At 65.1% G+C, this 41,388-nt stretch carries 34 protein-coding genes and 1 pseudogene; 14 read left to right on the top strand and 21 right to left on the bottom strand.

Going from position 1 to position 41,388, the window contains the following annotated elements; translation table 11 throughout:
* Positions 1 to 38: 38 nt before the first annotated feature.
* The 6 genes from ACH107_RS09040 to ACH107_RS09015 all read right to left on the bottom strand — a co-directional run bounded on the left by ACH107_RS09040 (position 39) and on the right by ACH107_RS09015 (position 5,537).
* Positions 39 to 1,529: an aldehyde dehydrogenase gene (locus ACH107_RS09040; RefSeq protein WP_412505539.1), complete on the bottom strand. Its 1,491-nt coding sequence runs from the start codon at positions 1,527 to 1,529 to the stop codon at positions 39 to 41.
* The gene (locus ACH107_RS09035; protein WP_412505538.1) at positions 1,526 to 2,434 is read right to left on the bottom strand and encodes a dihydrodipicolinate synthase family protein; all 909 of its coding nucleotides are present in this window, start codon (positions 2,432 to 2,434) and stop codon (positions 1,526 to 1,528) included. The genes ACH107_RS09040 and ACH107_RS09035 overlap by 4 nt, the downstream gene beginning before the upstream one ends.
* Positions 2,424 to 3,128 carry a GntR family transcriptional regulator gene (locus ACH107_RS09030; RefSeq protein WP_412505537.1) on the bottom strand — a complete coding sequence of 235 codons (705 nt, stop codon included), beginning with the start codon at positions 3,126 to 3,128 and terminating at the stop codon, positions 2,424 to 2,426. Before ACH107_RS09030 ends, ACH107_RS09035 begins: the two co-directional genes overlap by 11 nt.
* 165 nt (positions 3,129 to 3,293) lie before the next feature.
* Positions 3,294 to 4,613, bottom strand: a complete 1,320-nt coding sequence (locus ACH107_RS09025; RefSeq protein ID WP_412505536.1) for an MATE family efflux transporter — start codon at positions 4,611 to 4,613, stop codon at positions 3,294 to 3,296.
* A complete protein-coding gene (locus ACH107_RS09020) occupies positions 4,606 to 5,115 on the bottom strand; it encodes a PaaI family thioesterase (protein ID WP_412505535.1) in 510 nt (169 codons plus the stop codon). The genes ACH107_RS09025 and ACH107_RS09020 overlap by 8 nt, the downstream gene beginning before the upstream one ends.
* Complete coding sequence (locus ACH107_RS09015; RefSeq protein WP_412505534.1) at positions 5,112 to 5,537, bottom strand: PaaI family thioesterase; 426 nt, start codon at positions 5,535 to 5,537, stop codon at positions 5,112 to 5,114. The genes ACH107_RS09020 and ACH107_RS09015 overlap by 4 nt, the downstream gene beginning before the upstream one ends.
* Positions 5,538 to 5,652: 115 nt before the next feature.
* Between ACH107_RS09015 and ACH107_RS09010 the strand changes: the two genes are divergently transcribed.
* From ACH107_RS09010 to ACH107_RS08975, 8 genes are all read left to right on the top strand, one after another.
* Positions 5,653 to 6,027 (top strand): MerR family transcriptional regulator, encoded by a 375-nt coding sequence (locus tag ACH107_RS09010; protein WP_412505533.1) that lies wholly within the window; start codon positions 5,653 to 5,655, stop codon positions 6,025 to 6,027.
* Positions 6,028 to 6,195: 168 nt separating this feature from the next.
* The gene (locus tag ACH107_RS09005) at positions 6,196 to 6,597 is read left to right on the top strand and encodes a MerR family transcriptional regulator (RefSeq protein ID WP_412505532.1); all 402 of its coding nucleotides are present in this window, start codon (positions 6,196 to 6,198) and stop codon (positions 6,595 to 6,597) included.
* A 37-nt stretch (positions 6,598 to 6,634) separates the two neighbouring features.
* Positions 6,635 to 8,413 carry an acyl-CoA dehydrogenase C-terminal domain-containing protein gene (locus ACH107_RS09000; protein ID WP_412505531.1) on the top strand — a complete coding sequence of 593 codons (1,779 nt, stop codon included), beginning with the start codon at positions 6,635 to 6,637 and terminating at the stop codon, positions 8,411 to 8,413.
* A gap of 40 nt (positions 8,414 to 8,453) precedes the next feature.
* A complete protein-coding gene (locus ACH107_RS08995; RefSeq protein ID WP_412505530.1) occupies positions 8,454 to 8,666 on the top strand; it encodes a hypothetical protein in 213 nt (70 codons plus the stop codon).
* 397 nt (positions 8,667 to 9,063) lie between these two features.
* A complete protein-coding gene (locus tag ACH107_RS08990) occupies positions 9,064 to 9,444 on the top strand; it encodes an acyl-CoA dehydrogenase family protein (protein WP_412505544.1) in 381 nt (126 codons plus the stop codon).
* Between the two features lie 73 nt (positions 9,445 to 9,517).
* Positions 9,518 to 10,153 carry a glutathione S-transferase family protein gene (locus ACH107_RS08985; RefSeq protein WP_412505529.1) on the top strand — a complete coding sequence of 212 codons (636 nt, stop codon included), beginning with the start codon at positions 9,518 to 9,520 and terminating at the stop codon, positions 10,151 to 10,153.
* Positions 10,154 to 10,167: 14 nt separating this feature from the next.
* A complete protein-coding gene (locus tag ACH107_RS08980) occupies positions 10,168 to 11,379 on the top strand; it encodes an acetyl-CoA C-acetyltransferase (RefSeq protein ID WP_412505528.1) in 1,212 nt (403 codons plus the stop codon).
* Between the two features lie 28 nt (positions 11,380 to 11,407).
* On the top strand, positions 11,408 to 13,603 hold the full coding sequence (locus ACH107_RS08975; RefSeq protein ID WP_412505527.1) for a 3-hydroxyacyl-CoA dehydrogenase NAD-binding domain-containing protein: 2,196 nt from the start codon (positions 11,408 to 11,410) through the stop codon (positions 13,601 to 13,603).
* A 102-nt stretch (positions 13,604 to 13,705) separates the two neighbouring features.
* On the opposite strand, the gene ACH107_RS08970 is transcribed toward ACH107_RS08975, so the two are convergent.
* The 9 genes from ACH107_RS08970 to ACH107_RS08930 all read right to left on the bottom strand — a co-directional run bounded on the left by ACH107_RS08970 (position 13,706) and on the right by ACH107_RS08930 (position 26,037).
* Entirely contained in the window at positions 13,706 to 14,173 is a 468-nt protein-coding gene (locus ACH107_RS08970; protein WP_412505526.1) for an Hsp20 family protein, read from the bottom strand.
* Positions 14,174 to 14,378: 205 nt separating this feature from the next.
* Positions 14,379 to 15,182, bottom strand: a complete 804-nt coding sequence (locus ACH107_RS08965; protein ID WP_412505542.1) for a trypsin-like serine peptidase — start codon at positions 15,180 to 15,182, stop codon at positions 14,379 to 14,381.
* A 63-nt stretch (positions 15,183 to 15,245) separates the two neighbouring features.
* Entirely contained in the window at positions 15,246 to 16,559 is a 1,314-nt protein-coding gene (gene glcF, locus ACH107_RS08960) for a glycolate oxidase subunit GlcF (RefSeq protein ID WP_412505525.1), read from the bottom strand.
* An 85-nt stretch (positions 16,560 to 16,644) separates the two neighbouring features.
* The gene (locus ACH107_RS08955) at positions 16,645 to 17,784 is read right to left on the bottom strand and encodes an FAD-binding protein (RefSeq protein WP_412505540.1); all 1,140 of its coding nucleotides are present in this window, start codon (positions 17,782 to 17,784) and stop codon (positions 16,645 to 16,647) included.
* Between the two features lie 20 nt (positions 17,785 to 17,804).
* A complete protein-coding gene (locus tag ACH107_RS08950; protein WP_412505524.1) occupies positions 17,805 to 19,244 on the bottom strand; it encodes an FAD-linked oxidase C-terminal domain-containing protein in 1,440 nt (479 codons plus the stop codon).
* A gap of 109 nt (positions 19,245 to 19,353) precedes the next feature.
* Positions 19,354 to 21,402 (bottom strand): hypothetical protein, encoded by a 2,049-nt coding sequence (locus ACH107_RS08945; protein WP_412505523.1) that lies wholly within the window; start codon positions 21,400 to 21,402, stop codon positions 19,354 to 19,356.
* Positions 21,399 to 24,155 carry a DUF4159 domain-containing protein gene (locus tag ACH107_RS08940; RefSeq protein WP_412505522.1) on the bottom strand — a complete coding sequence of 919 codons (2,757 nt, stop codon included), beginning with the start codon at positions 24,153 to 24,155 and terminating at the stop codon, positions 21,399 to 21,401. Before ACH107_RS08940 ends, ACH107_RS08945 begins: the two co-directional genes overlap by 4 nt.
* Positions 24,155 to 25,033, bottom strand: a complete 879-nt coding sequence (locus ACH107_RS08935) for a DUF58 domain-containing protein (protein WP_412505521.1) — start codon at positions 25,031 to 25,033, stop codon at positions 24,155 to 24,157. The genes ACH107_RS08940 and ACH107_RS08935 overlap by 1 nt, the downstream gene beginning before the upstream one ends.
* A complete protein-coding gene (locus ACH107_RS08930; protein WP_412505520.1) occupies positions 25,030 to 26,037 on the bottom strand; it encodes an AAA family ATPase in 1,008 nt (335 codons plus the stop codon). Before ACH107_RS08930 ends, ACH107_RS08935 begins: the two co-directional genes overlap by 4 nt.
* A gap of 68 nt (positions 26,038 to 26,105) precedes the next feature.
* Between ACH107_RS08930 and ACH107_RS08925 the strand changes: the two genes are divergently transcribed.
* The 5 genes from ACH107_RS08925 (at position 26,106) to ACH107_RS08905 (ending at position 30,599) form a co-directional block, all read left to right on the top strand.
* Positions 26,106 to 26,699: a DUF1285 domain-containing protein gene (locus tag ACH107_RS08925; RefSeq protein WP_412505519.1), complete on the top strand. Its 594-nt coding sequence runs from the start codon at positions 26,106 to 26,108 to the stop codon at positions 26,697 to 26,699.
* On the top strand, positions 26,680 to 27,099 hold the full coding sequence (locus ACH107_RS08920) for an SDR family NAD(P)-dependent oxidoreductase (RefSeq protein WP_412505518.1): 420 nt from the start codon (positions 26,680 to 26,682) through the stop codon (positions 27,097 to 27,099). Before ACH107_RS08925 ends, ACH107_RS08920 begins: the two co-directional genes overlap by 20 nt.
* Positions 27,100 to 27,617: 518 nt before the next feature.
* Complete coding sequence (locus ACH107_RS08915; protein ID WP_412505517.1) at positions 27,618 to 28,388, top strand: sugar transferase; 771 nt, start codon at positions 27,618 to 27,620, stop codon at positions 28,386 to 28,388.
* Positions 28,389 to 28,417: 29 nt separating this feature from the next.
* Positions 28,418 to 29,242 carry a CpsD/CapB family tyrosine-protein kinase gene (locus ACH107_RS08910; protein WP_412505516.1) on the top strand — a complete coding sequence of 275 codons (825 nt, stop codon included), beginning with the start codon at positions 28,418 to 28,420 and terminating at the stop codon, positions 29,240 to 29,242.
* A gap of 130 nt (positions 29,243 to 29,372) precedes the next feature.
* On the top strand, positions 29,373 to 30,599 hold the full coding sequence (locus tag ACH107_RS08905) for a DUF874 domain-containing protein (RefSeq protein WP_412505515.1): 1,227 nt from the start codon (positions 29,373 to 29,375) through the stop codon (positions 30,597 to 30,599).
* Between the two features lie 62 nt (positions 30,600 to 30,661).
* On the opposite strand, the gene ACH107_RS08900 is transcribed toward ACH107_RS08905, so the two are convergent.
* Positions 30,662 to 32,017: an oligosaccharide flippase family protein gene (locus ACH107_RS08900; RefSeq protein ID WP_412505514.1), complete on the bottom strand. Its 1,356-nt coding sequence runs from the start codon at positions 32,015 to 32,017 to the stop codon at positions 30,662 to 30,664.
* Between the two features lie 230 nt (positions 32,018 to 32,247).
* On the opposite strand from ACH107_RS08900, the gene ACH107_RS08895 reads away from it, so the two are divergent.
* Positions 32,248 to 33,444 (top strand): glycosyltransferase, encoded by a 1,197-nt coding sequence (locus tag ACH107_RS08895; RefSeq protein ID WP_412505513.1) that lies wholly within the window; start codon positions 32,248 to 32,250, stop codon positions 33,442 to 33,444.
* Between the two features lie 29 nt (positions 33,445 to 33,473).
* Here the strand turns inward: ACH107_RS08895 and ACH107_RS08890 are convergent, their stop codons facing one another.
* The 5 genes and pseudogenes from ACH107_RS08890 to ACH107_RS08870 all read right to left on the bottom strand — a co-directional run.
* Positions 33,474 to 36,035: a hypothetical protein gene (locus ACH107_RS08890; protein ID WP_412505512.1), complete on the bottom strand. Its 2,562-nt coding sequence runs from the start codon at positions 36,033 to 36,035 to the stop codon at positions 33,474 to 33,476.
* The gene (locus tag ACH107_RS08885; RefSeq protein WP_412505511.1) at positions 36,032 to 36,985 is read right to left on the bottom strand and encodes a hypothetical protein; all 954 of its coding nucleotides are present in this window, start codon (positions 36,983 to 36,985) and stop codon (positions 36,032 to 36,034) included. The genes ACH107_RS08890 and ACH107_RS08885 overlap by 4 nt, the downstream gene beginning before the upstream one ends.
* 37 nt (positions 36,986 to 37,022) lie before the next feature.
* Positions 37,023 to 37,748 (bottom strand): 4'-phosphopantetheinyl transferase family protein, encoded by a 726-nt coding sequence (locus ACH107_RS08880; protein ID WP_412505510.1) that lies wholly within the window; start codon positions 37,746 to 37,748, stop codon positions 37,023 to 37,025.
* On the bottom strand, positions 37,745 to 41,149 hold the full coding sequence (locus ACH107_RS08875; protein ID WP_412505509.1) for a MupA/Atu3671 family FMN-dependent luciferase-like monooxygenase: 3,405 nt from the start codon (positions 41,147 to 41,149) through the stop codon (positions 37,745 to 37,747). Before ACH107_RS08875 ends, ACH107_RS08880 begins: the two co-directional genes overlap by 4 nt.
* Positions 41,150 to 41,195: 46 nt before the next feature.
* A pseudogene (locus tag ACH107_RS08870) lies at positions 41,196 to 41,388 on the bottom strand (hypothetical protein); the annotation flags it as partial.

Here is a 41,388-nt window from a genome sequence, read left to right as displayed (position 1 = left end):
GCGGCCGCGCCGCGCGGCCCGTTTTTCCACCACGTCACTCATCCCACGTCATCCCCGTCCTTCGGATCGGTCAGGTCGATCCATATCGTCTTCATCTCGGTGAACTGGTCATGGGCATGGACGGAATTGTCCCGGCCGCCGAACCCCGATTGCTTCATGCCGCCGAACGGGGTCGTGATGTCGCCCTCGCCATAGCAGTTCACCGTCACCGTCCCGGCCCGGATGTCGCGCGCGGCACGGATCGCGCGGCGCACGTTGCCGGTAAAGACACTCGCGGTCAGCCCGTACCCGGTATCGTTGGCCAGCCCGATCGCCTCGGCCGCGCTGGCCACCTCGATCACGCTCAGCACCGGGCCGAAAATCTCCTCGCGCGCCCTGGGATCATCCTTGTCCACCTCGTAGACGGCCGGCGTCACGAAATTGCCCCGCACATCACCCCCGGCGACGGCCTCGCCGGTGAGGTACCCTGTCACCTTCCGGCAATGCTCGGCATCCACCAGCGCCCCGAGATGGTTGGCCGGGTCCAGCGGATCGCCGGTCTTCCAGTCGCGCAGCCGCGCCACGATCCGCGCCATCAGCGGCGCCTTCACCGCCTTGTGCACGATCAGCCGCGAATTGGCCGAACAGTTCTCCCCCATGTTCCAGAAGGCCGCGTTCACCACGTGCCCGGCCACGTGGTCGAGGTTCTCGGCATCCGCCAGCACCACCGCCGGGTTCTTGCCGCCGCATTCCAGCACCACCTTCTTGAGGTTGCTGTCGGCCGAGTAGCGCAGGAACCGCCTGCCGGTCTCGGTGGAGCCGGTGAAGCTCACCATGTCCACGCCGTCATGCGTTCCCAGCGGCTCGCCCACGCCCGGCCCGTCGCCCGGCAACACCTGCAGCACACCGCGCGGCACGCCGGCCATGTGCGCCACCTCGGCCAGCCGCAGCGCCGTCAGGCTCGTCTGTTCGGCCGGCTTCACGATGACCGAATTGCCGGCGGCCAGCGCCGGGGCGATCTTCCACGCCATCATCAGCAGCGGGAAATTCCACGGCAGCACCGCGGCCACGACGCCCAGCGGCTCGCGCACGATCATCGAGATCGCCTCGTCGCCCGAAGGCCCCACCTGATCATAGATCTTGTCGATCAATTCGGCGTGCCACTTGATCGTGTGGATCACCTCGGGCAGGTCGATCAACGCGCAGTCGCGGATCGGCTTGCCGGAATCAAGGCTTTCCATCACCGCGAATTCGTGCCGCCGCCGCGTGATCAGCTTGCACAGCCGGATCAGCACGTCCTTGCGGGCAGACGGATGCGCGCGGGCCCAGTCCCCGCGCTCATACGCCTCGCGCGCCTTCCGGACGGCGAAATCCACGTCCCCCGCATCCGCCGTGGCGATCCGCGCCAGGACCGCGCCCGTGGCCGGGTTCACCGTGTCCAGTTCCGGGCCGTTGCCCTTGCGGAACTTGCCATCCACGAAAGGCGCGCGGGGCAGGTCCAGATCGGCGGCGATGGCGCCGTATTCTCCAGCCGTCAGCAACTCGCTCATCTGCCTTCTCCCTCGATCGCGGCAATGGCCGTGTTCATGGTGCGGATCACCTCTTCCAGTGCGCGCTTGTCATCCTTGTTCAGCGGATGCAGCGGACGGCGCGGCGGCCCCGCCTCGATGCCCCGCATCGTCACCCCGTGCTTGATGCACTGCAGGAACTTGCCGCCCTGCTCCAGAACCCGCATCAGGGGCATCATCGCGCTCATGATGGCCCGGCCCTTGATGAAATCGCCCTGCTCGACACAGGCCCGGTACAGGGCGACATGCGCCTCGGGGGCGAAATTGGACCCGGCACAGACCCAGCCCCGCGCCCCCCAAGCGAAGAATTCCAGCGCCTGGTCGTCCATGCCGCACAGCAGCCCCAGATGCGGGTAATCCCGCGCGATCATGTGCAGCCTGTTGATGTCGCCCGAACTCTCCTTGATCCCGCAGAAATTCGGTGACCGGCCCAGCCGGTCGAGCGTTTCCTCGTCCATGTTCACGCCCATCCGGTCGGGATAGTTGTACAGCATCACGGGCATGTCCACGGCGCGGTCGATCGCCAGCGCGTGCAGGGCGATCTCGCGCCCCGTGGGCATGGAATAGGGCGGCGTGGCCACAAGGATCGCGTCCGCGCCGATCTCCTTGGCCGATCTGGCGTAGTCGATGCTGTCCTCGGTGCGCAGCGCGCCGGTGCCCATCACCATCGGCACCCGTCCCGCGATCAGCTCCTTCGTGCAGCGGCCCAGCCACAGGCGCTCCTCGAAATCCTGCGCGTAATACTCGCCGGTCGTGCCGGCACTGATGATGCCGTGCACCCCGGCACCGATCAGCAACTCGACGGTTTCGGCCAGCGCGTCCTCGTTGATGCCGAAATCGTCATGGCAGGGCGTGATGATGGGTGTCCAGATCCCCTCAAATCGCATCTTCTCGGTCCTTCATCGGGATCACGTCGATCGGCAGGGGATCGGGGCTGACGAAACGTTCCAGCCTGTCGCGCGAGAGGTTCCAGTGTTCCAGCGTCAGGTCGACGGCCACCGCCGACTCCTGCTGGTCGATGGCCACGATCATCGCGTCGTGATGTTCGCAGGCCCGAGCCACGCGCAGCTTCTCGTCGGCCGAGGCCGGCCGGTAAAAAATCTGGCTCAGCCGCGTATGGTCGATCAGCATCCGCTTGAGACCGGCCAGCAGGTAGGGGTTGTGCGCCATCTCGCCGATCTGCAGGTGGAACCGGTGGTTCTGCATGGCAGCCTCGCTGGCATCGCCGGCCTGCGTGGCACGGCGGAACGCCTCCTGGATGTCCTCCAGCGGCCCGATCTCGTCGCGGCGCCGGTTCTCGGCGGCAAGACGGGTGACATTGGCATAGATCATCGGCGCGGTCTGGAAGAACATCCGCATCACGGGCAGGTCCATCGAGGCCACCTTGGCCCCGCGGTTCTGCGCCAGCCGAACGTACCCTTCCCCGTTCAGCCGCTGGATGATCTCGCGCATGGGCGTGCGCGACAGCCCGTAACGCGCGCACAGCGCGGCCTCGTCAAGGTCGCTGCCCGGCGCGATATCCTGCGTCAGGATGCGCGCCCGCAGATCTTCGAGACAGGCATGCTTGCGGTCCTTGGTCATGGCGAATCTCCGGTTTGATACAAGTTGTATACATTTTGTATTTTCCGTAAAGCGGTGATTTGCCGCCCGTGACAGCCGCCCATGACGACCGCGCGACCGCACCGTCGCGATACCTGCGCGATACCGACGCGATGCCGAAGCCGATTTTCAGGTATTTCCGGGCCCTCAGCCCCGCGCGCTCGTCTCCAGCGCGGGATAGCGCAGGCCCAGCGTCACCCCCCGCACGACAAAGCTGACCAGCAGCGCCAGCCACAACCCGTGATTGCCGAAAAGGGGTAAAAACACGGCCAACGCAATGACATAGCAGGCCAGGCTGATCGCCATCATGTTGCGCATGTCCCGCGTGCGGGTCGCCCCGATGAACACCCCGTCCAGCATCCACGCCGCCAACCCCAGAAGCGGCGCAAAAACCATGTAAATCAGATAGTTGCGCGCGACGTCCTGCACATCCGGCGCCTTCGCCATGATGTCGATGATCGCTCCCCCGCCCAGCGCGAACGCGGCCGCCAGCAGCACCACGGCGCCCAGCCCCCACTGGCTCGTCATCACGGCGGACCGCCTTACCCCGCCGCCATCCCGCCGGCCCAGCGCCTGCCCCACCAGCGCCTCGGCGGCAAAGGCGAACCCGTCAAGCGCATAGGCCGTAACATGCAGGAATTGCAGCAAAACCTGGTTCGCGGCCAAGATCACGTCCCCGAAACGGCTGCCGATGAACAGGAAGGAAACGAATATCCCCTGCAACATCAGGGAGCGCAGGAAAATGTCCGTGTTGACCACCGCCATCCGCCGCAGCGCCACCGGCTCGAAGACCCGCGCCCAGTCTCGCCATGCTGGCACGGCAAAGGCATCCCGGCAGAACCAGAAACCAAGCGCCAGACCGCTCCATTCGGCGATGACGGTAGCGCGCGCCACCCCGTCGACACCCCAGCCAAGGCCCAGAACGAACCACAGATCCAGCACGATGTTCAGCCCGTTCATCAACACCTGAATGGCCAGCACGGCGCGCGTCCGCTCCAGCGCGATGAGCCACCCGGTAACCCCGTATATGGCGATCATCGCGGGGGCGCTCCAGACCCGGATCGCCATGTAGTCCCGTGCCAGTGACTCGACCTCGGCACTGGCGGGCGCCAGTTGAAAGGCCAACATGAAAACAGGAACTTGCAGAACGATCAGGGCGACACCGCCACTCAGACCGATCAGCAAGGACCGTGTCAGCATCGCGGCCACTTCACCCTGCCGCCCGGCCCCGCGCGCCTGGCTTGTCAAGCCGGTCGTCCCCATGCGCAGGAAGCCGAAAATCCAGTAAACCGCCGACAGGATGATCGCGCCGATCCCGACGGCGCCGATAGGGGCCGCCTCGCCCATCTGGCCGACCACGCCGGTATCGACCGTGCCCAGTATCGGCACTGTCGCGTTCGACAACACGATGGGAACGGCGATCTTGAGAACACGCCGATGCGTCAGAGCCGGGTTTTTGTCAGGCATCGCGGCGCGGCATCAGGAAATGACCGGTCGCCTGCGCGAAAGGCCGCGCGCGATTGTCCTGCCACGCCTCGACGTGAACCGACGCGTAACGCCGCCCCGACCGCGCGATCTGGGCACGGGCATACGCATCCCTCGGCAGCCCCGTTCGCAGGTAATCAACGGTGAAATCAATCGTTTTCGGAAGACGGGGCAGATTGCCGCTTTCCAACTCCACGACGCTCAGCTCACCGCTTTCGACCTCGTCCCACAACATCGACCAACTGAGCCCGATGATCGCCGTCACTTCCAGAAAAGCCGCCGTCGCCCCTCCGTGAAGGGCCGGCAATTGCGGGTTGCCGATCAGCTTGTCATCAAAAGGCATGATTGACGTCAACTCATCGCCACGCCTTTCGAAACCGATACCCAGGAATCCGATATAGGGAACGCCTTGAACCAGCGCGTTGAGCGCGGCATCCCGGCGTTGTTTCACGACCTGAACTGGTTCGGGGCGCGCACGGTTCATGGTGCAACCTCCACCGTGAAAGTGCCGGTCGCGGTCGCGACCGGGTTGCCCGTGTCATCATCCGTGGCACGGGCCCGGACAAACGCCACCGACCGTGTGACGTGGTAACATTCGGCCTTTGCCACGATACGCTGACCGGGCGTGGCCGGGCGCATGTAGTCGATGCGCAGGTCTATGGTGGCCGTCGCGCCCGGCGATGACGGGTGGCTCATCACCGCGGCACCGCAGCACGTATCCATCAGCGCCGACACGGCACCGCCATGGATCACGCCCGTATCGGGGTCACCGACAAAACGGCGGTCATAGTCCATGGTGATTGCGGCGCTGCCGTCCCCTATCGCGCCAAGCTCCATGCCGAGCGCCCTTGAATGCGGAATGGCGCTTATGAATCGTTCGGCTATGTTCTTCTTGTCTGCGCTCATTGTTCCCTCCGACGGTGCCGCCACCTTTATGAGCCTGTTTGTTTGCCCGCTTCAAGGGGGCGCGGTTGCCCTTGGAAAGACTTGCTTTTACGTTAATCGAAGGGGAGCAAGCGACATGTCAGAAACACGCCTGTCATTCAAGGAGATGTGCGCGAAGTTCGACGTGACGCCGCGCACCCTGCGGTATTATGAGTATATCGAGCTTCTGGCGCCGGAGCGCGAAGGGCGCACACGCTTCTACGGGCCGCGTGAGATCGCGCGGATGACGCTGATCCTGCGTGGCCGGAAATTCGGCTTCGCGCTGGAGGACATCCGCCAGTGGCTCCTCATCTACGAGCACGAAGGCACGGAAGCCCAGATGCGCAGCTGGATCACGCTGGCCGACAGCCAGCTCGAGGAGCTGGCAGAACAACGCGCGCAGCTTGACGAGGCCATCGCCGAACTGAAGGCCCTGCGCGATGAAACCGCCGCGTCCCTGCCCGACAGGTAACGTATTCCGGCGCAACATTATTGCACGTCGCCGCGATTTACCTTGGCTGATCCTACGTCAACCTGAAAGTGACGCAACGTATCGGTTACGTCAAAGCCGGGGAGTATTGTATCTCGGCCATCACAAACGCAGGTACCGGGCCACGATCCGTTCTGCACAGGAAGACAGATGACCGAAGACACGATGACGATCCGCCAGATGTGCGACGATTTCGACGTCACGCCCCGCACGTTGCGGTTCTACGAATCCAAGGAACTGCTTTTCCCTTTCCGCGAAGGCCAGAGGCGCCTTTTCACCCGCCGCGACCGTGCGCGGCTCAAGCTCATCCTGCGTGGCAAACGCTTCGGCTTCAGCCTTGAAGAAATCCGTCAACTTCTCGACCTCTACGACAAGGGGGATCAGCAGCTCACGCAGCTGTCAAAATCTTACGAGATCGCCCGCGAGCGGCTGGCCGACCTGGAAAGGCAGCGCGATGAACTCGAAGAGGCCATCGCCGACCTGCGGGACCAGATGAGATGGGGCGAGAAGATGATCGCCTCGATCAGGCAGAGCAGAAAGGCCGCCGAGTAACCGCAGCGGACCGCAAGGCAAGTTCAGGGAGATCAAGATGCCCAGTTATACCGCCCCCACGAAGGACATGCAGTTCGTGCTGCATGACGTCCTCAAGGTCAGCCAGGCCGATACGCCGGGCTATGCCGATCTGGACGGCGAATTCACGTCGGCCGTTCTGGAGGAGGCCGGCAAGATCGCGTCAGAAGTGCTCGCGCCCTTGAACCAGACCGGCGACAGGGAGGGATGCGTTCTGAAAAACGGCGTCGTGCGCACGCCCGAGGGCTTCAGCGATGCCTTCGAAAAGATGAAGGAAGGCGGCTGGACGGCGCTGGACCTGCCCGAGCAGTACGGCGGACAGAACATGCCCTACCTGCTGGGCACCGCCGTCGGCGAGATGTTCTCGGGCGCCAATCAGGCATTCACCATGTACCAGGGCCTGACCCACGGAGCCGCCTCCACGATTCTCGCGCATGGCAGTAACGATCAGAAGGCAACGTTCCTGCCCAAGATGTTCTCGTGTGACTGGACGGGAACGATGAACCTGACCGAACCGCATTGCGGCACCGATCTGGGCCTGATGCGCACCAAGGCCGAACCGCGCGGGGACGGGACATTCCGGCTGACCGGCCAGAAAATATTCATCTCGTCGGGCGAACATGACTTGGCCGAGAACATCATCCACCTCGTTCTCGCCAAGATCCCCGGCGGGCCCGAGGGGATCAAGGGCGTGTCGCTTTTCATCGTGCCAAAATTTCTCGTGAACGAGGACGGCAGCCCTGGTGAGCGCAACGGCGTCAGCTGTGGCAAGCTCGAGGACAAGATGGGCATTCACGGCAACGCCACCTGCGTGATGAACTATGACGGCGCGACCGGCTACCTGCTGGGCGAGGAACACAAGGGCATGCGCGCCATGTTCACCATGATGAACGAAGCGCGCATCGGCGTGGGCATGCAAGGGCTGGCCCAGGCCGAGGTTGCCTATCAAAACGCGCTCGAGTACGCCAAGGACCGCCTGCAGGGCCGGGACGTGACCGGCACCAAGAACCCAGACGGCCCGGCAGACCCTCTCATCGTGCATCCGGACATCCGGCGCGCCCTGATGGACCAGAAATCCTTCATCGAAGGGGCGCGCGCCTTCATGCTCTGGGGCGCCAGCATGATCGACCGGTCCCACAGGGGCGGGGACGAGGCGGCCGACGGCATGATCAGCCTGCTGACCCCTGTCATCAAGGGCTTTCTCACGGACGAGGGCTTCGACATGACGATCCTCGCCCAGCAGGTCTACGGCGGGCACGGCTATATCGAGGAATGGGGCATGTCCCAGTTCGCCCGCGATGCCCGGATCGCCATGATCTACGAAGGCGCCAACGGCGTTCAGGCGCTTGACCTCGTGGGGCGCAAGCTGCCGCAGGACAGCGGAAAGCACGTCATGGCCTTCTTCGACATGGTCAAGGACTTCATAAAGGAAAACGAGGACAACGACGCCATCAAGGCCGATTTCCTCGACCCGCTCAAGGACGCGTCCAAGCATTTGCAGTCTGCCGGCATGTTCTTCATGCAGAACGGGATGAAGAATCCGAATGCCGCGCTTTCAGGGTCCTACGATTTCATGCACCTTTTCGGTCACGTTTGCCTTGGACTCATGTGGGCGCAGATGGCCCGGGCAGCACAGGCGGCGCTGGATGCCGGCACCTCCGACGAGTCCTTCTACCGCGCCAAGCTGGCAACCGGGCGTTACTACATGAAACGCCGCCTGCCCGCGACCGCGATGCACCTGGCGCGAATCGAAAGCGGGGCCGGTCCCGTGATGGCGCTGGAGGCCGAACAGTTCTGAGACTGCAGGCGCCCCGAGCGGCGCCGGAAAGGAAGGAAAAATGCCGAAACGCTTTCGCCTGACCCGCCGGTTCAACGCGGCCATGACCGAGGATGGATACCGCCGGCTGCGGAAATTCGCGCAGGAAGCCGGGCTGGACGAGGGCGAGGCACTGTCCTTCCTCTTCGAGAACTTCGACAGCGTGATCGACGAGGACACGTTCACGCACCGGCTGAGGATTTTCAACTCCGAGCTCGACGCCCGCAAACGCTGAGGTGATCCCATGACATGGATGACCAAAGATCATCAGCTGCGGGCGGAGATATCGGCACAGTTCAGTCTTGCCAACCGTAGAAATCCTTTCCATTCGCGTATCTCTCGGCCCGAGGACGGCCCCGGCGTCTGCCAAGTGACGAAGAGACTGCCGAAAGAACAGTTGTTCATCGGGTGCGCCCTCCTGAACGTGGTGAAGAGAGCCGTGACGCGCCACACTGCCCGTGCGAAACAGCCTCAATCCCTCGGCTCGTCGACCCTGACAACACGGCTGCACACCCGTTTCAAACTGGCCCAATGCAGGACAACAAAAGTGCTCTGTCGCACCTTTCTCATGCCTCTCCGACCACATCGCGGGACAATTCGATGTCGAAAAGGCCGCGATGGCGAAATACTGGCTGACCGATGCGCAGGGCGAGGTACTGGACGAATGCCTGCAGCTTCATGGCGGTTACGGCTACATCGCCGAGTACGACATCGCCGAAATGTGGGCCGATACCCGCGCGCAACGCATCTGTGGCAGCACGAGGGAGAGGATGACGGAACCGACAGGCAATACGCCACGATCCCTCAGGCCCCGCTACATACTCATCCTGTGGAACCGGGGGTTTCACACCCCCGGACCCCCGTGGAGTATTTGCGGCAAGATGAATGGCACGAAGGCACCCTGCCCGGTGCGCGGGCCGAATGGCATCAGTCACCGGGACAGGGCTTCACCTTGCACGGCCATCGGCTCTCCAGCCTGTACCGCAAATCGGATCACAACGTCTTTGCGTTAACATCAGGTGAATGCCCGATCGTTTCATCTTGCCGGAAATACTCGCTTCAGACATTTGGGCCGGGAGCCGCGCCATGACCATTCAACTCCATTGTTTCGGCGAATCCGGCAATGCCTACAAGGCCGCGCTGGCGCTTGAACTCGCCGGGCTCTCATGGGCGCCCGTCTTCGTCGATTTCTTCGGGGGCGAGACCCGCACGCCGGAATTCCGCGCACTCAACGTCATGGGCGAGGTGCCCGTTCTGGTCGACGGCGACGTGGCCTTGACGCAATCCGCAGTCATGCAGACCTATGTAACGGAAAAGACGGGCAAGTTCGGCGGCACGTCGGCCGAAGAGGCGCGCGAGGTTCTGCGATGGATGTTCTGGGACAATCACAAGCTGAGTTCACAGGCGGGCATGACGCGCTTTCTGATGAATTTCCTGCCGGAGGAAAAGCGGCCGGCCGAGGTCATCATCTTCATGCAGGGGCGGCTCAAGGCGGCGTATACCGCGCTCAACGCTCATCTGAAGGGGCGCGACTGGATCGTGGGCAACGCGGTGACAAATGCCGATCTCAGCTGCTGCGGCTATCTTTTCTACCCCGAGCCATTCGGGTTTGACCGCGCGGAATGGCCCGAAATCGACCGATGGCTGTCCAACATCGCTGCGCTGCCGGGTTGGAAACACCCCTATGACCTTATGCCCGGATCCCCCGCGGACCGCGCCTGACCGAGGAGACACAGATGACCGACGCCTATATCTACGATGCCGTGCGCACGCCGCGCGGCAAGGGCCGCAAGGATGGCGCCCTGCACGAGGTGACCGCCGTGCGGCTCTCCTCGCAGGTGCTCGACGCACTCAAGGATCGGAGCGGGTTTGACGGCCACGCTGTCGAGGACGTGATCTGGGGCAATGCCACGCAGGTCAAGGAACAAGGCGGGTGCCTGGCGCGGACGGCGGTTCTGGCCTCGTCGCTAGACCAGCGGATGCCGGGCTTGTCGATCAACCGCTTCTGCGCCAGCGGCATGGAAGCCGTGAACCTTGCCGCCAACCAGGTGCGCGGCGGTGCCGGAGACGCCTACATTGCCGGCGGTGTCGAGATGATGGGCCGCGTTGCCATGGGCAGCGACGGGGCGGCGATCGCCGTTGACCCGAGCGTGGCCATGGAAACCTACTTCGTGCCGCAGGGCATCAGCGCAGACATCATCGCCACGGAATACGGTTTCACGCGCGACGAGGCCGACGCCTTCGCGGTCGAGTCCCAGAAACGCGCCGCCGAGGCATGGCAGCACGAGCGGTTCGCGAAATCCGTCATCGAGGTGACCGACCAGAACGGCCTGAGCATCCTCGACAGGGATGAACACATGCGCCCCGACACCGACATGCAATCCCTCGGCAGTCTCAAGCCGAGCTTCAAGGACATGGGCGAGGTCATGCCCGGCTTCGATGCCGTGGCCAAGTTGAAATATCCCCATCTGGAGCGGATCGAGCACATCCACCATGCCGGCAACAGCTCGGGCATCGTCGATGGCGCGGCCGGCGTGCTGGTCGGGTCCAGGGCATTCGGCGAAAAATGGGGGCTCAGGCCCCGTGCGCGGATCCGGCAGACCACCAAGATCGGCACCGACCCCACCATCATGCTGACCGGCCCCTTGCCCGCGACCGAGAAAGCGCTGGCGGACAGCGGCATGTCGATCAAGGATATCGACCTTTTCGAGGTGAACGAAGCGTTTTCCTCGGTCGTCCTTCGGTTCATGCAAGCGTTTGATGTCGATCACGACAAGGTCAACGTGAACGGGGGCGCCATCGCCATGGGCCACCCGCTGGGCGCCACGGGTGCCATCATCATCGGCACGCTTCTGGACGAACTGGAACGCGCCGACAAGGAAACCGGCCTCGCCACGCTCTGCGTGGCCTCGGGCATGGGCGCCGCCACCATCATCGAACGCGTATGATGCGGCGACCGGACAGGAGAGACAGCAAATGACCGATTTCACGATGGAAAAAGGCGCCGATGGCGTCGCCGTGATCACTTGGGACACGGTCGGCAAATCGATGAATGTCATGACCGAGCAGGGGTTCTACGATCTCGAAACGCTCATCGACGAGGCGCTGGCCGACGACGCGGTGCGGGGCATCGTGATCACCTCGGGCAAGGCGGGCAGCTTCGCCGGGGGGATGGACCTGAACATCATCGCCCGGATGAAGGAAAAGGCCGGGGACGCGCCGGCCAAGGGCCTGTTCGAGGGGCTGATGCGGATGCACGGCATCCTGCGCAAGCTCGAACGCGCGGGCATGGACGACAAGAACAAGGGCGGCAAGCCCGTCGCGGCCGCCCTGCCCGGCACCGCGCTCGGTATCGGGCTGGAAATTCCACTTGCCTGTCACCGGATCTTTGCGGCGGACAACGCATCGGCCAAGATCGGCCTGCCCGAGATCATGGTGGGCATCTTTCCCGGCATGGGCGGCACCACGCGGCTCGTGCGCAAGATGGGGGCGATGGCCGCCTCGCCGCTGTTGCTCGAAGGCAAGCTGAACGATCCGAAAAAGGCCAAGTCCGCCGGCGTGGTGGACGAGGTCGTGCCGGCAGACGACCTGCTCGCCAAGGCCCGGGAATGGGTGCTCAGCGACCCCAAGATCGTCAAACCGTGGGACGAAAAGGGCTACAAGATGCCCGGCGGGGCCCCCTACCATCCCGACGGCTTCATGACCTTCGTCGGCGCGTCCGCCATGGTCAACGGCCGCACGCAGGGCGCCTTCCCCGCCGCCAAGGCATTGCTGTCGGCCGTCTACGAAGGCGCGCTCGTACCATTCGACACCGCGCTGAGGATCGAGGCGCGCTGGTTCACCAACGTGCTGATGAACCCGTCCTCGGCCGCGATGATCCGCTCGCTCTTCATCAACAAGGAGGCACTGGAAAAAGGCGCGAACCGCCCCGATGTCGAGGATCAGAAGGTCAGGAAAGTCGGCGTCATGGGCGCCGGCATGATGGGGGCGGGCATCACGCTCGTTTCCGCGCAGGCGGGGATCGACGTCGTGCTGATCGACCAGAAACAGGACGCGGCAGACAGGGGCAAGGCCTACACCGCCGATTACATGGATGCCGGGATAAAGCGCGGCAAGGCGACCGAAGCGACGAAGGCGGAAACGCTTGACCGGATCACCGCCACGACCGATTACGCCATGCTGCAAGGATGCGACCTGATCATCGAGGCCGTTTTCGAGGACCCGACGATCAAGGCCGAGGTCACCAAGGACGTCCTCGAGGTGGTCGGTGACGAATGCATCTTCGCCACGAACACCTCCACCCTGCCGATAAGCGAACTGGCCAAGGCCAGCAGCAAGCCCGGGAACTTCATCGGCATACATTTCTTTTCCCCCGTCGAGAAAATGATGCTGGTGGAGATCATCAAGGGCAACGAAACCGGGCCCCGCGCGGTGGCCAAGGCGCTGGACTACGTGCGCCAGATCCGCAAGACGCCCATCGTCGTGAACGACGCACGGTTCTTTTACGCCAATCGCTGCATCATCCCCTATATCAACGAGGGCATTCGCATGGTGGCCGAGGGCGTCGCGCCGGCGCTCATCGACAACGCGGCGCGCCAGTTGGGCTTCCCGGTGGGGCCGCTGCAACTGGTGGATGAAACAAGCATCGACCTTGGGGCCAAGATCGCCCGCGCCACAAGGGCGGCAATGGGTGACGATTACCCCGACGACGCCGTGGACGAGGTGATCTTCTGGATGGAAGGCGAAGGCCGGCTGGGCCGGAAGGCCGGGGCGGGGTTCTACGACTACGACGAGAAGGGCAAACGGCTGGGCTATTGGCCCGGCTTGGCTGACAAATTTCCGCATGGCAGCGACCAGCCCGAGTTGATCACGGTGCAGCACCGGCTGATGTTCGCACAGGTCCTGGAGGCCGTCCGCGCGCTGGAGGAAGGCGTGCTGGAAGACATCCGCGAAGGGGATGTCGGTGCCATTCTCGGGTGGGGGTTCGCCCCTTGGTCCGGCGGCCCGTTCAGCTGGCTTGACATGCTTGGCACGCCCTATGCCGCAGAAAGGTGCGACGATCTGGCAACCCGTTTCGGTGCGCGGTTCACGCCGCCGGCATTGCTGCGCGACATGGCCGAACGCAATGCCACCTTTTATGAACGCTTCGCCACGCAGCCTGACGCTGCCTGACAAAAAACCTCGCGCCGATTGGCGGCGCGCGGTTCCTTAAGGTTTCCGCACGACACCTTGCCATCGTGATGGCAAGGCGTTTCTCGTCAACGCGTCGCGGCCTCAGTTCACCGCGGACGTATCGACGACGTCTTTTTCGATGGCGCGATTGCTCGCGATCTCGATCCGTCGGGGCTTCAGCGCCTCCGGTACTTCGCGGACAAGGTCGATGTGCAACATGCCGTCGGCATGGGTCGCGCCGGTCACCCGCACATGATCGGCCAGCTGGAACTTGCGTTCGAACGCGCGCGTCGCGATGCCGCGGTGCAGATAGGTCCGCTCGCCGTCGTCATCCGCCTTGCGCGCAGACACGAGGAGCTGCCCCTCCTTGACCTCGACCGACAGGTCGTTTTCGGAGAATCCTGCCACGGCTATGGAAACCCAATACGCGTCATCGGCCGTCTTCTCGATATTGTAGGGGGGATATGTGGGTTGGGCCACATCACTTGACAGAACCCTGTCCATCATGTCGGCGATTTGATCGAAACCGACGGTTGCCCTGTAAAGCGGTGCGAAATCAAGATTGCGCATTTGTCATCCTCCGTTGAGCGATAACTGGTTATCTGCCTTCCCTCTTGGGACAGGCTTCCCTGTCCGGCCCATTGGTGGCGCCGGACAGCCGGTATGTGGGCAGCGGGACGAGGCCTTTCAAGACCAAAACAGAACATTGCCGCGATGCGCACGGACCTGCCCCGCAAGCGGGAAACGCGCGCTGATCCCGCCACCTGTCGGGATATCACGGCTTGGCGAATTTCGCCCCGGATATCTGCCGCGTGCCTTGCTCGGGTATTCGCGGCGCTTCTTCCGCAAGACCCCGACCGCCGGGCGTCAGCCGCGACCGCAAAAGGTCAAGCGAGTCCTGTAGCTCGGTCCCGAGCGAAACCTTGCGCCCGTCAAGTTCGGCCATTGCCGAAACTACCGAAACCACCCGCGCCTGCCCGGAGTCGAAACTGAAAATCGGCGCCCCGGAGGATCCGAAATCCACCTCGCACGACATCACGAGCATCCCCTGCTGGCGGGCCATCACGTCGCACACTTCCTGAAGCGATGGCGCCTCGGCACGATCCAGTGCATAACTCACGACCCCGATGCGATCCCCCTTGCGCGGTTGCCTGTCGGTTTGAAACGGGATCACGCGCGTGTTGCGGATGGGATGATACAGTTTCAGCAGCGCGATATCGTTGCGCACGCGGTCCGACGACACGTCGGCACTGAAATCGTAATCGGGGTGAAGCACCGCGCGCCGAATCCGGCGGTAGGCCGAGGCGCGGCCGTTCCGCCAGCCCGCAAGGAACTCGATTTTCGAGGTTTCCAGCCGCGATCCGTCCACCTTGTCAAAAAGACAATGCGCGGCCGTCAGCACCACGTCCGGCGCGATCAGCGTGGCCGTGCAAAACCCGCGCCCGGCAAGATCCAGACGGCCGACCGCTTCCCACGCACGGCCGTCATCGCCTGTATCCAGCCGCTGCAGCCGGCTGTCGCCGGCAGTCGCGGCGCCCGTCGCCAGAAGGAAAAGGAAGACAGCAAGAAATCCGCGCAAAACATCCACTCCGTGCCCTAGTTGCGCGTTGCATAACAGGAAACTGGGGCGAATTTTGGACACTCAGCGCAATTTCGGAACCGTCGCGTCGGTTTCTTCCAACACCGGCGGGACCGGACCACCGGTCGCCCAGTCCAGCAGCTCGACCGTATGCACGACGGGGACATCGCTGCCCGAACCGATCTGCATCATGCAGCCGATATTTCCGGCTGCAATGATATCGGGTTGCTTTGCCTCCAGGGTGCGTATCTTGCGGTCCTTCAGTTGTTTGGAAATCGCGGGCTGCATCAGGTTGTAGGTACCCGCGCTGCCGCAACACAGGTGGCTGTCGGCCGGCTCGACCACGGCGAAACCGCACTGCTTGAGCAATTGCTTGGGATAGGTCTTGATCTGCTGGCCGTGCTGCAGGGAGCAGGCCGCATGGTACGCCACCGTGATGTCTTGGCCCTGCGTCGCGGGAACATCCAGTTGCATCAGCAGTTCGGAGACGTCCACCGCGATCTCGGACACCTTCTTCGCGTCCTCGGCAAGGGCCGTGTTGCGGAACATGTGGCCGTAATCCTTCACGGTCGTGCCACACCCGGACGTGTTGATCACGATGGCGTCCAGCCCGCCCGCATCCATTTCGCGCGACCACGCCCGGATGTTCCGTTCGGCGGTGCCGTGGCTTTCGTCGGTTTTGCCCATGTGGTGCGTCAGCGCGCCGCAACAGCCCGCCCCCTCCGCCACGACGACCTCGCAGCCCAACCGCGTCAGAAGGCGGATGGTCGCGTCGTTGATATCCGTGTTCAACGCGCGTTGCGCGCACCCAGTCATGAGCGCGACGCGCTTCCGCTTCGGGTTTTTCGGCGTGAAGGTCTGCGGATCATCATTGCGGCTCACTGGCGGGATCCGCTTGGGCGCCATCTCGAGCATGGCGCGAAGCCGTGCGTCCGGCACCAGGCGGGCAAAGGGCCGACCTATCTTGGCGCCGAGCAGCGCCAAGCGGAAACGCCCTGGGTAGGGCAGGATACGCGCCAGAATCCACCGCAGGAGCCGCTCTCCCATCGGCCGTTTGTAGTTTTCCTCGATATAGGTGCGCGCATGGTCGACAAGATGCATGTAATGCACGCCCGACGGGCAGGTCGTCATGCAGGCGAGGCAGGACAGGCAGCGGTCGATATGCGTCACCGTGCGGTCATCCGGCACACGCTCGTTTTCCAGCATGTCCTTGATCAGGTAAATGCGCCCGCGCGGACTGTCCAGCTCGTCCCCCAGAACCTGATAGGTGGGGCACGTCGCGGTGCAGAAACCGCAGTGCACGCAGGCCCTGAGGATCTCGTTCGATCGGGCGACATCCGGGTCCTGCAACTGCTGCGTGGTGAATTCCGTTTTCATGAAGACCGGCCCGTATGAACCATGCGCCGCCCGGTCTGCGCGCGATGCGCAACGGGCGACCGGATTGAAAGGAATACCGGGCCGATCATGCCGCGTCCATGGCCGTCATGAGCCCCGGGTTGAACAGGCCGCGCGGATCGAAGCGGTGGCGCAGGCCCTCCTGCAAGGCCGCGACGGGGCCTGCCAAGGGCTGGAAGGCGCCGCTTGCCCGGCCCCCCCGGACCAGCATGGCATGGCCGCCAAGCTCCGAAACCGCGCGCCGGATCGTCTGTTGCTGGCTGCCTTCCGGCACGAGAAGCCAGACCAGCCCGCCGCCCCAGTCGTATATCGCCTCGACATCTTGCAGGCGGGCAACGATCCCCGGGCCGTCGGTTGGTTTCGTGGAAACGCGCCAGACGTCGCCCGGCCGTCCGTGAAACGGCGCGACATCGCGCACCGACGCCCACGCCGCGCGGGCGGACTCGTCATCATTGTCCAAGGTGACCTCGCCATACCCCGCCAACAGCTTCTGCAATTCACCGGCTCGATAGGAAACCGAGTTCGCGAAACCTTCGATCCGGATCATCGTGACAGGCGCGCCTGCCTCACCTTTCTGAAGGTGGGCGGCCCCTGTCACATCGCAGGGCGATGCCAGCGCGCGCGACAGGGCCTTGATGGCGGTGGCATCATCCAGCCCCCGCAGCGTGACAAGGTTGGTGATCTGCGTGTCGGGCAGTACCTTGAGCGACAATTCGGTCATGATGCCCAAGGTGCCGTAACTGCCGGCCATCAGCTTGACGAGATCATAGCCCGTCACGTTCTTCATCACGCGGCCACCATTCTTGATGACCTGCCCGCGCCCGTCGACGAAGCGGACCCCCAGCACGAAATCGCGGCAAGCCCCGGCCTGAATACGGCGCGGCCCGGACACATTGGCCCCAACAACCCCGCCGATGGTTGGCGTTCCCTCGGTGCCCAGCAAACCGCGGTGGTCCATCGGTTCGAAGGCAAGGCGCTGCCCCTCGGCGGCAAGAGCCGTCTCGACCTCGGCCAGTGGCGTGCCCGCTCGCACGACCATGGTCAAGGCACCGGGATCATAGAGGCCGATCCCGGACATTGCGCGCGTTGACAACGGGGCTGCGTTGACAGGGGCGCCCAACGGCCGCGTGTCGCCCCCGAACACCCGGAAGGGCGTGGCGCCCTCAGCCACGAGGGCTGCAAGATCGTCTTCGGTTTCCGGTGTCAGCATTGTCTCTCCGTTCCGCATCAGCCGCCGTGGCTTCTGCGCGCGTGCGATGCCTGCAACGGGAAAACCTTCGCCGGGTTCAGCAGCCATTTCCGGTCGAAAACATCCTTGACGGCCATCTGGCACTCCAGGTCCTCCGGCGCGTACTGATTGACCATGAGATCCCGCTTCTCCACGCCGACACCGTGCTCACCCGTCAGACAGCCGCCGACCTCGACGCAGAGCTTGAGTATCTCGGCCCCCAATGCTTCGCAGGTTTCCAGCTGCCCCGGCTGGTTCGCATCGAACAGGATCAGCGGGTGCATGTTTCCGTCACCCGCGTGAAAGACATTCGCGACATCCAGCCCGAATTCCCGGCTCATCTCGCCGATCCGCTTGAGCACGAAGGGCAATTCGCTGACCGGGATCGTGCCATCCAGACACATGTAGTCATTGATCTGCCCCATGGCCCCGAAGGCCGATTTGCGGCCCAGCCAGATCTTGGCGCTTTCCTCGGGTGAACTGCTTTGTCGCAGCTCCACCGGGTCGTGGCGCTGCGCGATCTCGGTGATCCGGGCAAGCTGTTCGTCGATTTCCGCGTCGCTGCCTTCGACCTCGACGATCAGCAACGCCTCGCAATCGGGATACCCCGCCCCGGCAAAGGCTTCGGTCGCGCGAATGCAGGGCCGGTCCATGAATTCGATGGCGACCGGCAGCACCCCGGCCTTGATGATGTCCGACACGCACCGGCCGGCCACCTCGTTACTATCGAAGCCGATCAACGCGGGGCGGGCGCCCTCCGGCGCGTGCAGGATGCGCAAACTCGCCTCTGTCACGACCCCGAGCTGCCCCTCGGACCCGCAGATCAGCCCCAGAAGGTCATACCCGGCCGCGTCCAGGTGCGCGCCGCCCAACTCGATCACGGTGCCATCCATGAGCACCATGGTCACACCAAGAAGGTTGTTCGTCGTCACGCCGTATTTCAGGCAATGCGCGCCGCCCGAATTCATCGCGATGTTGCCGGCAATCGCGCAGGCCAGCTGACTGGACGGGTCCGGCGCGTAGAAAAAACCGTTCTCTTCCACGGCGCCTGTCACCGAAAGGTTCGTCTTGCCGGTTTGCACGCGGATGAAACGGTTGTCGAAATCGGTCTCGAGCACCTCGTTGAGCCGCGCGACCCCCAGAATCACGCTGTCCCCGCTGGGCAGGGCGCCGCCGGCAAGCGACGTTCCGGCCCCGCGCGGCACGACCGGCACGTCCATTTCGTGACAAATCCGCAGTATCTGTGAAACTTCCTCGGTCGAGGACGGAAGCACGACCAACAGCGGCGGGCACTTGTAGGCCGTCAGTGCATCGCATTCATAAGCGCGGGTTTCGGCCTCGTCCGAGATCACCGCATCAGCTCGAAGCACCTGTTGCAGCCGCGCGACAAGATCTGCCTTGCGCGACAGCACGGACGAATTGGGGCGCGGCATTTCCAAGGTCAGTCTCCCATCATTGGTAACAAAATATAACCAATTTCGGCCTGTGGCAAGGTGGAGTTGCCAAAAGCGTCGCAAGCCTGCCCGCACGGTGGGCACGGCCACGGTCTCAACGCCGACCTTCCCGCAGCCAGCCACCGATGATGAGCGCACTGAACAATGCCAGAACCAGCCAGGGCGGCAGCAACGGAAACTGCACGAGGCTCGTGGTCTTGTAAGCCCCGCGCGGCGTTATACCGATCCAGCCGCGGCCGGCGGCCGGCCGGCCGGCGCGGACCTGCCTGATCGTGGGGATGCCGTCGGCCAATGCCTTGACACCGCCATTCGTCGCTTCGATCCCGGGGCGCAGGATATCGCCCGTCGCGATCGTCTGCTCGAACTCCCTGGGTGCTGCCGGTCCAAGGCCGATAACCGCGGTCTGCTCTCCGTTCTCAAGGTGGTAAAGCCCGATCTGGCCGCCCTCGAACACGGTTTCGAACCTGCCCGGCGCCTTCTTTTCCAATTCACGCTCGATAATGTCACCCGAAGGCGTGGTAATGATGACCGGCGGCACCTCGTCCGACAACGAGCGACGCACGATGCGCATGGTCTGCCCCGTCGCCTCGGCCCGGAGCGCCTCTTCCTCCAGTTCCGGCTCCTTCATCATCCAGTGGGCCAAGCGCCGCAAGAGTTCCAACTGCGGCCCGCCCCCTTCGTATCCGCGATTCCACAACCACGCTTGATCGGACCCCAGCAGCGCCACCCGGCCGTCGCCGACACGATCAAGCACGAGCAACGGCTTGTCGTCGGCGCCCGTCATGGCGACTTGTCCCGTCGCCTCCTCGAGTTCGATCTGCCGGATCCAGCGGCCCCAGCCGGGGCCCTCGCCCCCGGGCAACCCCGAGGTTACCGGATGGCGCGCGCCAAGGTCCGTCACTTCCGGCCGGTAATGTTGCTCCAGAACGCGTGCCGTCGGGCGCGCGGGGACGATCGACTCGAGCGGCGTGCGGTAGATGCTGTCGGCGCTCGCGAAATCCGGGCCGGCCGCGATCAGCATCGCGCCGCCCTGCTCGACGTAATCGCGAACATTGTCGAGGTAGACCGACGGCAGGATGCCCCGGCGCTTGTACCGGTCAAAGATGATCAGGTCGAAATCCTCGATCTTTTCGAGGAATAGTTCGCGGGTCGGAAAGGCGATCAACGACAGTTCCCGAACCGGCACGCCATCCTGTTTCTCGGGTGGTCTCAGGATCGTGAAATGAACCAGATCGACGGAGCTGTCGGACTTCAGAAGGTTGCGCCACGTCCGCCCGCCAGGATGCGGCTGCCCCGAGACCAGCAGCACGCTCAATCGGTCCCGAACGCCGTTCATCTGAACAAGCGCCGTATTGTTGCGGTCGGTAAGTTCCCCGGGCACGCTCGGCGTGGTGAACTGCAACACGTTGCGCCCGGCATGCGGCAGGGTCACGGGCAGTTCGATGGGCCGGTCAAGCGGCACGTCGAAGCGTTGCGCCTCTTCGCCGTCTATGGAAATTTCCAGCGGCACGGTTTCACCGGCGTCCGGGGCGGCCCCGTCATCGGTGATGCGCAGGCGCAACGTGACCTCTTCGTCTAGAATGGCGAATGCCGGGGCATCCTGCACGATCAGGCGCCTGTCCCAGTCTCCCTTGCGGCCGGTATGCAGAAGATGCAGCGGCGCCGGAACATCGGGCGCACGCGCCATATCGTGCACACGCCCGTCCGAAAGCGTGATCACGCCGGCAACGCGGCCGCTCGGCTCCTCTGCCAGCGCCTCGGAAAGCGCCGTCATCAACTGTGTGCCCGCGTTGTCGGGCGCGTCCCGGACGGTCACGCGCCGCACGTCGGTATTCTCCATGGCTGCCAGATCCGAGGCGATGGCGTCCGACGCCGCCGACGCCGCCTCGGCCCGGTCGGCCAGGCGCTGGCTGGCGCTTTCATCCTCCACCAGCAACACGATATCGCTGAGCGGATCACGGTCTTCGCGCTGGTACACGGGCCCGCAAAGGGCCGCGATTATCACCGCGCCGGCCAGCAACCGCAACCCCCAGCCCGACAGCCCGCGCCACAGGGCGAGCGTCACGCCCAGGGCCAGCAGGCCCGCCATCATGCCGATCATCCACCACGGCAGCAGAGGCTCGAAAAGGATATTGCCCGTCATTGACCCAACCTGTTCAGCAACGCCGGCACATGCACCTGGTCGGATTTGTAGTTTCCTGTCAGTACATGCATGACCAGATTGACCCCGAAGCGGTAGGAAAGCTCCCTCTGGCGCTCACCCGCGAAGCCACGTCCGACCGGAAACATCGGGTCGCCGTTTTCATCGACGGCCCATGCCGATGCCCAGTCGTTTCCGCCGATCACCACGGGCGTGACGTTGTCGTTCAGATCGCGAAACGGCATCCCCTCGATCTTCTCCGCGTCGGGCGGCGCGGCCTCGACCCAGATGGTGCGTCCCGAATGACGCCCGGGAAAATCCTGCAAGAGGTAGAATGTCCGCGTCAGCACGTGATCCTCGGGCACGGGTTCAAGTGGTGGCACGTCCAGCGGCTCTGCCAGTTCCTGCAATTTCCGCCCGTTGGGCGATGACGCGCCGAAGCCGGAAACATTCGAATCACGGGTATCGAACAGGATCATCCCGCCGGTGCGCAGATAGGTATTGAGTTTCGCGTAGGCGTTGGCAGACGGAATCGGCTGGTCGGGGATGACGGGCCAGTACAGCAACGGGTAGAAGGCAAGTTCATCCGTCTCGAGGTTTACCGCGATCGGGTCGGCGGGTTCGACGGACGTGCGCCGGTAGAGCGTTTCGCTCAATCCCTGCAAACCGGCATTCGCGGCGGTATCGACCGTGTCGTTGCCGGTCACGACATGGGCCAGCACGACCTCGGTGGTCGCGCGGATGGCCTTTTCCTCGGCGGTTTGCTGCTGCGCAAGACCGGTGTCCGGCAGACCAAGCGCCACCACGACGAGAAGCGCCGCCCGAGCCGGCAACAGCCTGCCGGACAGCGCCAGTGACGCGATGATATCCCCCATGAGCAATACCAGCGAGAACGCCAGCAGCCACCCGCCAAGCGGCGTCTCGGCCGGGCGGGCGAACCCGGCCAGCGCCGTGCGAGGTGGCCACGCCGCCGGCGCAACGGCATCCCCGGCGTTGATCACGTTTCTCGCGAGCCTGCGATCGGGCCCCTCGTACAGCCCCGGCGGAAGGTCGGGCCCGATCCTGCCGGCGATCAGCCGCTCGCCCGCGACACCCGGCAGCGCCCCGGCATCCCCGAGCGCGCCAAACGCGTCCAGCACCCGTACCGCCCGCCATGTCGTCCCCTCCACCTCGGCAAGCTCCGGCAAGGCCACCCGCGACGACACCGCCAGCCTTTCGAGCATTTGCACGAAAAGGCCCGACAGCGGCAGGCTCGACCATTCCGCATTCGCGGTGACGTGGAACAGAACGACCTGCCCGCGGCCGATGGATTTGCGCGTGACAAGCGGTGTGCCGTCCGTAAGCTGGGCCACAACCCTCTCGGCAAGGTCCGGGTCGGGCTGGGCCATCACCTGCGCCGTGACCCTGACATCATCAGGAATGGACAGGCCGTGAAACGGGCTGTCCTCGGCGAACGGCGCCAGTGCCTTTGGCTCGCCCCAACTCATGGCGCCACCCACCGTGCGCCCGCCGGCCCTCAGGCGGACCGGCATCAGCGGGTCTTCCTCGTTGCGGGACACGTCGCTGGCGGCCAGTCGCGGCCCGGCAAAGCGCAACAGCAGACCACCCTTCTCGGCCCAATCCAGCAGCGCGTCCTCCTCGGCCGCCGAAAGCGTCGCCACGTCAGCCAGAACGATCACGTCCGGGTTCGCGGGCAGGACATCCATCAGCGCCCCGTCGAGCAGATCAGACGACGTCGTCAGAGCCTGTTCAAGGTAATGCAGCGGCGAAAGCAACTCCAGCCCTTCGCGGTTTTCCCGGCCCGCGATCAGCGCGACCTCCCGGCGCTGGAGGCTGTCGTCTGTCAAGGTCACGGCACCGGCATGGGTCTGGCCGGCAATCTCGAGGCGTGCCACGCGCGCCCGCAACTCCGCCGGTACCGCCAACGTCGCACCCGCCTCGGTGGTCCCCTGCGCGAAAGTCACGGGAACCTCTTCCAGCACGCGCATCACGCCGGCCGGATCGCGCCCGTAAGCCTCCACAACGACTTCCTGCGCCGGTCCGCCGCCAGTGCGGCGCAGCGTCAATTCGAGATCGCCGTCACGCATCTCGGGCGGTGTGAGCGCGGTTATCGGGGCCGGGCTTTGGTGGACCGTCACGCTTCCGCGCTGCTCTAGAGCCTCCAGCAGGCGGGACCGCCCGGCACGTTCCAGCCCGTCCGACAACCAGCGCGTTTCGACCCTGTCGTCGGTCAGAAGCGCCGCCGCACGCGCCATCATGTCAGGTGATGGCGTCCACGGTTTCGGGGCAAGCCCCGAAATGCGGCCCTCCCACGCGGCCGCCGTGCGAAAGACGGGGGCTTGGGGGGCGCTCAGTTGCAGGATGGCCACCAAGCGCGACTGCCGCTCCGCCTCGGCCAGCATCGACTGCACGAGGTTCCGGCGCGCGGCCCAGTCCCGCGCACTGGCCCAACTGCCGTCCAGCACGATCAGCAGTGGTTGGCCAGGCGGCCGGTCGCCCTCCCGTTCGGGATTCAGCACCGGCCCGGCAAGCGCAACGATGACAGCGGCCACGGCCAGCATCCGCAGCAACAGCAGCCACCACGGCGTACGGTCCGTGACGCTGTCGTCATCCGTCAGCCCCAGCAGAAGCGCGACCCCCGGAAAGCGCCGCCGAACCGGGGCGGGCGGGACCGCCCGCAGGATGAACCACAGAATCGGCAATGCCGCCAACGCCAGCAGTATCAACGGCGACGTGAAGGCAACGGCGCCCGGCATCACGCACCCGTCCCGCGCTCAAACGCGCCATAGAGCCAAAGAAGGGCCGACTGCGCGGAGTCAGACGTATGATGGCAGCCATAGCGCCACCCGGTCAGCGCACACAACTGCGCCAGATCGGCCTTTCGCCGGGCCAGCCGTTCACGATAGCGGTCGCGCAACTCCGACGCCTTCAGCGTCTCGAACGCGAGCGTGCCGCCCATGCTCTCGAAAATCGTGCGGCCGCGATAGGGAAACGTCTCTTCGGCTGGGTCGAGGACCTGCAGCAGCACGCCGCGCACGCCGCGATCCGCCGCGTCGGTCAGCGCCCGCTTCAACGGGTCGATCTGGCCCAGACAGTCGGAAATGAACAGGGCATGTCCATGCGATGGAAATTCGGCGCTCGCGGGGGCGCCGTACTCGCTGTCACCGTGTCGGCCCAATGCAGCCGCCAGCCGCTCGATCTGCGCCTTGCCGCGCCTCGGCGGCAGGGACTGACCGCTCAGCCCGACGCGCTCCCCTCCGCGGTTGAGCAATATCGCGATCGCAAGACCCAGCAGGCGCGCCCGGTCGGATTTTTCCGGCAGCGAGTCATCGGAGGCAAACCGCATCGACGCCGAATCATCGACCCATAACAGGACGCTCTGGGCGATCTGCCATTCCCGCTCGCGGACGAATTGCGTGTCGCTCCGCGCCGAGCGGCGCCAGTCGATGTGACGTCTCTCGTCACCCGGCTGCACGGCACGGTACTGCCAGAAATCGTCGCCCAGTCCGGCACGCCGCCGCCCGTGTTCACCCAGCAGAACCGTCCCTGCCAACTGCTCGGCCCGGGCCAGCAGTGGCGGTAGGCGGGCCGCTTCGGTTTCGGCCCTCGCTCGAAGGCGGGCACTCTCTGTCACGCGGCGGCCTCTACCCTTGTCATTGTCTCGACGGTCGTCCTGATCAGGTCTGACAGGTTCTCACCCCGCGCCCGCGCGGCGAAATTCAATGCCATGCGATGCACCAGAACCGGCTGCGCCATGGCGGCCACGTCTCCGGCGTCCGGCGCGAGGCGGCCCTGCAGCATCGCACGGGCGCGCACCGTCAGCATCAGCGCTTGCGCCGCGCGCGGACCGGGCCCCCACGCGACGTTTTCGCGCACGGTCTCGGGCGCTGTCTCATCCTCGGGCCGAAACGCGCGCACGAGATCGAGAATTGTTTCCATCACGGACTCGCCCACCGGCATCCGGCGCAGCAGGTTTTGTGCCTCGACCAGCTCCTGCGCGGTGAAGACCTCGTGCGCGGTTGCCTCCGACGCGCCTGTTGTCGCCAGCAGGATGTCCCGCTCGGTGTCGCGGTCCGGGTAGGGAACGTCGATCTGCACGAGAAACCGGTCAAGCTGCGCTTCCGGCAACGGGTAGGTGCCTTCCTGCTCGATGGGGTTCTGCGTGGCCAGAACATGGAACGGCGACGCCAGCGGCCTGTTCTGACCCGCCACCGTGACCTGCCGTTCCTGCATCGCCTGCAGCAACGCCGACTGGGTGCGCGGGCTGGCCCGGTTGATTTCATCGGCCATCAGCAACTGGCAGAAGATGGGGCCGGCTATGAACTTGAAGGCACGGCTGCCGTCCTCGCCGGTTTCAAGAACCTCGCTGCCGAGGATATCCGCCGGCATCAGGTCGGGGGTGAACTGGATGCGGTTGCCGTCCAGCCCCATCACCGTCGCAAGCGTCTCGACCAGCCGCGTCTTGCCCAGACCGGGCAGCCCGATCAGCAAACCATGCCCCCCGCACAGCAGGGCCGACAGCGCCAGGTCGACGACACGTTCCTGCCCGACGAAGCGCTGCGTGATCGAGCCGCGCGCCGCGGCCAGCTTGTCCTCAAGCGCCTCGATCCCCGCCAGCAGGTCCGCGTCATCGCTCATGGAAAAACTCCTCAGCACACTATATTGATGGTTAGAATGTATCGCGCATTGACGAAATGGCAAAAGCAATGAGCAAAGACCCGATCACGGCAATGTCAGTCGATCAGCTCGCATCCGCCGCGAGCGACGTTTCGCGCAAGGGTTTGCCGCCGGTGCACGAGTGGCACCCGGATTTCAGCGGCGACATCGACATCCGCATCACGCGCGATGGCGCATGGTACCACGAGGGCGACCTGATTCGGCGGCCCGGTCTGGTGCGGCTCTTCTCGACGATCCTGCGAAAGGAGGGCGACGACTATTACCTCGTGACGCCGGTCGAGAAGGTCAGGATCACCGTGGACGATGCCCCGTTCGTCGCCGTCGATTTCGAGCCGGACGGAACCGGCCGCGACCTTACCCTGACATTCGAAACGAATGTCGGCGACAGGGCCACTGCCGGGCCGCGGCACCCGGTCCGGGTAGCGCGCGACCCCGACACCGGGGAACCGTCGCCATATGTGCTTGTACGCGACAACCTTGAGGCGCTGATCGACCGCAAGAGCTTCTATCGGCTCGTGGAGCTCGGCACGCGGGACAATGGCTGGTTCGGCGTCTGGTCGGGCGGTGAGTTCTTCCGCTTTGCCCGGGCCGATGAACTGCCCGATGGCACGACCGGGGCCTGAGGCAAGCGCCGTTATCGTCGGGGTCGGATCGGGGCTGTCGGCCGCGCGGCACCTGCTCGGCAACGCGCCCGAAGACGGCACGCGCGGCACCATCCTGTTCACGGGCGCCTCCGCCGGCACCAAGGGCTTCGCTGGGTCCGCGGCCTTCGCGATGGGGAAATTCGCGCAAAGGGGACTTGCGCAAAGCATGTCGCGCGAACTGCACCCGCAGGGCATCCACTTTGCGTGGATCAACATCGACGGCGTGATCCGCAACCCCGGCAGAACTGACGCGCCCGGAGCGCCCGTCAGCATGCTGGACCCGAACGAGATCACGCGAAACTATCGCGCGCCGATACGCCAGGAGCGGTCCGCATGGTCCGAGGAACTGACCCTGCGGCCCTGGTCTGAAAGGTTCTGAGACCAGCCCCGGCACCGGCCCTTCACACCTTTCACATGACCCCGGTGCGTTCGAGAACGGGCGTTTACCGCCTGCACCGTGTTACCGCGGCACGCCCGTTTCCGGTCCGTCCATGGCATGAAATTGGCAAAATCGTGGCCGCTGGCTGATTCTCGGCACAGGGTAATCCGCCCTTCAGCGCACTCTGGTGCAACCGTTACCAAAACCGGAACAATCCAGCCTGAAAATGACGATTAACCCCTCAACGACAACGGTTAACGCATCTGTTTTCAATAAGGGAAACAGTCTGTTGCCCGGAAAGCGGGCAAAATTTTGACGCAAAGAAGTTAAGATAAAGACGATAGATAGCAGGTGGAAATGTGTCTGTGCCGCCCGCCAAAACAGTATGGCGGTACCCGCGGCGGCTGCCTCAGGCCGCGGTAAGCAACGGAATTTCACAGGTCGTAAAACCTTCGCGATTTTCGCGGTGGTCCCACTTGTCTGTCTGACACGAACCGGAAAGTTGCTGGGGGGCAACGATGACAGAAACGCTATTCAGGGACGGCACGCTGAAAGCCGTGTCCGCACAGGACGCGCATGGCAGCGGCAGGATGTCCGGGTTCGTGATCACCGGTCCGGACGTCGGCGCACCGAAAGGCACCAGGACAGGGACAGGCGCCCGCGACACGGAACGCCGCGGCGGCTGGTACGTGGAGCACGGCAAACGCATACTGGACTTCGCCTTCGTGACGCTGACCCTCCCGATCAGCCTGCCGGTCATCGCGATATGCGCCATCGCGCTGTGGCTGGAAGGCGGCCCGCCTTTCTACTGGCAGCAGCGGATAGGCCGGGGCGGCCGGCTGTTCAGCATCATGAAGCTCAGGACGATGAGCCGCGATGCCGAGGCGGCGCTGGCCCGGCACCTGGCGGCGGATCCCGCGCTACGCGCCGAATGGGAACGGACCCAGAAGCTGAAGAACGATCCCCGCATCACGCGGGTCGGCGCGGTCCTGCGCAAGACGTCGCTCGACGAACTGCCGCAGCTGTGGAATGTCGCCATCGGCGAGATGAGCATCGTGGGCCCGCGCCCGATGATGCCCGACCAGCTGTCCCTGTATACGAACCCGCGCCCCTATTTCCGCATGCGCCCGGGTATCACCGGTGAATGGCAGGTTTCCGACCGGAACGAGAACAGTTTCGCGCACCGCTCCACCGTGGATGCGCGATATTTTGCCGGCTTGTCCTTGACGGGAGACATCAAGATCCTGTTCCAGACGGTCGGGGTCGTCCTTCGGCAGACCGGCTACTGACCGAAATCACGCGATCTGGAGGCACTGAGATGAACATGCTCGCAACGACGACAGCGGCGGCGGCACCGGCGTCCGGGCTCGCCCCGGACCGGCACCAGCCGGAGCATCCGACAGTCTCTGCCCCGTCGGCCGACCGGGCCCATCGCGCCCCGCCCGCACTTGCAGACGGCATGTGGCAGGATGAATGGGATCACATTCGCATGGTCCGTCAGAACGCCACGAACGAGGCGGGGTTCACCGTCGACCGCGACCGGGATCACCCCGCATCCCGGGCCTTCGACGTGTTGCGGACCCGGCTGGTGCGCACACTGGAACTGAAAGGCTGGAACCGCATCGCCGTATCGGCGCCGACCTCCGGCTGCGGCAGTACCTTCACGGCAGTCAATCTCGCACTCAGCCTTTCCCGGGTGCCCGATTCCCGCACTGTCCTCGTGGACCTCGACCAGCGCGCGCCGGGCGTGGCGCAGATGCTGGGCGTGGGCGGCACGCATGTTCTCGGGGACTACCTCCAAGGCCGCACAGAGACCCGGGATCACATGGTGCGCCTGTCCGAAACGCTCGCGCTGGCCCTGAACTCGGAAGTCAACATCAACGCCGCCGAACAGTTGCACGACAGCGGCACCGGGCAGGTACTCGAGACCATGCAGGATGCCCTCGACCCGGATATCGTCCTGTACGACATGCCCGCAATGCTGGAACATGACGATCTCGCGGCCTTCCTGCCCAATGTTGACGGCGTGCTTCTCGTCTCCGATGGCACCCGTTCCACCAAGAAGCAGATCGAGGAATGCGAACGCATTCTCGACGGTCAGACCCGTCTGCTCGGCGTCGTGCTGAACAAGGGGCGAATCTGACACCGGTAACTTGCTTTGCCCTTGCCGTGTCATAGTTTTGCCAGCCTGACATGCTTGGTTGTGCCGAGGTCACGGGCACGGGGCAGGCGGGCACGGCTTTGGCGGCCCGCGCCGGGAGACAGGTAAGGCATTGGAAACAGTCTACACGCTAGCAGATTTTACCGACATGGTGCGGCGCCGCTTCAAGCTGATCGCGGCCGTGGCCATCATTGGCAGCGCCGCGTCGGTATTCCTCGCGTTGGGCCAGCAGCACATGTACCAATCCGCCGAGGTGCTGCAGGTCGCTCAGCCCAAGGTCAACGATGATCTTGCGCCGCAAACGGCCGGCAGCGGCTCGGCGCGTCACCTGCAACTGGTTCAACAAAAGCTCATGGCGCGCGATTCGGTCATCGAGATCGCGGACAAGTATGATCTCTTCAAGGGACGGCGCCCCAACGAACGGCTGGTCCTGATGCGCGAGGCGGTGAACATCGATGGCATCGCCGCGGCAAGCGACGGCGCGGGCGATGATGGCTCCGTCGCCGTTCTGACTGTCTCGGCCCGCATGGAAACACCGGAACTCGCGCGGCAGGTTGCACACGAATTCGCACAGCGCACGATCGACCTCAGCACCCGGGAAAGCATAACCAAGGCGCGCGAGACGCTCGACTTCTTCGTCGCCGAGGAACAGAAACTCATCGACGAGCTCGAAACGCTCGAACAGGAGCGGACGGCCTTCCGGCGGGAAAACGATCTTGCGATTTCGGGCAGTCTCGAATTCCGTCAGACCCAGTATGCCTCGATCAGCAGCGCGCTGCTTGAAATCGAGCGCGAGATGATCGCGCTCGAACGCGAACTTGCGGGCCTCGATCAGGGTCAACGGGCGGCCACGCTGGAACAACAGACACGCGACATTCAGGCTGAACTGGCCTCGCTCGAGGAACAGCACGTTCTTCTTGAGGAGCGGGCCGACGCTCTCAGCAGCACCATTGAAACGACACCCCGCATCGAACGCGAGCTTGCCGCCTTCGACCGGCGTGTCGAGAAACTGCAGGATCAACTGGATGTCGTCTCGGATCGCCGCGCGCAGGCCGAAGTTGCCTACAAGCTGGAAAAAGGGCGCCAGACCGCGCGGCTGACCGTCATCGAACCGGCCAGCCTGCCGGATTACCCCGTGACGCCCAGCCGGAAAAAGGCGGCGGCACTGGGCGGTGTCATGAGCGTGGCCGCCGCGTTGATCCTCGCCTTCCTGCTTGACCTGCGCCACCCGGTCATCCGGACCAGCGCACAGATGAAAGCGAGGCTCGGCTTCGCACCCGTCGTGACGATACCTGTCGTCGATGGCAAGCGGAAGCGCCGCCGCGGGTCCACCGGCTGACGCGGTACGCGCGGCAAAGCGGAACAGGCTGGCGCGCAACGCGGCGCGCGCCCTGCCCGGTATCAGCCCGCCAACGCCAAGATTTCGGTCCAGTGAAGCCATACCGCGAACGCCGCGCCGGATGCCCCCGCAACCGTGGCCAGAACGTCATGCAGCGGGTCCCATGCCTCGTGCACCCGGGCCAGCCAGATCAGCACGGGATGCACCACGAGCATCGCGACCGCGACGGACACCATCGCGCCCAACAATCCGAATTGCGTGACAGCGACCAGCAGAAAGCCGATCTGGCAGGCCGCGCGCACCCCCGTGAAAACGAAGAACCGGCGCGAGTCACCCGCCGCGAGCGCCGCCTGATCGTAACTCAGGCCGATCGCCTGCGGTATGAGTGCACAGGCGATGACAACGACCATGCCGCCGGCATCCTGGTACCGCATGTCATAAAGGACCGAGATCAATGGCGGGCCGGCCACCGCCATTGCCGTCAGCAGACCGATCACGCCCGCCGACAGCCCCAGCCGCATCTGGTGCAAGCGGCGGGCGTTTTCCGGCGCCGCGCCGGGCGGCTTTTCACGGTAGACGGGGATCAGGACCTTCTGCGTCACCGCCTGCCCGAGCAGCAGGGGAAAACTGGCAATGAAGAACCCGACATTGTAGATACCCAGCGTATCAAGGGACAGGAACTTGCCCAGAATGGCCTTGTCCCCCTGACTGCTGAGGAACCAGAACGCGGTACTCAGGAAGATCCATTTGCCGAAATGGATCAGTTCGTGCGCCGCCGTCTTTTCCCAGCGGAACCGGTTGCCCGCCCCGGGCAGGAAAAGATGGGTCAGGCACAGTTTCGCAAGCGCACTGATCACCCCGCCGATGACGAGCGCCCAGACAGAGCGCGTGACGTAGGCCAGCGCTATCATGCTCAGGATGCCGATGAACTGCCCGAGCAGGTCAAGCACCGTCAGCCGCCCCACAAGCAAGTGCCGTGTCGCCGTCTCGATGCGGGTGGGGTTGAAGCCGCTGACCACCAGCGACAGACCGGCGACAGGCAGGTAATAGGCCAGGTCCGGCGCGTCGTAGAGCTCCGCCACAGGCGCGGCCAGCAGCCACGTCGCGCCAAACAGCACGAAGCCCCGGATCACCTGCAACGTCCAGGCTGTATTCAGGAAATCGGGGTCATCGCCCCGCGGGCTCCGCGCGATCGAGGAGTTGATTCCCACGTCCGAGAACATCGACAACCCGATCGTCACCATCGTGACAAGCGCCATGATCCCGAAGGCTTCGGGAAACAGCAGCCGCGTCAGGATCAGGTTCGAGGCAAGCCGCAGGAACTGCGATCCGCCATATCCCAGAACAAGCCACGAGGAACTGCGCAGCACACGCGAAAGCAGTCGGTTGCTTTGAAAGGTGGCGGTCAGACTGGCCATGAATTAGCGCCATCCGGCTGGAATACGGGAACGTGGTCAGACGCTACGGCTTGCCCGGTGACGGGTCAATTGACCCTGCGATCACGCCCGGATTCCCGACTTGATTGCCCCCGGATCAAGAAACAGTGCCGGGCCAAGCCCGGTACTGTCGGCCACTGGAAACAACCCGGGTTTCCACGATGCGGGCGACAGGGTACCAAGGATGAAACCGATTTCAGGGGCGGGCCGACGTGATGCTTGCATATGTTCTCAACACTTACCCGCAACCGTCGCAAAGTTTCATTCGGCGTGAACTGCGCGCACTGGAGGAACAGGGGCATTCCGTCCTGCGGCTGGCCATGCGCCGCCCGACCGTGCCGCTTGTCGATCCGCTCGACGACGCCGAACAATCGAGAACGGACTATGTTCTCGAAAAGGGGGCAGCGGCCCTTTTCGGTGCTGTCGCGCGCATGGCCCTTTCCGCCCCGCGCGCCGCGGCGCGCGCGCTCGGGCTGGCAATCCGCCTCGGCCGGAAATCGGAAACCGGCGTCCTGCGGCACCTGATCTATTTCGCCGAAGGCTGCCATGTCGCGCGGGCATGTGCCGACGCCGGCATCACCCATATCCATGCGCATTTCGGCACGAACGCCGCCACGGTCGCGATGCTCGTCAAGGTTCTTGGCGGCCCCGACTACAGTTTCACCGTCCACGGCCCCGAGGAATTCGACGCCCCGCGCGCGCTGTGCCTCGGCGAAAAGATCGCCCGCTCCGCCTTTACCGTCGCCATCAGCAGCTACGGGCGCGCGCAATTGTGCCGGTGGGTCGCACCCGGCTATTGGGACCGCATCAAGGTGGTGCATTGCGGGATCGACCCCGCGGCCTTCCCGGCGCCCGCCCCGGTACCGGACGGCCCCCTGCGGCTGATCTCGATCGGGCGCTTCGCGGAACAGAAGGGCCAGATGATCCTGGTTGCGGCCATGGCCGAGATCGTCCGGCACCACCCGGATGCGAAACTGATCCTTGTCGGTGACGGGGAACTGCGCGGCCTGATCGAGGCCGAGATCGCCCGCCTTGGCCTTGCCCGCAACATCGCGCTGACCGGCTGGTTGTCCGAGGCCGATGTCACGGCGCGGCTTGCCGGGTCCCACGCCCTCGTCATGCCCAGCTTCGCCGAAGGTCTGCCCATGGTCATCATGGAGGCGATGGCGGCAGGCCGCCCCGTCATCACCACGCATGTCGCCGGCATTCCCGAATTGGTGAAACCCGGCGAAAACGGGTGGCTCGTTCCCGCCGGGGACGCGCCGGCGCTGGCCGAGGCTGTGCTCGACATGGCGGCGTGTTCTCGTGACAAGCTGTCAAACATGGGCGCGCGCGGCCGTCAGCGCGCGCTGGCCCGGCATGACGTCGGTCAGGAAGCCCGGAAACTGTCCGGCCATTTCGGCATCTGAGCCACCGCGCCGACGACGCGTGCCCGCGTTTACATGCGGTCGCAGTCGCCGTCGCAATCCCGGGCACTGACCAGCGCGCGCCACCGCGGATTGTCATCCGTCAGGTAACGCAGCGCGCCCCAGCTACCCCATTTCGATGGCGTGTTCATGTCCGCGTAGGCGTTGAACTGGCCCCCTCCAAGGCGGCGCCAGCCGGCAAGCAGCACCTCGTAGAGCCTGCCCATCTGCGGCGTGTAGTTGAAATGCGTGAAGAACCGCGTCAACGCCGCGTCATCAACCATCGAGCCGATCCCGACAAGATGCGTTCCTCCCTCGTACATCACCAGGTCCAGATCATTCGCCGCGGCCACGCGCGCGTGATAGGGCAGAACCCGGCCCAGCAGGTCGGCAAGCGTATCGCTGTCATCCCCGCTGACCGTTCCGTTCAGCAGTTCCAGGCCCGCACGCCGGCTCGCCATGTCGTAGGCATGGTCCGACACATGGGTCTCGGCCGCGGCCCCTGTCAGGCCACTTTCACGGGCCGTTTGCCGGGCCTTGGCCCGGCTTTCGGCCAACCAGTCCCGGACCATGCCCGCGCGGTCCTCGGTGCCGAGGATACCGCCGAAATACCCCGTTACCGCGTAGGCGTCGAAATACGTGACCGGCGCGCGCACATCCGGATCGCTTTCCTGCCAGAGCGGCGCGTTCAGGATACTCTCCTCCAGCCCCAGCCACCCGGTTTGCGTCGAGATCACGTTGACCAGTTCGGGCCCCGGCGCACCGGCCCCGGCAAACACGTCCGACCATATCCGCGCGACCTGTGCCGCCCGCATGCCGTAGAATTGCCCGCCGGCGTCTTCGTTGCCCCATAACTCGGCGGCCCGCGCCGACGCCCATTTCGCTTGGCTGAACGCCCAGTTCCAGACCTCGTTCGAAAATTCCACGTAGACGCGCGTCTCCGGCCCGAGGCCATCGCGCACCGTGCGCGCGAAGCGGCGGACGTAATCGTCGTCCGCCTGATGCGGCATGTTGAACCATGCGTTCGTACCGCTCTGGCGGGCCAGCTCCAGCATGATTTCCAGCGGGACACCGCCGGCGCTGGCATAGGTGTAATCCGCCACACGCGGCCGGTCGCGCCACCGCGACAGTTGCGAATGATTGGTGTCCATCCAGTCCATGTAACGCAGCGTGTCGAAATCCCTGATCCGCGACAGGAAAAGCGGGTTGAAGATTTCCCCGCGCGCGAAACGGTCCAGATGCTCGACCTTCACGACACGGATGTTGCGGACGTAATCGCCCGTCCGTGCCGGATCGCTCCGGCGCAGCCGTATTTCCACCGGGCCGTCCCCCGGGGTGAAATCGAAAAACACCTCGTTCTTGCCGTATTGCTTGTTCTCGGCGCGGCCCATCACCTCGACGACGCCGGTACCGTCGAAACTCAACCGGTACCGCCCGGCAATCGACCCCGCCTCGGCGGGAAGGTCCGTCAGGATCACGGTGCCCACGGTCCCCAGTTCGCGCGGCAGGCGCACGGGCCAGCCATCCGCATCGAGAACACCGTTCTCCCTGAGCTCCGCCACGCCGCCGCCACCCCATTGCCCGGCCTTGTGAACGATCCAGGGCCGGGCGGTTTTCATCACGTTCAGAAACGGCTGCTGGACCGACCAGTCATTCACGCCCGTCAGCCCGATCCCGATCGTGGCGTTCGCCGCGGGCAGTATCCCCTGCGGCACGTTGCGCAGCACATCCTTCGCCTGCATATCCCAATCCGGCGCGTCGCGCGTCTCCGTCGCCGTTTCCGGCGTTGGCACTGCCGCGTTGGACGGTTGCGACGGCGTCACGGCCGCCGCATCCGGCACGGCCTGCGCCACGCGCCACGCGATTTCCTGCAGGCGTTCCGCCGCCCCGGGCGCTGGCGCCTCGTAGGGCTTGCCCCATTTGTTCGACAGCGCCCGCGGCAACCCGACCGGGTTTTCCCCGGTGATGACGGCGTATTGCAATGAGGCGACGAAATAGTGGCCGATGTCGCTCAGGTGCACATCGTCATCGAATAGCGCCGAAATGGAGGCGATCCCGGGCACCCGCCCCGCCTCGATTTCGGCGTCAAGCGCCAGCATCGCGTCGCCGGCCGGAAGCAGCCGCATCGACGGACCGGGCAACGCGGTATTGCGGTTCACGTAATCGACGACGCCCTGCCATTTCGACCGGTTCGCGGCGATGGCATCGGTCCACCCGGCAGTGTCCACCCCGCTCGGCCATGTCTGTTGCAGGAAAACCCGCGTGCCCGGCGCGTCGGCCACCGCGGCCTCGTAATATTTCAGCGCGTGTTCATGGGTGCCGCTCCATTCAAGATGATCATCCAGCGGCAGCGCCTCGGTCAGGATGACGACACCCGGATCCTGCCGCGCAAGGAAATCCCGCGCGTTCACGCCCTCGGCGTCATGTCCGTGTTCCCAATTGTAGACCAGCGGCGCGCCGTTGATGATTTGGAACGCCACCTCGGCGTCGGGCCCTCGTGCCGACAGAAGTTGCTTCAGCATCTGCGGCGTGTCCTTGCCGAAAAGGCTGTGCCCCACCAGAAGAACCGAAAGCAGCACCCCGGACACGTTCATGCCGCGACACCCGTCTTGGCATAGCCGGTCACGACCTCCTGCACGGTTTCCTGCATGAGCCGTGCCGCCTCGGGGCCGGGCGCGGTTGCCGCGCGACCATCCGCGCGCCGCAACTGCCGGGGCAGGCCCACCGGCGATTCGTGGTACAGCACCGCGTAATGCGTCAGGGCGACCAGATATGCCCCCATGTCATTGAAATGGATCGGGTCCCGCGCGCCGTTCTCCTGCCGCGCGAACAAGTCATGACGCGACCCGATGTTGTCGACGCCATCGGCGCTTTCCACCTTGCGAACGAACCGCGCCATCACCTGCCCGGCCGGGATGACGTGAACGGGACGCTCGCCGCCGTTCCGGCGCAGGTCGACCGCCAACAGCCTGTCCTCCCACAGCTTTTCAAGGTCGTCGTCCAGACGGGTCAACCATCCGTCGGGGTCGTCGGTCGGATGCCATGTCTCGTACAGGTAGACGCGCGTCCCGGGGTCCGCGTTCCGCGCGAGATCGGCCCACAGGGACAGGTACTTGCCGCTCTGATGGTATCGGATCGCGTCGCGCAGCTCGACCATCTCGGTCAGGACAACCGCATCGTACTCCCCGGATGACACGGCCTCCATCGCCGGGCGGAACCGCGCGTGATCGTTCTCGGTGTCAAATCCCTTGATCGGCACATTGTCTTCCCAGTGCGCCCTGAGCGGTGTACCCCAGCCAAGCTGGCTTTCATAACGGTGGCCCGCGCCCGCCATCTGTGCCAGCATCGCGGGCATGTCGCGCCCGACAAGGCTGTGCCCAAGGTGAAACACGCGCAGCGGCCCGGGCGGTGCCGGCATGGGGTCGGCATACGCCGCGCTTTCCAGCTGTTGCGCGCTTTTCTTGAGCCCGGCCCATGCCGACCCGCCCAGAAGCGTGGCAAGCCACAGGATCGGAAGTGGCAGAAAACCTCTACGATGCATCATCCTTCGCTCCCTTGAACGTGACAAATCCGCGGGTCGGTCACCCACCGCCGGGATCGGCGGAACGCGCCTGTTCAGCCGACAGCGTGACACCGCACATCAGGACGCCACCGCCTAATACGAACCGTCCGGCCAACTGGCTTCGGGCCGGGAAACCGGGGACATCCCGGGTGAATGTCGCCTCAAACTGGCCTGTCTGTGGATCCGGGGTGATCTCCATCGCGTCAAAGCCCAGGACCGTCCGGCTTCGGGTATACTGGCACTTGTACGCGGCCTCCTTGGCGCTGAAGATCAACCGCCCCAGCCGGCCGCGCAGGCTGGACGGTTGCACCGACAGCCACGCCAGTTCCCCGACCGTGCAGATCTCGGGCTCCAACTCACGCGGCAGCTCCGCGTCGGGCTCGATATCCAGCCCGAGCGCGGCGAAACCGCAGGAAGAAGCCACCGCCGCGACGCAAACGCTGTCATCATGCGAAATGCTGCCGGTCAGGCCATCCGGCCAGACGGGCGCACGATCCGCCCCGGCCACGACCGGCCGTACCGCCTGCCCCAACGCCGCCATGGCCTGATGCGCGGCACGCCGGCCCGCCGCGAACTCGCGCTGTCGCGCCGCCGTCGCTTTCGGCAGGCTGGCTTCTTCCGCGGCCAGCAGGTCATGCACGTCCTCGTCCGGCGATGTCACGCCGATCGCCACACCGTCGGGAAAGATCGACCGCAGCATGGCCTGTGCGACGTCCAGCGAATGGATATCGGCAAAAGCGTTCATATCGCCCTCCTCGACCGGGCCGCGCGCATGGCGCGGCGCTTGGACATGGTTTCGGCATTGACCAGCGTGCTATCCGCACCGGCGCCCGGCGCCTCGTCACCGCCTGTATCACCGCGCAGCTTGTCCACGTGCCCCGCCAGCGCCGCCAGTTTCGGGAAACGGAATATGTCCGTCACCGACAGTTGCGGCAGTTCAAGGGCCGCCTTCAGTTCGCGATGCGCCTGCACCGCCAGCAATGAATGGCCTCCAAGGTCAAAGAAACTGTCCTCGCGCCCGATGTTCCGAACCCCGAGGATCCGCGACCAGACAGCCGCGATGGCGGCGTCGGTCCCGCCCTCCCCGACATGCGTCGCGACATCCGGCGCGGCGGCCGCATCCGGCGCGTCGGCGGGGTCGGGCAGCGCCTTGCGGTCGATCTTGCGATTGGGCGTCAGCGGGAATTCGTCCAGCACCGTGAAATGCGACGGCACCATGACCTCCGGCAAATGCGCGGCGAGATACTTTTTCAAGCTGTCCGGCGCCACGTCCCGGCGCCCGATCATGTAGGCGGCCAGATACGTCTCGCCGTTGGTGTGCTGACGCGGCACGACCACGGCTTCCTTGACGGCCTCAAAGCTGTTCAGCCGCGCCTCGATCTCGCCCAGCTCGATCCGCTGGCCGCGGATCTTGACCTGGTGGTCGGCCCGCCCCCGGTATTCCAGCGTTCCGTCCGTCCGCCAGCATACCAGATCCCCGGTACGGTAAAGCCGGCCGTCACCGTCCGGCACGACATCGTCGGCAACAAACTTGTCCGCCGTCATCTCGGGCCTCTGCCAGTAGCCGCGCGTCACCCCGGCCCCGCCGATGAGAAGCTCGCCGGTCACGCCGACCGGCACCCGGCGCCCGCTTTCATCGACCACGTGAACCGACGTGTTCGCGATCGGCCGGCCCACCGGCATCGCCGGCGCCGAGCCACCCGCGCCCTCGACGGGCTGAACCGTCGACCAGATCGTCGTTTCCGTGGGGCCGTACATGTTGGTGATACGCGCGCGCGTGTGGCGACGCAACTCGTCGACCAGCGCCCCTGGCAGCGCTTCACCGCCAAGGTAAAGCTGCCTGATCTGCCCGATTGCGGAACAGGCCTCGTCGTTCATGGTCAGCATCCGTGCCATGCTGGGCGTGCATTGCATGTGCGTCACGCGATGGCGGATGATCTGCGCGGCGATCGAATGATCGTACGCCGCGATGTCCGCGGGCCGGTTCGCCTGCGCCCGCACCTCGGCCAGATAGCCAAGGCTGTGCATCACCTCGGCTGTCGGCACCCCGTAGTCGATCAGACAGGCAACCTCGCCGACGCCGATCTGCCTGAGCTGTTCGATCCGCGCCACGCCGTCATCGACCGTGCCGAACAGGCCCGCATCGTGAAAGTAACGCTCGAAGGCGAAGTCGAGGATCGCCTCCATCTCCGCGTCATCGAGCGCGCTCAGATCCACCTCGAACGGGTTGGTCACGCCCTGCGGTTTCTTGAAGGCCGGGAAGGCCCACGCATATTGCTTGATCAACCCCGCCGCGCTGCGCAGGTAATCCTTCAGCGGGCCGCGCACGATCTCGGCCACCTGCTCGCGGCTTTCGCCGATGAGGGTGTGCAGCATTACCGTCACGGTGAAATCCGCCGGGTCGTGCCCGGCCTCGCGCAGCGCCTGATGGTAGATCGTGATCTTCTCGCCCACCTCGGCGATGTCTTGGCCCAGCAGGTGGGTCAACACGTTGGCGCCCATGTGCCCCGCCTCGCGCCACGTGGCCGGGTTGCCGGCCGTGGTAACCCACAGCGCCACCTCGTCCGAAACCGGGCGCGGCTGCGTGACCACCGGCACCGCTTCCCCCGATTTCATCGGGAATTCCACCGCCTCGCCCCGCCAGAGCCGGCGCAACTGGTCGATCGTCCCGGCCATCGCGGTCTTGTTCTCGGGGGGCGTGTTTTCCGGGCGCAGCACGAAATCCTCGGGCTGCCAGCCACTGGCGATGGCCAGCCCCGTCTTGCCGTTCGTCAGGTTGTCGATCACCGCCCATTCCTCGGCGATGCGCGCCGGGTGGTGCAGCGGCCCCACGCAGCTCCCGGCGCGCACCGAGAGGTTCGTGGTCAGGGCGGCCACCGCCGCGCCCGTCACGGCCGGGTTGGGGTAGGGGCCACCGAAAGCATGGAAATGCCGCTCGGGCGTCCAGAGCGCATCGAAACCGTTGGCATCGGCGAACTTGGCCCCCTCCAGCAGCAGCTCGTACTTGTTCGGCCCCGCCCCGCAATCATTGCTCCAGTAGTACAGGCTGAAATCCATGTGGCGGCCCGACGATCCGAAGGGCTGCCCGGAAATCGCCGCCGGGCCGTCATCGCGGCAGATCACCAGCTTGAACCCGCGCGACAGGGTATAGAACAGCTCCAGCACCGAGATATCGAAAGCAAGGCTCGTGACCGCCAGCCACACGGCGTCCTCCCCCCGTTCGATCACGTCGTCCATCCCGGAAAAGAAATTGGCGACGTTGCGGTGCTCCACCATCACGCCCTTGGGCGTGCCCGTGGACCCGGAGGTGTAGATCAGGTAGGCCAGATCCTGCCCACGCGTGCCGCCATCCACGTTCTCGGCGTCGCTCGGCCGGCCCGCCTCGCCAAGGTCGATGATCCGCGCCGCCGTCTCGGGCAGCAGGCCCGCCTGCTCTTGGCCGGCGACGATGAGGCTGGCCGCGCTGTCGGAAATGTAATGCGCCAGCCGGTCCGCCGGATAGGCCGGATCGAGCGGCACGTAGGCACCGCCGGCCTTGAGAATGGCCAGCGCCCCGATCAGCAGGTCCGGCCCCCGCCCGGTACACAGGCCCACATGCGCCCCGGGGGCGACACCGGCATCAATCAAAAGACGCGCCAGCCCGTTCGCGCGGCCGTTCAATTCGGCGTAGGTCAGGCTCTCGTCCTCGAACACCAGTGCCACGGCATCGGGCGTGCGTGCCGCCTGCGCCTCGAAGGCGCGATGAACGGTCAGATCGGCGTCGACCGGCTTGGCCGTGTCGTTCCATGCATCCAGCAGTTCCCGCTCGGTCTCGGGCAGCCCGGCCAGCGCATCAAGACGCGACTGCGCCCCGGCGGGCGCGTGCATCGCGGCGACGATTCCCGCCAAGCGGTGCCGCAACAGCTCGACCGCCGCCGGCGATACCCGTGCGGCATCATGGAAAAGCCGCGCATCGCCACCGTCCGCGCCGACGGCAACGGTCAGGGCACTGCCTGCCACCGGCTGACCCGTCGCCGCCTCAACGGCGATATCGGGTGACGAAAACGCCGCCAGCGCCGGTTCCCGCACGGGCAGGTCCCGCGCCGGCCCGCCCAGCCTGGCGGCCCTTTCTGCCTCGGCGCCCAGCTTGTCAACGGCATCGGCCAACGCGGCATCCGGCTCGGCCGTCACCGGCGCCCAAGGCAGTGTCAGGTCAGATGCCGGCTTCCCGGTGCCGCATCCGATCCAGACACCGTCGTCCCCGCTGGATTGCCGCGCAAGCATCAGCGCCGCCGCCGCCAGCTGCCCCGGCAACGGCCAGACCAAGCACCAGCGACCCGGTGATCGTCACCAGGTCGTGCAGCGCGGTGAGCTGGAAAACGGTGTGGTCATGGGTGGCCGCACGC

The organism is Roseovarius halophilus (ex Wu et al. 2025) (assembly GCF_047086965.1).
The sequence above is the reverse complement of the archived record's forward strand: the minus strand, read 5'-3'. Positions and strand labels throughout refer to the sequence as shown.

Excerpts from the sequence above, each read along its gene's own strand:
- ACH107_RS08910 (WP_412505516.1), top strand. The coding sequence starts at position 28,418 with ATGAACATGCTCGCAACGACGACAGCGGCGGCGGCACCGGCGTCCGGG.
- glcF (WP_412505525.1), bottom strand. The coding sequence starts at position 16,559 with ATGAAAACGGAATTCACCACGCAGCAGTTGCAGGACCCGGATGTCGCC.
- ACH107_RS08980 (WP_412505528.1), top strand. The coding sequence starts at position 10,168 with ATGACCGACGCCTATATCTACGATGCCGTGCGCACGCCGCGCGGCAAG.
- ACH107_RS08970 (WP_412505526.1), bottom strand. The coding sequence starts at position 14,173 with ATGCGCAATCTTGATTTCGCACCGCTTTACAGGGCAACCGTCGGTTTC.
- ACH107_RS08940 (WP_412505522.1), bottom strand. The coding sequence starts at position 24,155 with ATGCCGGGCGCCGTTGCCTTCACGTCGCCGTTGATACTGCTGGCGTTG.
- ACH107_RS09015 (WP_412505534.1), bottom strand. The coding sequence starts at position 5,537 with ATGAGCGCAGACAAGAAGAACATAGCCGAACGATTCATAAGCGCCATT.
- ACH107_RS09010 (WP_412505533.1), top strand. The coding sequence starts at position 5,653 with ATGTCAGAAACACGCCTGTCATTCAAGGAGATGTGCGCGAAGTTCGAC.
- ACH107_RS09020 (WP_412505535.1), bottom strand. The coding sequence starts at position 5,115 with ATGAACCGTGCGCGCCCCGAACCAGTTCAGGTCGTGAAACAACGCCGG.
- ACH107_RS09005 (WP_412505532.1), top strand. The coding sequence starts at position 6,196 with ATGACCGAAGACACGATGACGATCCGCCAGATGTGCGACGATTTCGAC.
- ACH107_RS09030 (WP_412505537.1), bottom strand. The coding sequence starts at position 3,128 with ATGACCAAGGACCGCAAGCATGCCTGTCTCGAAGATCTGCGGGCGCGC.
- ACH107_RS08975 (WP_412505527.1), top strand. The coding sequence starts at position 11,408 with ATGACCGATTTCACGATGGAAAAAGGCGCCGATGGCGTCGCCGTGATC.
- ACH107_RS08930 (WP_412505520.1), bottom strand. The coding sequence starts at position 26,037 with ATGAGCGATGACGCGGACCTGCTGGCGGGGATCGAGGCGCTTGAGGAC.
- ACH107_RS09040 (WP_412505539.1), bottom strand. The coding sequence starts at position 1,529 with ATGAGCGAGTTGCTGACGGCTGGAGAATACGGCGCCATCGCCGCCGAT.
- ACH107_RS08945 (WP_412505523.1), bottom strand. The coding sequence starts at position 21,402 with ATGACGGGCAATATCCTTTTCGAGCCTCTGCTGCCGTGGTGGATGATC.
- ACH107_RS08900 (WP_412505514.1), bottom strand. The coding sequence starts at position 32,017 with ATGGCCAGTCTGACCGCCACCTTTCAAAGCAACCGACTGCTTTCGCGT.
- ACH107_RS08920 (WP_412505518.1), top strand. The coding sequence starts at position 26,680 with ATGGCACGACCGGGGCCTGAGGCAAGCGCCGTTATCGTCGGGGTCGGA.
- ACH107_RS08880 (WP_412505510.1), bottom strand. The coding sequence starts at position 37,748 with ATGAACGCTTTTGCCGATATCCATTCGCTGGACGTCGCACAGGCCATG.
- ACH107_RS09000 (WP_412505531.1), top strand. The coding sequence starts at position 6,635 with ATGCCCAGTTATACCGCCCCCACGAAGGACATGCAGTTCGTGCTGCAT.
- ACH107_RS09035 (WP_412505538.1), bottom strand. The coding sequence starts at position 2,434 with ATGCGATTTGAGGGGATCTGGACACCCATCATCACGCCCTGCCATGAC.
- ACH107_RS08985 (WP_412505529.1), top strand. The coding sequence starts at position 9,518 with ATGACCATTCAACTCCATTGTTTCGGCGAATCCGGCAATGCCTACAAG.
- ACH107_RS08925 (WP_412505519.1), top strand. The coding sequence starts at position 26,106 with ATGAGCAAAGACCCGATCACGGCAATGTCAGTCGATCAGCTCGCATCC.
- ACH107_RS08885 (WP_412505511.1), bottom strand. The coding sequence starts at position 36,985 with ATGATGCATCGTAGAGGTTTTCTGCCACTTCCGATCCTGTGGCTTGCC.
- ACH107_RS09025 (WP_412505536.1), bottom strand. The coding sequence starts at position 4,613 with ATGCCTGACAAAAACCCGGCTCTGACGCATCGGCGTGTTCTCAAGATC.
- ACH107_RS08995 (WP_412505530.1), top strand. The coding sequence starts at position 8,454 with ATGCCGAAACGCTTTCGCCTGACCCGCCGGTTCAACGCGGCCATGACC.
- ACH107_RS08915 (WP_412505517.1), top strand. The coding sequence starts at position 27,618 with ATGACAGAAACGCTATTCAGGGACGGCACGCTGAAAGCCGTGTCCGCA.
- ACH107_RS08890 (WP_412505512.1), bottom strand. The coding sequence starts at position 36,035 with ATGAACGTGTCCGGGGTGCTGCTTTCGGTTCTTCTGGTGGGGCACAGC.